Consider the following 55623-nt stretch of genomic DNA (forward strand, 5'->3'; position numbering starts at 1 on the left):
TGTTCTATATCCTGAATCAATGCCTGCTGGGCATCATGCTCCATATGGCGCAATAATGCGGTGACCACGATCTCCAGCGCTTCAACCTGCACCGTCAGTTCCTTTGCTTCTTCTTCCTTTTGCGCCAGTTTAACCAGTAACTCAGCAATGAGATTCTTCATAGCACCAGTTCCTTATGCGAGGCCTGTTTTTGATTGGGATGTCATACCCGATGACGGACCTCAGAATTACTTAAAATAAGAATCATCGCAACACCCAATATACAGCGAAACGTTTTACCACAACAAAATACCACTATAAATAGTATTGTTTAATCATGGTCGGGGATGGTTATAACCAGATGGCGCAGGAAATAATAAAATGGAATAGCGCTCACGGCATGGCGATAACAAAAAGTAATGGTAAATGTACCGACGGTGAATAACGCTGACGGTATCGCGATAAATACCGTCAGCAGAGGTTCAGGCGTTAGCCCGGCGGGTGCGGCGCAGCATCCATGCCAGCTGCCAGAGGTTAATGAAAACGATAATGGCGGTAGCAATAAACACCCAGCGGAAGCCGGCCATCGCCGATACAGAGGCGCCAATCAGCGGCCCGGCGACGTTGCCCAGATACATAAACGACTGGTTATAGCCAAAGATGCGTCCGGTGACGCTGTCGCTGCTGTATTTCAGCAATAAAGTCTGCACCGCCGGGAGCATCGCGCCATCGGCAAAGCCGAGCAGGAAACGCAGCGTACCCAATTGCAGCGGGGTGGTGACAAAAGACATGGCGAAAAACATCACCACTGCGCAGCAGAGCGTCGCGAGCAGGATCCGCGAGGTACCGATGCGATCGCCTAACTTACCCAGCCGTGGCGCAGAAATCAGCGCCGACACGCCAGGCACCGCGGCGATCATCCCGGCCAGAAAGGCGATATTGTTGCTGTCCGGCGCCATCGATTTGATAAACAGCGCCAGGATCGGGCCAATTGAGCCGTTGCACAACTGGATCACCAGGGTGGTGAAGAACAGGCTGATCACCAGCCCCGGATAGGGTAAAGAGGCAAGGACTTGTTTTCCGGTGAGGCGCTCGCTTTTACTGACCTGAGGGCGCCCTCCCTCTTTGATCAGAAACAGGGTCACCAGAAAACTGATGGTCAGCAGGATCGCCGTAATAAAAAAGACCATCCGCAGCCCGACGTGGTCCGCCAGGAAGCCGCCCAGCAGCGGGCCGCCGATCACGCCGCTGATTTGCGCGGTTGATAGCGTGCTCAGCGCCCAGCCGCTGCGCTCGCGCGGCACCTGGGAGGCCACCAGCGCCATGGCGTTGGGGATATAACCGGAGGTTAAGCCCATGATCGCCCGCAGGATAAACAGCTGCCAGACGTTAGTGGCGAAGGCCTGCAGTAAAATAGCAATCGCCATCCCCAGCGAGGCACGCAGCAGCATCAGCTTGCGGCCTTTGCGGTCTGCCAGGCTCCCCCACATCGGCGAGACGATCGCCGAGACAAGAAAAGTCACGCTGAAGGTCAGCCCCGACCACATCGACAGCGCTTCATGCGAGGTAACGCCCAGCTGGGAGACGTAGAGGGGCAAAAAAGGGAGAATTTGACTGATCGCCAGGCCGGTAAAAAAGCAACCAAACCAGACGGAGATGAGATTAACCTTCCAGGATTCCATAACTACGCGTATTCATTAATGATTTGCCAATTATTACCTAGCTTAGCAATTTCATTCCACTGGTGTACTACCATAGATGCGCTGGCGGTGAGTTTGGTGTTTTATGAGTGCGGATGAGAACCTGACGAAGCATTTTCTGGTCATTTAGGCTGCTCACAGCGCTTTATGCTCAAAAGCAGAAGCCCTGCCCGCGCATCCCCAGATGAAAATGATTGGCGTGAGCCGCATTGTACTCTGGCCCCAGCGCGTTGCCGAAGTAGTGGCAGCTGTTGTTCAACAGCGCCGCCAGCCAGGGATGCGAGGTCTCGCTCCGCCAGCCCTGCAGGACGCTGACGCGTCGGCCGTCCGCCAGGCGGAAACCGCTGACGTCCAGCGCGTCCGCCGTGGCGTGTTCACTGCGCCGCGCCTGTTGCCGATGGTAGATATTGCGACAGGCGAAGCTGCCGAGATGATCGATCTGGCGCAGATCGCTCGCCATCAGTTGACGGGTCAGCGGTTTCGCCTGCTGCTCGACATACAGCGCACTGCTCAGCGCCAGCGGGCAGCTGGCGAGGAAACTGCTGCTCAGCGTCACGCTGCCAAAATTCGCTACCCGCACCACGTTATGCAGCGGGCAGCTTCCCTCGCTGTCCGCCACCGGCTGGCTGGCGATAAGCCGGCGGCGATTGGCTTCCGCCAGCAGGGAGGCGCACTGGTCTGCCGTCAGCCTGCGCAGCTTGAATGACGTCAACCAGCCCGGGGGATCGTCAAGCGCCAGCGGCGCCAGCGGATTCAGGTGCGGCGGCAGATAGCGGTATCCTAACAGGCCCGCGCCGAGCAGCCCGGCCAGCACCAGCAGCGTCTTTCCTCTCACGCCCACTCCCGTCAATTGATCAGGTAAATATTATGGCAGGCAGGCAGCGGTTTCACATGGTATGTTATGCCCTTTGATGTTATCTGGATGGAAGTTGAAATGGCAAAGATGAGGGTTGGGATCGTTTTTGGCGGCAAGTCGGCGGAGCATGAAGTGTCGCTGCAGTCAGCGAAGAATATCGTGGAAGCGATTGATAAATCGCGCTTCGATGTGGTTCTGTTGGGTATTGATAAACAGGGGCTATGGCACATCAACGACGCCGGCAACTACCTGCTCAATGCTCAGGATCCTGCCCGCATTGCCCTGCGTCCTTCCACGGTGACCCTGGCGCAGATCCCGGGCCGCGAAGCACAGCAGCTGATTAACGCCGACAGCGGCCAGCCGCTGGCGGCTATCGATGTGATTTTCCCCATCGTCCACGGCACGCTGGGCGAGGATGGCTCCCTGCAGGGGATGCTGCGCATGGCGAATCTGCCTTTCGTGGGTTCCGATGTGCTGGGCTCCGCGGCCTGTATGGACAAAGACGTGACCAAACGTCTGCTGCGCGATGCCGGGCTCGCCGTCGCCCCGTTTATCACCCTGACCCGCGCCAACCGCGCGCAGTTCAGCTTTGCCGATGTTGAAGCAAAGCTGGGGCTGCCGCTGTTCGTGAAGCCGGCCAACCAGGGATCATCGGTTGGCGTCAGCAAAGTTAAAAACGAAGAGCAGTACCATCAGGCGGTGGCCCTGGCCTTTGAATTTGATCATAAAGTCGTGGTGGAACAAGGCATTAAAGGGCGGGAAATTGAGTGTGCGGTGCTGGGTAACGACCACCCGCAGGCCAGCACCTGCGGTGAAATTGTCCTCAACAGCGAGTTTTACGCCTACGACACCAAATATATCGATGACCAGGGCGCGCAGGTGGTGGTCCCGGCCGCCATCGCCCCTGAGATCAACGACAAGATCCGCGCGATTGCAGTGCAGGCCTACCAGACCCTGGGCTGCAGCGGCATGGCCCGCGTCGACGTCTTCCTCACCGCCGAGAACGAGGTGGTGATCAACGAGATCAACACCCTGCCGGGCTTTACCAACATCAGCATGTATCCGAAGCTGTGGCAGGCCAGCGGCCTCGACTACACCAGTCTGATCACCCGGCTGATTGAGCTGGCGCTGGAGCGCCATGCCGCGGACCGGGCGCTGAAAACCTCCATGAACTAAAACGCGTTTATCGCGCCTGGCAGCAGGGGTCTCAGGCCTCTTCTGCCGGGCGGCGGCGGATCACCAGGCCCGCGGCCCAGAAGCTAATGACCCAGGTGACCAGACCGACGGCGTAGGGTTGCCAGCCTTGTGTTTCAAACCCCAGCAGCCCCACCACCCCATTGAGAATAAAAATTAGCCCCAGCGCCACCGCGTAGTAGTGCCAGTCGCGGCGAATTTTATCTGTGAGCTTCATGCGACCTCCAACAGCAAAAAAACGCATCTTCGCATAGCCGCCCGCGGCGGTCTGTAGCGCGGGAGAGAATGTTGCTGGATTGCGACGCCGCTCTCCCTTTTCCATTCCTGTGGCGCGGTTAACACACCAGCGAAAACAGGATTATTCCTGGACGGCAATTACCAGCAATCTGATACTGACAATGGCCCCTCACTGCCAGAATACCTGCCATAGAGCTGGAGAAAAAACCAGCAGTACAGAGGTGGGAGGGCCTATGGCTGAATTCAGTTTTTCAAAATCGCTTTTGGGAAATAAAAAAAGAGGGGCGTTGACCGGCAGCCATGTCGCCTACGGCCTGTTCGTGCTAGTCTGCTGCTGGGCCGGCGCGCAGATGCTCAGCATGCTGATCCACGCTCCGGGGGTATTTGAACGCTTGATGCAAACGCAGGACGCCAGCCGTCCGCAAGTCGACATCAGTCTCGCCGTTGGCACCCTCTTTGGCCTGATCCCTTTCCTGATCGGCTGCTCGTTCATCGGGCTGCTGGCGCTCATTGTGCGCTGGCGTCAGCGCCGTTAACGCCGCGCCATACAATTTGCCCGCCGCTCATCAACCCGTTTTGCAAACCACGCCGTCGTCAGATTACGGGTAATTTTCGGACTCTCAAGCTGGATCCCTGGCAACATCTCCCGCGGCAGAGTCTTGCCCGCCCTTTTCTCGGCGAGGCGGAAAACCTGCTGATAAAGGTCGGTCTTCTCAAACGCCAGGCTGTCGCCCTTTTTCAACTGGCTGTGGATCTCGCTGTCGCTCATTCCCAACTGGCCCGCCAGACGACGCACCGCCAGCTCGGTGCTGCCCGGTTCCTCGCTGTCGTAGCGGATAAGGTCGCCGTCGAGCGCCAGTTTCACCCCGCTGGCTTTCACCACCGCGTTCTGGAAGGCGGCGTTACGGCTGGCATACCAGCCGGCGTTGAAGTCGGCAAAGCGGTACAGCGGCACGCTGTAGCTGGCCGGGTAATTCAACAGATGATAGGTGCCAAACCACAGGCCGCCGCGCAGGCTGAAGACCTCCTGGCGCACCGTCCCGTTCATTTTCCACGGGTAGCCGGAGGTGTGCTGCTCGGCAAAGGCAATGCTGACCTGCATCGGCCCCCCGGTGTGCACCGGGTTAAGTGAACCGAACAGCTTCTGCCCCATCGGCACCATCCCGATAAAGTCATCAAAAATGGCGCTCAGCTGCTTTTCCGTCTTCACATTGTCCAGACGGTCGCTATAGCTTTTACCGTTTGGCGAGGTGATCTTCAGCGCGGTATGGACCAGAAACGGCGGAATGTGCATTTTTTCCGCCCGGCGGTCAATTTCCTGCCAGGCGATTTTATTCAACCCCGGCACCACCGGATCGGACTGATAGTTAGACTCCTGCTGCGCGACCGCCAGCACCGAGCAGACATTCTCTTCCGTCGGCGCCAGCTTCTGGCTGTCAAACGCGGTGGCGATGGCTTGCGCCCAGGCCTCCCGATCCTTGACGCTGGCCGGCATTTTCTGCCGCACCACCGACGCCACGTCAACGGGCTTCTCGCCCTTTTTCAGCGTCGGGGCCTGCTGGCTGGTGCAGGCGCTCAGCACCATGGCCGCCAACAGCGTCGATGAACCGGGAATAATGCGCGATAAACGTGCGGCCATCATGCTTCCTTGTCTTAATTAACGTAATGTCGGGATCGCTTCCTGCAGCGGCTTGCCGTCCAGCTCGCGTTCAAAACTGCGCAGACGTTTGTAGATGGACATCAGTTCCACCAGCGTCGTCCACGAGCTAATCAGGTACTGGAACGAGCCGCGCACCTGGCCGAAGACGTTGGTAATTTGCGTCATCAGCCCGAGGGTAATCGTACCGGCAACGATCGACGGAAACAGCAGGAAAAGGCCGAAAACGTTATCCACCTGCAGGTAGAGAATGCGGGCGATATTGAAATACATATAGTGGAAATAGAGACGGAAATAGTTGCGACGCACCGCGCTGAACAGCTCGCGCACCGTCGGCGGCGTGGCGCGGGTTTCATCGTCCTCACCGTAGACCAGCTCTTTACGATAGGCGGCTTCCACGCGCTGGTTTTTAAACTCCAGGCCCGGCAGCTTAATCCCCACCACCGCCAGCAGGCCGGTCCCCATCAGCGACCAGACGATAGCGGCAATCACCAGACCATACGGCAAATGGCCGACGATAGGCAGGTCGGGAACGTGTTCGGAGAGCGTCACCAGCACCGGCAGGAAGGCGATCAAGGTCATCACCGCGTTGATAAAGCTTACCCCCATATCTTCCAGGGTGGAGGCAAAGCGCATGGTATCTTCCTGCACACGCTGCGCGGCGCCTTCGATATGGCGCAGATGCTGCCAGTGGGCCATATAGTGTTCGTTCATCGCCGTGCGCCAGCGGAAGACGTAGTGGCTGACGAAGAAGTTGTTCATCACGCCAATGATCACCGCGATGAGCGCGATGCCGAGAAAGATGCCGATCTCATGATAAAACTGGTTGATGCTGACCTTATGCGGGGTGGCCAGCGCGCTCTGGATCAGGTCGTAGAACGGCGCATACCAGGCGTTGATCGCCACCCCGACTTCCACCAGAAACCAGGTGACGAAGATGATGAGCGACGTGCCGAGAATCGACCAGTACTGCCAGCGATGCGGGCAGTAGACAAACCAGAAGAGTGCAAACACGCCGACGCAAAACAGATAGTAAGCGTAGAACACCAGATAGTTGAGCGACCAGAAGCGCGCCGCGCTGATCGCCACATTTTGCGATGCTCCGGTGACCCGCAGCAGCCAGTCGCCGCCGCCCGCCTGCCAAAAGATCACGGCCAGCAGCGACCAGATAAAGGCAGAAATAAAAAACGGCCCCGGTTTGGGGAAAAAAGATTTAAACATCATTGTCTCCTGCTAACTTCTTATCGTTCTGCTATTGCTGTGTACGACGCATACGTCGGCCGCCACGTGGATGCGCTCTCGCGGGGCAGACGAATGATAAGACCGGATATCAACAGCTTAGTTCTGCTGCCAGGCGTGCAGAATTGTTTCTGTGGGTTTCACCTGTAAAGGATTGCCAGGAACGGTCAGCGTACGCCACACCTCATTGTAGTGGGCGATAAGCGTCGCGGCCTGCGCGGCGGGGCGGTCGGCGGTGGTATGGGCATCTTCCGCGATCACAATACCGTACCCGCGGCTGGCGCCGTTTTTAATGGTGGTGTCGAGGCAGTAGTCGGTGGCGCAGCCGCAGATGACGAACTGCTGAATGTCGTGTTCGTCCAGCACCTGCGCCAGCGAGGTGTGGTAGAAGGCGTCGCAGGCGGTTTTGGTGACAAACAGCGCGCCAGCTGGCTGTTCCAGCTCGGGAAGCAGGGCGAAGCCTTCGCTGCCGGCTTCGAGGCCGCCGGCCTCATCATGCTGAATGAAAATAACCTTGTCCGCCGCGCGCACCAGACGATTAATTTGCGCGACGCAGCGCTCGCGCGCCAGACGCGGCGTGGCGAACACGCCGTTTTGCATATCCACGACCATCACTACCCGTTGAGCCGTCATTGTTCTCTCCCACGAACTTTCAGCCAAACGGTCATCATACGCGGCAGCGGAAAAAGCCGATATCTGAAAGCGTAAAAAAGTCTTTTTTACGCACCGTTACCTTTTTCCTGCAGGAATGTCGTGAATCCCACTTTGTTCTGCGCCACTTCGTAGTATAAATACCCTCTTCTTTTTTATTTATTTAATGGATGATCTCCGTTGAAACGTAGTTTGCTCATTTTTGCTGCGCTGTGCGCGGCGTCGTGGACCTCGGTGCAGGCCGCACAGCCTACCGTTGACCCGGTTTTCGCCTCGGATGTGGTCGATCGTTACGCCAATCATATCTACTACGGCAGCGGCGCCACCGGCATGGCGCTGGTGGTTATCGATGGCAATCAGCGTGTTTTTCGCAGCTTTGGCGAAACCCGCCCGGGGAATAATCAGCACCCGCAGCTCGACTCGGTGATCCGTATCGCCTCCCTCAGCAAACTGATGACCAGCGAGATGCTGGTGAAGCTGCTCGACCAGGGGGTGGTGAAACTCAACGATCCGCTGAGCAAATACGCCCCGCCGGGTACCCGGGTGCCTGACTGGCAGGGAAAACCAATCACCCTGGTTAACCTCGCAACCCATACCAGCGCCCTGCCGCGCGAGCAGCCTGGCGGCGCCGCTCATCGTCCGGTGTTTGTCTGGCCGACCCGCCAGCAGCGCTGGAACTGGCTCTCTACCGCGACCCTGAAGACCGCGCCGGGCTCACAGGCAGCCTACTCCAACCTGGCCTTTGATTTACTGGCGGACGCGCTCTCCACCGCTGCCGGCAAACCTTATCCGCAGCTGTTTGAAGAACAGATCACCCGGCCGCTGGGGATGAAGGACACCACCTTTACCCCGTCACCGGATCAGTGCCAGCGGCTGATGATCCCGGAAAAAGGCGCCAGCCCATGCAACAACACCCTGGCGGCGATCGGCAGCGGCGGAGTCTACTCGACGCCGGGGGATATGATGCGCTGGATGCAGCAGTTCCTGTCATCCGATTTCTATACCCGCAGCCAGCAGGCCGATCGGATGCAGACGCTGATTTATCAGCGTAACCAACTGACCCGGGTGATTGGTATGGACGTGCCGGGCCGCGCCGACGCGCTGGGACTTGGCTGGGTGTATATGAAGCCGAAGAATGGCCATCCGGGGATTATTCAGAAAACCGGCGGCGGCGGCGGGTTTATCACCTATATGGCGATGAATCCGCAGGCTAACGTCGGCGCCTTTGTGGTGGTAACCCGCTCGCCGTTAACCCGCTTCAACAATATGAGCGATGGCATCAACGACCTGGTCAGCGAGCTGAGCGGCGCGCAGCCCAACATGCAGACGGCCAGCCAGTAAGCTCGCGGGGGTTTCGCCGACACGACATAACGATCGTTTTGGCGAAACATCCCCATGCCATTTCAGTTACACTAACGTCTTTCATTTCACAAAATCAGGCAAACCATGACAGATTTAATCACTCGCCCCCGCCGCCTGCGTCAATCCGCTGCGCTGCGCGCCCTGTTTGAAGAGACAACACTGAGTTTGAACGACCTGGTGTTGCCGATCTTTGTTGAAGAAGAAATTGATGATTACAAAGCGATCGAGGCCATGCCCGGCGTGATGCGCATTCCGGAAAAATATCTGGCACGTGAAATCGAACGCATCGCTAACGCCGGCATTCGCTCGGTGATGACCTTTGGCATTTCTCATCACACCGATGCTACCGGCAGCGATACCTGGAATGAAAATGGCCTGGTGGCGCGTATGTCGCGGATCTGCAAGTCCACGGTGCCGGAGATGATCGTCATGTCCGATACCTGCTTCTGCGAATACACTTCCCACGGTCACTGTGGCGTGCTGTGCGACCACGGGGTGGATAACGACGCGACCCTGGAAAACCTCGGCAAGCAGGCCGTTGTCGCCGCCGCCGCCGGGGCGGATTTCATCGCTCCTTCCGCCGCGATGGACGGTCAGGTACAAGCGATTCGCCGCTCGCTGGATGCCGCCGGTTTCACTAATACGGCAATTATGTCCTACTCCACCAAGTTCGCTTCCTCCTTCTACGGCCCGTTCCGCGAAGCGGCCGGTACCGCGCTGAAGGGCGATCGGAAAACCTATCAGATGAGCCCGATGAACCGCCGGGAGGCCATTCGCGAGTCGCTGCTCGATGAAGCCCAGGGCGCCGACTGCCTGATGGTGAAACCGGCTGGCGCCTACCTGGATATTCTGCGCGATATCCGCGAACGCAGCGATCTGCCGCTCGGCGCCTATCAGGTCAGCGGGGAGTACGCGATGATCAAATTCGCTGCCCAGGCGGGCGCTATCGATGAAGAGAAAGTGGTTCTGGAAAGCCTCGGCGCTATCAAACGCGCAGGCGCCGACCTGATCTTCAGCTATTTCGCCCTCGATCTGGCTGAGAAAAAAATCCTCCGTTAAACCCGCCCCTCCCCGGTGGCGCTTCGCTTACCGGGGCTACCAAACCTCATCCCCGGTGCGCTGTATTTATCGCGACCACCACACCGTAGCCCGGATAAGGCGCTTGCGCCGCTATCCGGGGACAGGCGCTAACCAATATCTGTAGCTAAAACTTTGCGCGCCGCTTTCCACCTTCTGCGCCTTCTCCTTGGCGTACCGGATTTCGCCTTCTAACGTGTTAAACCACATCATAAATACCGAATTCCAGGAGATCCTGTGGTGGCTTATCGACGTTATTACATTAAGGGGGGAACCTGGTTCTTCACTGTTAACCTTAAAGACCGTAGAAGCATGCACCTAACTGAAAACATAGAATTATTGCGCTACTCTGTCGCCGTTGTTAAACAACATCGCCCCTTTATTATTGATGCCTGGGTGGTGTTGCCTGAACATCTGCATTGCATCTGGACACTACCTCATAATGATGACGATTTTTCTTCACGCTGGAGAGATATCAAAGGCTGTTTTAGCAGAACGTTAAAACGACAACCCCTCTGGCAACCGCGCTTCTGGGAGCATGCCATACGCGATGAAGATGATTACCGCCGACACGTTGATTACATCCATATCAATCCACTTAAGCATGGCTGGGTCACCCGGGTGATCGATTGGCCATTTTCAACCTTTCATCGCGATGTCCAGCGCGGGCTATATCCCCCAAATTGGGCTGGCGATAGCTTTGATCTTAGCTGCGGTGAACGCCGATAGCCTCTCCCCGGTGGCGCTGACGCTTACCGGGGCTACAAATCGGCGCCAACCGTAGCCCGGATAAGGCGCTTGCGCCGCTATCCGGGAAACCTCCCCCGCTGCGACCGAAACTTCACCCAACTGTAATCTGAACGACATCTCCACCTTCTACTGTCTGGGCAGGACGGAGGAGGAGCCACTATGTTTAGTCTCGACAACGTACTCGATGACCTGTGGCCTCAGGCGAGGCCCGCCCCCTGGCAAAAGAAACTGTTAAAAAAGCTGTTTCATGAGGAAGAGTTTCAACAATTTGCCGATCGTCATCGCCACCTGAAGGGGCTTGATACGGTCGAACAGGTACTGGAATACCTCAATATCCGCTGCGCCATCCCGGCGCACGATCTCGAACAAATCCCCGAATATGGCCCGCTGGTCATTATCGCCAACCACCCCACCGGCACCCTCGACGGCCTGGCGCTCCTGTATGCGGTATCCCGCGTGCGCCGCGATGTCAAAGTGGTCACCAACCGCATGCTCACCCACCTTGAGCCCCTGAGCTCGCTGTTTATCCCGGTAGATAATATTCATGGCCGCACCGCTAAAGCGGCGCTGCAGCAGATGGATCACCAGCTGCAGGCCGGCGGGGTGCTGATCTTCTTCCCGGCGGGGGAAGTCTCCCGCCTCACCCTTCGCGGTATCCGCGATAAAAAATGGCACTCCGGCTTTATTAAGCTGGCGGCAAAATATCGCGCCCCGCTGCTGCCGGCGTGGATTAACGCCCATAACAGCGCCCTGTTTTACGCCAGCACGCTGGTCTCCGACAACCTGCCGCTGCTCCTGCTGATGCAGCAGATGTTTCGCCGGCGCAACAGCAGCCTGCCGGTGCGCATCGGCCAGCAGATCCCCTGGTCGAGCTGGTTCGATGCCAAGTCCAGCGCTCGCGAGCTTACCGGCCGCTGCTATCAGCACCTTGAACAACTGCGCAAAGGGCTGCCGGGCCAGTTCAAAACCGAAAGCGCCATCGCCCGTCCGGAAGACCGGGCATTGCTCAAACGCGAACTGCATAAGGCCGAGTGTCTGGGCCGCACCACCGACGGCAAAGTGATTTACCTCTGGCAGCGCAACGGCCAGGAGGACGCGCCGCTGCTGCGCGAGCTGGGACGTCTGCGGGAAATCGCCTTCCGCGCGGTCGGGGAAGGCAGCGGCAAACGGCGGGATATCGACGGGTATGACGACGACTATCTGCATCTGATCCTGTGGGATGAAGACGATCTGGAAATCGTCGGCGCTTACCGCTTTATGCCGACGGCCATCCAGCTGGCAAAGCGCGGCCTGGAAGGGATCTACAGTTACAGCCTGTTCCATTACGACGGGCGGATGGACGATGTCCTGCAGCACGGCATTGAGCTGGGGCGCAGCTTTATCCAGCCGCGCTACTGGGGGCGTCGCGGGCTGGACTACCTGTGGTCCGGCATCGGCGCTTATCTGGCGCGCTATCCGCACTATCGCTATCTGTTTGGTCCGGTGTCGATTTCTGGCGGGTTGCCGCCCGCCGCCCGCGATCTGCTGGTGGCGTTCTACCGGCTGTGGTTCCCGGCGACGCATCCGCTGGCGGAGTCGCGTCGACCTTATCCGGCGTCGCTGCCCGACGTGCTGGCGCAGTTTGGCGGGGAGGATTACAACGACGACCTGGCCCGGCTGAAGTCCCTGCTCGGCAATCTCGGCTGCGCGATCCCGCCGCTGTATAAGCAGTACTCGGAAGTGTGCGAGCCGGGCGGCGTGCAGTTTATCGATTTCGGCAGCGATCCGGATTTCAATAACTGCGTGGATGGTCTGGTGCTGGTGGATCTCACCTACCTGAAGGCCAATCGCTATCAGCGCTATATTGGCGCGCATCTGGGTGCGCAAAAATCGGCATAAACGCTTTTTCCCGGCTTGCGGCGCGTTGCGCCTTAGCCGGGCTACGGTACACCATTTCCGACGGATCGGTCGCCCGGAAAAGGCGCGTCAGGCGCCGCCTCCGGGAAGCAGCGGGCAATGCAGCATCCGCTTTTCTCCGCGGCTCGCGGCTGATGCCTTAACCGGCTACAAGCATTACCCCGCCCGGTAATACGGCTTATCGCCGAGGATCGTCGCCCGGTGCATGATCCGCCGCTGCGGCAGATAGTCGGCGTTGGCGTAATGCTGGGTCACCCGGTTATCCCAGATAGCGACATCGTTCGGCTGCCAGCGCCAGCGCACCTGGAACTCCGGTTTAGTGACATGAGCAAACAGGAAGTTCAGCAGCGCTGCGCTCTCTTTCTCACTCACCTCGACAATTCGCGTGGTAAAGCCTTCATTAACGAACAGCGCCTGCTTGCCGGTCACCGGGTGGGTACGCACTACCGGATGCAGCAGCGGCGGATGCTTCGCCACCGCTTCCTGCCAGCGCCGATGCTCGGCTTCGGTCTTGTTGTACTTATACTCCTGGAACGATTTGCGGAAATCGTGTTCGGCATGCAGGCCGCTCAGCAGCTGCCGGAAAGGTTCTGACAGCGCTTCCCAGGCGGCAATGCCGCTGGTCCACAGGGTGTCCCCGCCGGTCGTCGGCAGCTCTTTCGCCGCCAGAATGGCGCCGGCGGGCGGCGTGTCGATAAAGGTGACATCGGTATGCCAGTTGTCATTATCCGGCGGATTATCGTTGTGGGTATCGAGGACGATAATCTCTTCCACGCCAGGGGCGTGAGGGTAGACCGGATGGATATGCAGGTCGCCAAACCGCAGCGCCAGGTCGCGCTGTTGCGCCGGGGTGATATTTTGCTCGCGCAGGAATACTACCTGATGACGCAGCACCGCGTGATACAGCTGTTCAAACTGGTTGTCGCTCAGCGGACGGGTTAAATCTGCCCCGGTCACCTGCGCGCCAATATAGGGCCCCAGCGGGGTAATGCTCAGACGTTCACTCATTGTACTTCTCCATGCCAGGGCGTCAGGCGACGCTGCAGCGCGCGCAGACCCAGTTCCAGTAAAAAGGCGATAATGGCAATCACCGCGATCCCCGCCAGCACCACATCGGTGGCGAGAAACTCGCCGGCAGACTGCACCATAAATCCTAATCCGCGGGTGGCAGCGATCAGCTCAGCGGCCACCAGCGTTGACCAGCCCACCCCGAGACCAATGCGCAGCCCGGTGAGGATCTCCGGCAGCGCGCCGGGCAGGATCACCAGCCACAGCACCTGCGCCCGGCTGGCGCCCAGCGAACGGGCGGCGCGAATGCGCACCTGCTGCGCGCTTTTTACCCCTGCCAGCGCCGACATGGCTACCGGCGCGAAAATCGCCAGGTAGATCAGCAGGATCTTCGAGGTTTCACCGATGCCAAACCAGATCACCATCAGCGGTAGGTAGGCCAGCGGCGGCACCGGACGATAGAGTTCGATCAGCGGATCGAGGATCCCACGCACCGTCGAGTTGAGCCCCATGGCGATCCCCACCGGTACGCCAATAAGCACTGCCGCCAGCAAGGCGATGACGATCCGCGTCAGGCTCGCCGCCAGATGCTGCCAGAGCGTCGCATCCATAAAACCCTGCGGCCCGGCGATGGTGATAAGCTTTTGCAGTACCTGACCCGGCGGCGGCAGAAACAGCGGGCTAATCAGCTGCAGCGCCGCGACCGCCCACCAGACGGCCAGCAATACCGCCAGAGTCGCCACGCTGAGGGTGAGCTGACGGGAGAGCGGCCAGCGCCACTTCAGCGTCGTCTGACGCGGTTTGTCGTTCAGTACCACGCTCATGAGAAAGCCTCCCGTTGGTCAAACACCCGGCTCAGAATGTATTCCCGCTGTTCAATAAACCGCGGGTCGGATTTGATGCTGCGGCAGGATTCGCCCGCGACAAAGCGACGGCTAAAATCAAGCCGCAGCCGCTCCACCACCCGTCCCGGCCCCGGCGACAGCAGCACCAGCTCGGTGGCCATAAAGATGGCCTCTTCAATGTCATGAGTGATCAGCAGCACCTGTTTGCCGGTCTCATGCCACAGTTTCAGCAGCAATGTCTGCATCTGCTCGCGGGTAAAGGCGTCAAGCGCGCCGAAGGGCTCATCCAGCAGCAACAGCTGCGGATTCGCCGCCAGCGCCCGGGCGATGCCCACCCGCTGGCGTTGACCGCCGGACAGCTGCCAGATAAAGCGTTTTTCCGCCCCTTCGAGACCCACCTTCTTCAGCATCTGCGCCGCCGCTTGCCGGCGCTGCGCTTTATCCACGCCCGCCAGCTGGAGGCCCAGCGCCACGTTATCCTGCACATTGCGCCACGGCAGCAGGCCTTCGTTCTGGAAGACCACGCCGCGCTCTGCGCCCGGCCCGGTCACCCGCTGACCTTCGAGGGTGATGCTGCCGTGCTGATAGGGCACGAATCCGGCAATCAGGTTCAGCAGGGTAGTTTTACCGCAGCCCGAAGGCCCCAGCACCACCAACAGCTCCCCACTCTCCAGCGTCAGGTTGATATCCGCCAGCGCCGGTTTACCGCCGTAGTCGGCGGAAAGATGCGAGATTTGCAGCATCGCCGCCTCCTTTACTTCACGAAACGGTCAGTGACGTACTGACGATAATCGGTTCCCGCCGCGGGCACTTTGCCCTGCTCTTTCAGGAAGCGCGCGGTATCGACGATGGCCTGATTGACCGGACCATTCAGCGCCTGCGCCTGCTCAGCGGCGGTCAGGTAGGTGTTCCCCTTCACCAGCCCGGGGACATCAGCTTCCGGCACGCCGCTCAGGCGCGCCAGCTTGCTGATGTTGTCCGGCTGTTTCAGCCATGTTTCCGGGTTGGCGATGTAGGGCTGCTGGGCGTCGATGGCGCTTTTAGCAAAGGCTTTGACGATCTCCGGATGCTGCTCGGCGAAGTCCTTACGGACCACCCAAACATCGAGGGTCGGCGCGCCCCACTCCCCAACCTGCGCCGAATCGGTCAGCACCTTGCCCTCTTTTTCCAGTTCGTTAACCGCTGGCGCCCAGACGTAAGCGCCATCGATATCCCCGCGCTGCCAGGCGGCGATAATCGCCGGCGGCTGCAGGTTAATAATCTGCACCTGGCCCGGCTTGATGCCCCAGTGTTTGAGCGCCGACAACAGGCTGTAGTGGGTGGTGGAGATAAACGGCACGGCGATGCGCTTGCCGATCAGATCTTCCGGTTTGGTAATGCTTTTTTTCACCACCAGCGCTTCGGAGTTGCCGAGCTTTGAAGCGAGCAGGAACACTTCAATCGGCACCTGCTGACTGGCGGCCACCGCCAGCGGGCTGGAGCCGATATTGCCGATCTGCACATCGCCGGAGGCCAGGGCACGCACCACGCTGGCGCCGCTGTCGAATTTCCGCCAGTCGACGGTCGCGCCGCTGGTTTTGGCGAAGGTATTGTCCGCCTGGGCGACTTTCGCCGGCTCAGCGGAGGTTTGATACGCCACGGTCACGTTGACCGCCTGCGCCTGGAAGGCGGCGACAGCCAGCGCCGCCAGAAGAGTAATTCGCGATGTGAATGCCATAATGTCTGCTTCCCCTGAGTTGTTATAGGTGCAGTATTTCCGGCATCAGGAGGGAGATGAAGTAATTAAAAATTCTGGCTAATAGCGAATCGTTTTTAGAACAAAAGCGGGAAAGGATAGTTGGTTTTGAGCGGTTGGTTAGTGGCAGATGGTTGGCGCCGGGTGGCGGCGACGGATCGCGCAAAGTGTAGGCCGGGTAAGCGCAGCGCCACCCGGCACAAAACTCAGCGCTTCGCGTTAAGCGCGGCGATGTCCTTCGGCGTGGTGCGGCAGCAGCCGCCAATCAGCTTCGCCCCGGCCGCCAGCCACTGCGGCAGATAATCCGCCAGGGTGGCGCAGGCTTCGCCATGATGGTGCCAGGTCTTGCTCACCGCATCATAATGTTCGCCGGAGTTAGGATAGACCACCAGCGGCAGGGCCGTCAGGCTGTGCAGATGCGCCAGCGCCGCGGGCGTATTTTCCAGGGCGATACAGTTGATGCCCACCGCCACCACCTGCGGGTTATCCGCCAGGGCAGCCGCCATAACCTCGCGTAGCGGCGTCCCATCGCTGAGATGTTCGGCGTCGCGCAGCGTGAAAGAGTACCAGGCGCGGGCACGGGGATAGTCCTGCAGCAGGGCCGTCAGCGCCTGGATCTCAGCAAATGACGGCAGGGTTTCACAGGCCAGCAGGTCGGCGCCCGCATCCAGAAGGGCTTCGACGCGCGGGCGGTGGAAATCCTGGAACTCTGCCGCGCTGCGCTGATAATCGCCGCGATACTCCGAGCCGTCGGCGAGAAACGCGCCATACGGCCCTACCGAACCGGCCACCAGCAGCGTGCCGGCCTGCGGGTTCTCGGCGAGGTACGCCTCGCGCGCTTTGCGCGCCAGTTCGACGCTTTTGCCGATCAGCGCCCGGGACTGCGCATCATCCAGCCCGCGCGCGGCAAAGCCCGCCGGGGTGGCCTGATAGCTGGCGGTGATCGCCACCTGCGCCCCGGCGCGAAAGTAGTCGAGATGCACATCGCGGATCAGCTGCGGGTTCTCCAGCAGCACTTTCGCCGACCACAGGCTGTCGGCCAGATCGCAGCCGCGGGCCTCCAGCTCGGTGGCCATGGCGCCGTCCAGCAGGACATAAGGCTGGGCGGCAAGCAGAGCAGTGAACGGGTTAGTCTGCGACATGTTGGGACTCCTGAGTCATATTCCGTGAACGAGTGAGATACCAGGCACCATAGCACAGGGCCACAAAGGGGATCCCGCACCACAGCGCAATTCTCTGGCTCGGGTCAAAGGCGAGGCCCACGCAGGCCACCAGGCACAGCACAAACCCCAGAACGGGCACCACCGGATACCAGGGAGCGCGATACTGCAGATCGCTCAGCGCCTTACCCTGCTGCAGATGGCGGCGGCGGAACATAAAGTGCGAGGCGCAGATGCTCAACCACACCGCCACTACCGCAAAACCGGAGATCGCCGACAGCGCCACAAACACCGTATCGGGCGCCACCACGCTGGAGAACAGCGCCAGCACGCCGCCCAGCATACTCACCGACAGCGCGGTCACCGGCACGCCCCGTTTATTGACTTTGGCAAAGCAGGCCGGCAGCGTCTTCTCGTTCGACAGCGACCACAGCATCCGCCCGGAAGCGTACAGGCCGGAGTTAGCCGCCGAGAGGATCGCCGTCAGGATCACAAAGTTGAAAATATCCGCCGCGTAAGGGATGCCCACCTTTTCAAACACCAGCACGAAGGGGCTTTTCTCCACCCCCGCCTGCTGCATTGGGATCAGTGCCGCCAGCACGAACACGGTGCCGATAAAGAAAATAATCAGCCGGGCAATGGTGGTGCGGATGGCGACTGGAATAACCTTATGCGGGTTTTCCGTCTCTCCGGCGGCAATGCCGATAAGCTCCGTCCCGGAGAAGGCGAAGTTCACCGCCACCATGGTCATCAGGATCGGCAGGCCGCCGTGCGGGAACCAGCCTTCGGCGGTGATATTGTGCAGGCCCGGCGCCGGCGAGCCATCCTGCATCGGAATGATGCCGAAAATGGCCGCGCCGCCGAGAATAATAAACGCGATGATGGTGATCACTTTCACCAGCGAGAACCAGAACTCGCCTTCCGCGAAGAAGCGCGTCGAAATGATATTAAGGCCGAAGATCACCGCGCAGAACACCACGCACCAGATCCAGACCGGAACCTGCGGGAACCAGTACTGCATGCAGAAACCCGCCGCGGTGAAGCTCGACCCCAGCGCCACCGTCCACGTTAGCCAGTAGAGCCACGCCACGGTATAGCCCGTCGCCGGGCCAAGATAGCGCGCCGCGTAAACGTGGAAGGCGCCGGTCTCCGGCATCGCCACCGACAATTCACCGAGGCACTGCATCACCAGCCAGACCACCAGGGCGCCAATCAGATACGCCAGCAGCGTCCCGGCCGCGCCGGTGGTGGAGATGATATAGCCGGTATTAAAAAATAAGCCGGTGCCAATCACGCCGCCGAGCGACAGCATGATCAGATGGCGCGTTTTCATGGTGCGCTTCAGTTGCCCACCTTGTTGTTGTGTTGTGCTTTGCATTTTATTTTCTCACGCCAGCCCGCTTGCCCGGGTCATGATGCGTATAAACGTATAGACATCTAAACATCCAAAAGAAGAAGTGTTATACCGTGCTGCCGCGGAAAAAGCAAAGCCGCTGCACCAGGGCACGCGCCGACAGCGTGCAGCCTGCCCCATTTTTGCGCAGCGCCAGCGGGCGCGCCACGCGCTGACGCCTCATCGCGACGGACCACGTTCTGGCACTCTCTTTGCAGCCTGTCGTTCAGAACCTTTCTATCTGGCGAGGCAACACGTATGACAGAGCAAACCACCACCTTAAAAAGAACGCTCGGCAGTTTTCGTTTATGGGGGATCGCCGTCGGACTGGTGATATCCGGGGAGTACTTCGGCTGGAGCTACGGCTGGTCGCAGGCGGGCACGATGGGGTTTATGGTCGTCGCCCTGGCGGTCGCCGCGATGTACTGCGCCTTTATTTTCAGCTTTACCGAGCTGACCACCGCCATCCCGCACGCTGGCGGCCCTTTCGCCTATGCCTACCGCGCCTTCGGGCCCACCGGCGGCTTTATCGCCGGTTTTGCCACCCTGATTGAATTCGTCTTCGCCCCGCCGGCCATCGCCATGGCCATCGGCGCCTACCTCAACGTGCAGTTTCCGGCGCTGGATCCGAAATGGGTCGCCTGCGGCGCTTACGTGATCTTTATGACGCTCAATATTCTCGGCGTCGGCATTGCCGCCACCTTCGAGCTGATCGTCACCCTGCTGGCCATCTTCGAGCTGCTGGTGTTCATGGGCGTGGTCGCGCCCGGCTTCTCCTGGAGCCACTTCACCACTAACGGCTGGGCGGGCGCGGAAAGCTTCAGCGGCCTGGCGCTGCCGGGGATGTTCGCCGCCATTCCGTTCGCCATCTGGTTCTTCCTCGCCATTGAGGGGGCCTCCATGGCGGCCGAAGAGGCCAAAGATCCGCAGCGCACCATTCCGCGCGCCCTGGGCGGCGGCATTCTGACGCTGACGGTGCTGGCGATCGGCGTGATGGTCTTCGCCGGCGGCGTCGGCGACTGGCGCGCGCTGTCCAATATTAACGATCCGCTGCCCCAGGCGATGAAGACGGTGGTGGGCAATGGCAGCGGCTGGCTGCATATGCTGGTGTGGCTGGGGCTGTTTGGCCTCGTCGCCTCCTTCCACGGCATCATTATGGGCTATTCGCGGCAGATCTACTCCCTCGCCCGCGCCGGCTATCTGCCCGCCGGGCTGGCGACCCTCAACCGCCGCACCCGCACCCCACATCTGGCGATCCTCGCCGGCGGGGTGGTCGGTATCGCCGCGATCTTCTCCGACTCGCTGATCACCATCAGCGGCATGCCGCTGACCGCCTGTATCGTCACTATGTCGGTATTTGGGGCTATTGTTATGTATATCACTTCCATGGCGGCGCTGTTCAAACTGCGCCGTAGCGAGCCGAAGCTGATCCGCCCATTCCGCGCCCCGCTCTACCCGCTGGCGCCGGCCTTTGCCCTCGGCATGGCGGTGCTCTGCCTGGTGGCGATGGTCTGGTATAACCTGCTGCTGGCGCTGATTTTCGCGGCGATGATGCTCGGCGGCTACCTGTGGTTCCGCAAAACCGCAGCGGCCCGTGAACGGGCGCCAGTGGATCCTCAACTGCGCACGGTCTCCTGAGGAGGCGGCATGTATAAAACCACGCTATCGGGCCAGGTATGGCGCTTTGATAGTCTGAAAACGTTGATGGCGAAAGCGTCGCCAGCCCGCTCCGGCGACGCCCTCGCAGGGGTTATCGCCACCTCAGCCGAAGAGCGGATGGCGGCGAAAATGGCCCTCGCCGAGGTGCCGCTGACCGACATTCTCGACAACCCGCTTATCCCTTACGAGCAGGACGAAGTGACTCGCCTGATCCTCGACACCCATGATGCGCAGGGCTTTGCCGACCTGCGCCATCTGACGGTCGGCGATTTTCGCGACTGGCTGCTGGATGATGCTACCGATACCGCCACGCTGCAGCGGGTCGCCCGCGCCATCACCCCGGAGATGGCGGCGGCGGTCAGTAAGCTGATGCGCAATCAGGATCTGATCCTTGCCGCCAGCAAATGCCAGGTGGTGACGCGCTTTCGCAACACCATCGGCCTGCCCGGCCACCTCAGCGTACGCCTGCAGCCCAACCATCCTACCGACGACCTGAAAGGCATCGCCGCCAGTATGCTCGACGGGCTGCTGTACGGCGCCGGGGACGCGGTGATCGGCATCAACCCGGCCAGCGACAGCTTACCGGTGCTGGCGCAGCTGAACGTCATGCTGGACGATATTATTCAGCGCTTCGCCATTCCCACCCAGTCCTGCATTCTGACCCATGTCACCAATACGCTGCAGCTGATTGAGCGCGGCGCGCCGGTGGATCTGGTGTTTCAGTCGGTGGCGGGAACCGAAGCGGCCAACAGCGGCTTCGGCATCAATCTTGCCATGCTGCAGGAGGCCCGCGAGGCGGCCCTCAGCCTCAGGCGCGGTACCCTCGGCAACAATGTGATGTATTTTGAGACCGGCCAGGGAAGCTGCCTGTCGGCCAACGCCCACCACGGCGTCGATCAGCAAACCTGTGAGGCGCGGGCCTACGCCGTCGCCCGTCACTTTGAACCGCTACTGGTCAATACCGTGGTCGGCTTTATCGGTCCGGAGTATCTCTATGACGGCAAGCAGATTATTCGCGCCGGGCTGGAGGATCATTTCTGCGGCAAGCTGATGGGCCTGCCGATCGGCTGCGACGTCTGCTATACCAACCACGCGGAAGCGGATCAGGATGATATGGACACCCTGCTGACCCTGCTGTGCACCGCCGGGCTCACCTTCCTGATCGGTGTGCCCGGAGCGGACGATATCATGCTCAATTACCAGAGCACCTCGTTCCATGACGCGCTGTACGCCCGTCGCCTGCTGGGCTTAAAACATGCCCCGGAGTTCGCCGACTGGCTGGCGAAGATGCAGATTATCGATCCGCACGGCACGCTGCGGCTCACCGACGCCCGCCATCCGCTGCTGTCCGTCCTGCCGCAAGGAGCCTCCGTATGAATCGTCCCGATGCCTGGAACCCGCTGCGTGAATTTACCGATGCGCGGATCGCCCTGGGCCGCAGCGGCGCCAGCCTGCCGACCCGCGAAGTCCTCAACTTTGGTCTGGCCCACGCCAGAGCGCGGGATGCCATTCATCAGCCGTTCGCCAGCCAGCAGCTGGTGGCGCCGCTGGCGGCGCTCGGCCTCGACGCCCTGACGGTGCGCAGCGCCGCGCCGGACCGTCACACCTATCTTCGGCGTCCGGATCTCGGGCGGCAGCTCGCCGACGAAAGCCGCGCCGACCTCGCCGCCAGCGGCGTCCGCCCCGCCGATCTGCTGCTGGTGATCGGCGATGGCCTCTCTTCCTGGGCGGTAGAGCGCCAGGCGGTGCCATTGATCCGCGCCCTGCTGCCCTATCTGCAAACGCTGGGTATCGGCCTGGCGCCGGTAGTGCTGGCGCATCAGTCGCGGGTGGCGCTGGGGGATGATATTGGCGAAACCCTGAAAGCCCGCGCGGTGGCGATCCTGATTGGCGAACGACCGGGTCTCTCCTCGCCGGACAGCCTCGGCGTCTACCTCACCTGGCAGCCCCATCGTCAGCGTCTGGAATCTGAGCGCAACTGTATCTCCAATATTCGTCCGGAGGGATTAAGCCATGACGCCGCCGCCTTTAAACTGGCCTGGCTGCTGGAACAGGCTTTTTTACGCCGCGTCACCGGCGTGCAGTTAAAAGATGAAAGTGATAATCCGGCGCTGCATGGAAAAATAAAACCGTTGACCCCTTTAAAATAATAAGTCACACCAGCAGCAGAATAAATTTTAATACTACCGGCGCACCTGAATATTATATTCGGGTGCGCGCTGAAATTGCCCGATGGCGCTTCGCTTGCGCGGGCCTGCGCAAACCGTTCAACCGGTTTATATGGTGGATTTTTCAGGCCGGGTAAGGCGCCAGTCGCCCCCCGGCAAAATGCGTTCACCGTACCAAAAACCGTGTTGTCATCAGCCTTATGCCTCTCCCAGCAGGTAATAAGAATATTGCATGAGTAAAAACGAAACGGACGTTGTAAGGTAAATCAGCGCATTAAAAATACCCGTCATACTTCAAGTTGCATGTGCGTTGGCTGCGTTCTCTCCCCCCAGTCACTGACTTCGGTAAGCGCCTGGGGACTCGCTCACTTGCCGCCTTCATGCGACTCGAATTATTTAGGGTATATATCTCGTTATCTATTCAACATAACAGCCAATAATTCGCCGGACACGCTGGCGAATTATTCCTCAATGTTATGCAGTCATTGATGGTTAAAGATAAATAATCGACCGACGGAGAAATACCAATGAAATCGTTTTCCGGGAAAGCGTCTTTAATGGCCACGCTGGTTGCCGCGCTGGTCGGCGCCAGCAGCGCGCAGGCAGCGGAAATTAAAATCGGGGTGGTATTACCCCTGAGCGGCGCCCTCAGCGGCTATGGCCAGCCGTCGCAGAAAGGGCTGGACATTATTCAGGCCATCACCCCGACGTTAAAAAATGGCGATACCATCAAGCTTATCGTTATCGATGATAAAAGCGACAAAGTCGAAGCGGCTAACGCCATGCAGCGCCTGGTCTCCAGCGATAAAGTGGATGCCGTGATCGGGGAAGTCACCTCCTCCAACACCCTGGCGATGACCAAGATCGCCGACGACAGCAAAACGCCGCTGGTCTCCTCCACCGCCACCAACGACCGCGTCACCCGTAACCATCCGTACGTCAGCCGGGTCTGTTTCTCGGACAGCTTCCAGGGGGTGGTCGGGGCCAATCTGGCCTCCCGCGATCTGAAAGCCAAAACCGCCGCCATCGTGTTTGACAGCAGCAACGACTACTCCGTCGGCCTGGCGAAAGCGTTCCGCACCCAGTTCCTGAAAAACGGCGGCACCATTCCCATCGAGGTACAGGCCCCGGGCGGCAGCAAGGACTTTAAAGCCCAGCTGGCGAGCGTCAAGGCGAAGAATGTCGACATGATTTACATGCCGATCTACTACACCGAAGGGGCGCTGATTGCCGTGCAGTCTAAACAACTGGGGCTCAACAAACCGGTGGTGGGCGGCGACGGTCTGGCCGCGGATCAGGTCTTCTTCGATGTCGGTAAAGACGCGGTCAACGGCTATATGACCACCGATTATTACTCGCCGAACGCCAAAGAGCAGACCCCGGCCGGGGAAACCTTCATCAAAGCCTGGGAAGCCAAATACCAGCAGCCGACCCATACCTGGGGCGCAATGGCGGCGGACGCCTATAACGTCATCGTCAACGCCATGAACCAGTGCAGCGATCCCCACGATCGGGTCTGCGTGAATGAAAAAATCCGCGCCACCAAAGATTTCCAGGGCGTGACCGGCACGCTGACGTTACAGAACGGCGATGCCATTCGCAGCGCGGTCATCAACGAAGTGAAAGATGGCAAGCTGGCGTTTCGTACCGTGGTTAACCCTTAAGTTGTGACGAGGCTACAAAATGGACGGCGCCATTTTTCTCCAGCAAGTGGTCAATGGAATGAGTCTTGGGGGCATGTACGCCCTGATTGCCATCGGTTATACGATGGTTTATGGCGTGCTACGGCTGATCAACTTCGCCCATGCGGACGTGATGATGGTCGGCGCGTTTAGTACGCTTTTTTTATTTTCTTCAGTTGGGCTACCCTTCGGGGTAGCCGTTTTCCTGACCCTCGGGCTGTGCGGCCTGTTTGGTATGCTGATTGACCGGGTCGCCTATCGTCCGCTGCGTCAGGCCTCGAAAATCTCCATGCTGATCACCGCCATCGGCGTCAGCTTCTTCCTCGAAAACCTGTTTAACGTGCTGTTCGGCGGCAGCTCACGCTTCTTCTCCGCCCCTGACTTTTTCAACCAGACCCGCGCCTTCGGCAGCGTCATCATTACCAACGTGGCGTGGATTGTGCCGCTGATCACCGTCCTGCTGCTGCTGGCGATCCTCTGGCTGCTGTACCGCACCCGTTATGGGATGGCGATCCGCGCGGTGGCCTTTGACGTCAACACCGTGCGCCTGATGGGCATTGACGCCAACCGGATCATCTCCCTGGTCTTCGCCCTCGGCAGTAGTCTCGCGGCCCTCGGCGGCGTGTTCTACTCCATCAGCTACCCCACTATCGATCCCCTGATGGGCGTGCTTATCGGCCTGAAGGCCTTCGCCGCCGCCGTGCTGGGCGGGATCGGCAGCGTCACCGGCGCGGTGCTGGGCGGCTTTATCCTCGGTTTTACCGAAGTGGTCGCCGTGGCGATCTTCCCCGAACTGGGCGGCTATAAAGACGCTTTCGCCTTCCTGTTCTTGATTCTGGTCCTCTTGTTCCGCCCGGTCGGCATTATGGGCGACGAACGTCTGGAAAGGAGCCGTTTCTGATGCTCAACGCGACGACGACCGCCGGGGCGCAGCTGCGCAACCTGGCCATTATTGTCATCTGTATCGCGCTGCTGGCCGGAATCAACGTGGTTTTCAATGACTACATTGTTCGTGTCATCAGCACCATTTTTATCTTTATGATCCTTGCGGTCAGCTACAACCTGATCAACGGCGTGACCGGCCAGCTGTCGCTGGAGCCGAACGGCTTCGTGGCGGTGGGCGCCTACGTCACCGCCCTGCTGATCCTCTCCAGCGACAGCAAGGTAGACATGTTTGAAATGGCCGCCCCCAGCCCGTGGATCCTCAGCCTGCACGCAGGCTTCCTCCCTGCCCTGCTGATAAGCGGCCTGTGCGCGGCGGCGCTGGCGGTGTGCCTCGCCGTGCCGGTCTTCCGGGTGCGTGGCGACTACCTGGCCATTGTCACCCTCGGCTTTGGGTTTATCATCAAGATCCTCGCTATTAACAATCCGCAAATCACCAACGGCGCCATCGGGCTGAACGATATTCCGCAGCAGCCGCATCTCCTGTTCTGGTGCGGGCTGTTCGCCCTGCTGGCCACCGGCATGATCCTTCAGCTGGTGTGGTCGAAGTATGGCCGGATGATGAAAGCCATTCGCGACGATGAAGATGCGGCGATCGCCATGGGGGTCAACACCTTCCGCATCAAAACCTGCGCCTTCGCCACCAGCGCCTTCTTCGAAGGGATCGGCGGTGGTCTGCTGGCTTCGCTGCTGACCACCATTTCCCCGGGGCTGTTCGACTTTATGCTCACCTTCCAGCTGCTGATTATTATCGTCCTCGGCGGACTCGGCAGCACCACCGGCGCCCTGCTCGGCACCGTACTGGTGGTCGGCAGCGGCGAATGGCTGCGCTTCCTCGACCAGCCGCTGCAGTTTTTCGGCCACGATCTTGGCGCCTATCCGGGCCTGCGAATGGTGGTTTTCTCCCTGCTGTTGCTGATCATCATGCTTTTCGCCCGCGAAGGGCTGTTGGGGAAAAAAGAGATTTGGCAGATGGGAAGAAGGAACAGCAGCTATGGCGGAAAATAACGTTATCCTGCAGGTGCAGGACGTCACCATGCAGTTTGGCGGCCTGCGGGCCATCGACAACGTCAGCTTCCATGTTGATGAAGCGGAGATCTTTGGCCTTATCGGCCCTAACGGTGCGGGCAAGACCACCCTGTTTAACGTCATCACCGCCAACTATAAACCCACCAGCGGCAACGTCACCCTGGCGGGTACGTCGCTGAAGGGGCTGAAGCCCAACCAGGTGGTGAACGCCGGGATCGCCCGTACCTTCCAGAATATCCGTCTGTTTAACTCCATGACGGTGCTGGAGAACGTGATGGTCGGGCTCGACCGCGCCAGCCGCTACTCGCTGCTGGAGGCAGCTCTGCATATTGGCCGCTACTTTCCGGCCGAGCGGGCGGCGAAGGCCAAAGCCATGGCCATCCTGGAGGACATCGGCATCGCCCACTTCGCGCATATGCAGGCCACAAATCTGAGCTATGGCAACCAGCGCAAAGTGGAGATCGCCCGCGCGCTGGCCACCGCGCCGAAGCTGCTGCTGCTCGATGAGCCGGCCGCCGGGATGAACCCGAAGGAAACCGAGGACCTGGCGGAGCTTATCTTCCGCATGCGACATGACTATCAGCTCAGCGTCCTGCTGATTGAGCACGATATGCCCTTCGTCAATCGCCTGTGCGAGCGGGTGATGGTGCTGGAGTATGGTAAGCCGCTGTTCAGCGGCCTGATGGCCGAGGCGATCCAGCATCCTGACGTCATTTCCGCTTATCTGGGAGAAGCCAATTATGCTTAACGCCCGGGAACTGAAGGTCTTTTACGGCGTGATCCAGGGGTTGAAAGGTGTTGATATCGACGTCTATGACCGGGAGATCGTCACCCTGATCGGCAGCAATGGCGCCGGTAAAACCTCCACCCTCAACGGGATCGTCAACCTGGTGCGCTCCAGCGGGCGCGTCAGCTTCCTCAACGACGATATCTCACGCAGCCAGACCCACCAGATTGTACGCCGCGGGCTGGCGCTGGTGCCGGAGGGACGTCGGGTCTTTACCAACCTGACTATCGAAGAGAACCTGCGCATGGGCGCTTACAATAATCTCGCCGGCTACACCCGCCTGCGCGATCGCATGTACGCCCTCTTTCCTCGGCTCAAGGAACGGCGCCATCAGATGGCGGGCACCATGAGCGGCGGCGAGCAGCAGATGCTGGCCATCGCCCGGGCGCTGATGAGCGAGCCGGTGTTATTGATGCTGGATGAACCGAGCCTCGGGCTGGCGCCGAAAATTGTCGGCGAGCTGTTCGGCATCATTAAGCAACTGCGCGAAGAGAATATGACGGTGCTGCTGGTGGAGCAGAATGCGACGGCAGCACTGGCTATCGCCGATCGGGCGTATGTCCTGGAGAATGGCCGGATCACCTTGTCAGGCGCGGCGCGGGAGATGCTGACTAACCCGGAAATTAAGCGGATGTATCTGGGGGGATAAGCGTGGTCAAAACTGCCTGGGCTGCGGCGGCGCATCCTGTGTTGCCGCAACCTCAGGCAGTCTCTTGCTACACAAAGCACACCTCGTTCCAGTAGGCTTCTCGCGTCCTGCGTCGCTCAGTATGTCTTATCATGACGGAACCACCGGGTTTCCACGTTGCCAATGTCCACGCCGTAGAGGCTGGCCACCGGCAGTATCGCCTCCATGACGCGCTGGGTATCCTGCTGTCCGGCTTCACCGTTGGACAAAAAAGCCAGCCAGCCCGTTAATCGTTGCCACAATGCCACTTTCATTTTCTCCTCTGTCGGGAAGCGAATCGCCTGGGTCTATTTCAACCACAGTTGGCCGGGCGCGGGAAATATTAATTCCGAATTTGCAATCCTGGCTGGCGCATATTACGCCCGCTCCTATCCCCTCACCCTAACCCTCTCCCTGAGGGAGAGGGAACCGCCCGGCAATCGTTACAGCCCCGGTATACACCGCGGGGCTAACGCCCATGCGCACGATGAACGGAAAATTACCCCTATCCCCTCTCCCTCTCTCCGGAGGGAGTGAGGGCCGCCCGGCAATCGTTGCCGCGCCGGTAAAACGCCAGCGGCGCATAAAGAATACCCACAGGTTTGTTAAGTTCTTTTTCGTTATAGATAAGAATTTTTTCTTCTTTGCCGCCGACGGGGAATTTGTGGGAGCGTGATGTCCACAAAACAAAACAGGGATTCAGGGGAAAAAACATGCGCAATAAAACCACAAAAATTGCACTGGCGCTGGGTATGCTGCTGCTCGCGTCTCAGGCACAGGCAGACCAGCTGGCTGACATCAAAGCCGCCGGCGTCGTGAAAGTCGCCACCTTCGACGCCAACCCGCCGTTCGGCTCCGTGGATGCCAAAACCCACCATATCGTCGGCTACGATGTCGACTTTGCCCAGGCGCTGGCGAAAGCGCTCGGCGTCAAACTCGAGCTGGTGGCCACCAACCCGGCCAACCGTATTCCGCTGCTGCAGTCCGGCAAAGCCGACCTGATCGTCGCCGACATTACCATCACCCCGGAGCGGGCCCAGGTTATTGATTTCTCAACGCCGTATTTCGTCACCGGCCAGCAGTTCCTCGTGCCTGCCGGCTCTCCGGATAAGCTTGATGAGTACAGCAAAGCGCGCATCGGCGCGGTGAAAGGCACCACCGGCGAACAGGCCCTGCACCAGCGTTTCCCGCAGGCTCGCGTCCTCTCCTATGACGATATTCCGCTGGCCCTGACCGCCCTGCGCAACGGCAACGTCCAGGCCATCACCCAGGACAGCACCATCCTCGCCGGTCTGCTGGCGGAAGCGCCGGATAAAGCCAAGTTTAAAATTCTGCCCGACCTGCTCAGCAAAGAAGAGATTGGCGTGGGCGTGAAGAAAGGCGAACCGGCCCTGTTGAAAGCCGTTAACGATGAGCTGGTGAAGCTGGAGAAAACCGGCGAAGCCGCGAAAATCTATGATGTCTGGTTTGGACCTGCCACTAAAACGCCGCAGCCGCGCGCCTTTACCATAGAAGCGAAATAATATGTTCTCGGGTTTACTCTCCCACTCCGCGGCCCCGGCCGCGGATTTTTCACGTCTGCAGCGCGCCAGCATTACGTTCCGTGATGTGGCCAAGCGCTACGGCGATCATCAGGTGCTAAACGCCATCAACCTGCAGGTCGAGCCCGGCGAAGTGGTGGCGATCCTCGGCCCTTCCGGTTCGGGAAAATCGACGCTGATCCGCTTGATCAACCAGCTCGAATCCTTAAGCGGCGGCGAGATCCTGATCGACGATAAACCGACCAGCCGGCTGAGCGGCAGCGCCTTGCGCCAGCTGCGCAGCCGCGTCGGCTTTGTCTTCCAGCAGTTCAACCTTTACGCCCACCTGACGGCGCAGGAGAACATCACGCTGGCGCTGGAGCGCGTTCACGGCTGGGGGAAAAGCGCGGCTCAGGAGCGGGCGCTGGCGCTGCTGCGCCAGGTCGGACTGGAAGAAAAAGCGCAGCAGATGCCGGCGCAGCTCTCCGGCGGCCAGCAGCAGCGAGTGGCGATCGCCCGCGCCCTGGCCTCCTCGCCGCAGATTATCCTGTTCGATGAGCCCACCTCGGCGCTCGACCCGGAGATGATCGGCGAAGTGCTGCAGGTGATGAAAACCCTCGCCCACAGCGGGATCACCATGCTGGTGGTGACCCATGAGATGCAGTTTGCCCGCGAAATTGCCGACCGGGTGGTGTTTATCGACGGCGGCGACATTCTCGAGGTCGCCCCGCCGGCTGAGTTTTTCGCCCATCCGCAGCATGCCCGCGCACGGCGTTTTCTGCAGAAGGTGCTGGATCCGCTGCACCAGGAGAGCCTCGAGTGACGCCGATGCTTGACTGGCACGGCGTCCTGAGCGGGCAGCCGTTGCAATGGATTATCTCTGGTTTTCTCACCACCGTCTGGGTCAGCGTCGCCGGGATCCTGCTCGCCACCCTGCTGGCGGTCCTGCTGCTGGCCCTGCGCCTCGGCGGCGGCCGCGCGGGGCGCGGACTGGTGGCCGCGTGGGTCTCGTTGTTTCGCAACACCCCGCTGCTGGTCCAGCTGCTGTTCTGGTACTTTGCCGCCTGGAACCTGCTGCCGCTGGCGGTGAAGGAGGTGGTGAACGACGAACACGCCTGGTCCATTTTGCCGGGTAACGTCTGGTGGCTGACACCGGAGTTCCTCTGCTCAATGTGGGGGCTGGGGGTCTTTACCTCCGCCTTTCTGGTGGAAGAGATCGCCTCCGGACTGCGCGCCGTCAGCCACGGGCAGCGGGAAGCCGCGCTGTCGCAGGGCTTTACGCCGTGGCAGGAGCTGCGCTTTATCCTCCTGCCGCAGGGGCTGGCCAACGCCTGGCAGCCGATTGTCGGCCAGTATCTTAACCTGATGAAACTCTCATCGCTGGCCAGCGGCATCGGCTTTGCGGAACTGACCTATCAGGTACGACAGATTGAGAGCTATAACGCGCACGCCCTGGAGGCGTTTGCCGTCGGTACCGCGCTGTACCTGGCGCTGGGGGTGGCGATGGGCGTGGCGCTAACGCGTCTCGGCCCGGGAAGAAAACTGCAACGGAGCGCCCAACATGAACGCTAATCTGGCGGTGATCGCCGATAACCTCGATTACCTGCTGTGGGGCCGACTGGCGGAGGGCCAGCCCGGCGGCGTGGCGCTGACCCTGCTGATGGCCATCGGCGCCACCCTGCTGGCGCTGCCGGGAGGCATTGCGCTGGCGGGCCTGGCCTGGCGCTACGGCGGGCTGGTGCGGCGTCTGCTGTTTCTGTGGGCGGAAATTATTCGCGGCATCCCGCTGATATTTGTCATCTTCTGGCTGTGGTATCTGCTGCCGATGCTGACCGGCGGCGATCTGCCCGGCGCGGTAACCGTGACCCTGGCGCTGGCGTGGTTTACCGCCGCCTCGGTGATGCACTCGGTGCTGGCCGGGCTGCAGTCGCTGCCGAAAGGACAGTATGAGGCGGCGCTGACCCAGGGGTTCGCCCCCGGGCAAACGCTGCGCCTGGTGCTGCTCCCGCAGGCGCTGCGCAATGTTCAGCCCTCGCTGGTGGGGATCTTTATCGGCCTGCTGAAAGACACGTCGCTGGCGTTTATCGTCAACGTCCCGGAGCTGACCACCGTGGCCGGCCAGGTCAACAACCGGGTGCAGATCTATCCCCTGGCGATCTTCGTCTTCACCGGCGCGGTGTACTACCTGCTGTGCTGCGGTCTGAGCCTGCTGGCCAGCCGGCGTTTTACCCGCCGCGCGACCGCCGGATAAGGCTCACTCCGCGGGACGGGGCTTCACCGGGCAGGTATCGCTGATCTTAATAAATTTGTCGTTATAAACCAGATAGTGGTTCCCCGGCTGGCGCAACGCCGGCTGGCGAACCACGTCGCCAGGACGCAGATACCACGCGTCCCCCTCCTCTTCGGTCGAATCGCATCCGGGTTTAATCAGCAGCTTGAACCAGGTATTGCCGGTGTTGCTCACCGTCCCGGCCACCTTATCGAAAGACCATTTAAACTGCACCTCGCGTGGGCGCACCACCAGAATGGTATCCATCACCACCACCGGCTCCATGCTGACCTCGCCGCCGGTCGGGCTGCGCCTCGTCAGGTTGCGGGTGGGGATTTCGCGAAACGAGACCCGATAGTAGCGCTCGCGGTTATCCCGCGGGCCATGATAGTAAAATTTAAAATACTCGCTCTCACCTGCCTGCAGCACCAGCTGGCGGGGGGCAAACAGCAGTTCGCCATCCACCGGCCGGGAGCGGACTTCGCTGCCGCCCGGGCGATCGATGGCGCTGACGGCGATGCGGTACAGCCGCGCGCTTTTATTGTTGTTGACCACCCGTTTGCTGGCGAAATCCGCTTCGGCCGGCAGGGAAAAGGTCAGGTTGCCGACCGAGATCGCCTGAGCCAGCGGCGCTGCCAGCAGGCAGCCCACCGTCAGCAGGGCCTTAGTTAATGTTGCGCCACGTCGCCTGGACATGAATCTCTCCTGAAGCGCTGACTTCGCCAAACCAGCCGTTATCGTCTACCGTCCGCAGCGAAATGGCGTTATCCATCGGAATCGAAAATTTCACCGTGGTCTTATCCATCTGCCCCACTTCGCCGGAGATATCGGTCCATGGCGTGGTCAGCCACAGCGCATCGGTCATATCCCGCCAGCTGTCATCGCACCCGGCATCGTAGGTCTGCGTCGTGCCGCTGCGGGTGATAAAAGAGAGCGTCGCCGGGAACGGCACTTTCGCCGTACCGTCATCAGAGCTGAAGAGACAGTAGGAACGCCCGCCAATCACCTGCGCCGGTCCGGTCACCTTGATCAGCACTTCATCGGCGGCCGTTTTACCGCTGGTGGTGACGATGTAGCCGAAATCGAGCGCCGGTTCGCCGCTGCCGACATATCCCTCGCGCGACGGCGCCGAGGTATATTCGTCGGAGATAATGCTGATGCTGAAATCACGGGGCTTGATAATCAGCGTGTTGGAGGTGGAAAACTCATACCAGCCTGACTCCGGCGAGGTGGTGTTCTGAAAGCGAAAGTTGAACAGATCCTTGGTGTTGATATCGCTGATCCCGAGATTCACCATCTGCTTAAAGAAGTTGCTGGAGAAGAAAACATAGATCGAGTCTGAGCTCTTCATCTCGTTGAAAGTGTAGTAATAAGCGGTATTGCTCACCGGCTTCCAGGAGCTGCCGTTGAGGCTGAACTGCATATCGTACGCCCCGACGGCCGAGGCCAGCGACGAGTTGGCGATCGCCGGGAAAATATGGATCGAGGTGTTGCTTAAGCCGTTGGTCTGCAAGGTATAGTTGACCATCTTACAGCTTAATCCTGCGCGGCTGCCGATGGTCTGCGTCTGGCAGTCGGCGTTCCCTTCTCCCAGGGTCGGCACGCCGTCGCTGTTGATAAACACCTCCGCCAGCGAGTGGGTATTAATCAACCGCAGGTTCGCGGCTTTGGTGTGGGTGACGTTGCGCACATACCAGTTACCGGAGGCCTGATCCTTACAGCGCGCACCGCTGCTGGCATCGTAGTTCACCGAGGTCTGACAGGCATTGATGGTCATCGTAAAGCTGCCGCCGACCGGCATCTGCTGCAAATATTGATAAAACGCGTCCGACATCATGCCGTGCATCCACTTCGCGCCGCCGCTGGTCACCGTCGCGCCATAAAACCCGCTGGCGTCGGTGGTTTGCGGCAGGATCAGGCTGGTGGCCATATCGCACCCGGCGTACCAGTTGATGCAGCGCAGGCCGGTTAAGGGGTGCGAAACCGGCGAGTTTTCCAGCCACATATCAAACTTCCAGTTGGCATTGAGCCCGGTGTTGTAGCCGTTATCGATATAACCGAGACTCTGCTGATAAATGGTGCCGGAGCCGGTGTATTTTAAGCCGGTCCAGCGGTTAGCGCCGGTCATACGCGGATCCAGCGCCCCGCCGGGGGTGACGAAAAAGTTGTCGTCGGAGTTGTTTTCAACAAACACAAACTCGCGCGCCGGCGCATCCGACCAGGTGGTCTTGGTCACCGCCGCCCTGAGCGCGGCTGCCGGCAAGAGCAGCGCGAGGATCGCCAGCGCCATCAGTGCATTAACTTTCATTCTCTTCTCCTGTCTGCTGCACCGCCGCCCACGACGAGAGGCCGCTGCAGACCACATCCCCGACCCAGACGGCGCCGCGCGCCTGGCTGAGCTCCAGCGCCACTTCGCAGGTTTTATTGCCGCCGTAGCTGAAATCGATAGTGGGGTATTTCTTATCCACGTCCATGACAAACTCGCCGTTTTCATCGGTCCGGGTACGGCCGATATGGTTGTTAATCCGCGCATTCGCCAGCAGCGTGCCGTCTTCTGCACGAATACGACCGGAGACGGTGACCATCTGCTTCACCTCTGGCTCAATCACTGCGACGTTGCCCGGATAAAGGGTCAGATGACTCTTACGCCCGCTGACGATGTCGTAGCTATCGAGCGAGTTTTTGCTGTTCTGCAGCTCCACCTCATAGCGGCCATAGGGAGAGAGCGGCAGGTAGTTACGCTTGCCGCTGAGCGGGAAAATCCGCCCGTTAACCCTGGCGCTAATCTGACCATCGTCCTCCAGCCCGGTGTTGAAGATCACTCCGGCGTTACCGTCAGTTCGTCCGCTGGCGGCGATGTTTTTGCCCTGCCAGCCGACGCTGCCGCTGGCGGTGAGGTTAGTGTTGACGTAGCCGTCCGCCGCACTGTTGACGTTCAGCGTGCCGCTGGCGTAGCGGGCGTCGAACTGGGCATACGCTCCGCCGCTGAGGGTTTTGTCATCCCCGGTATCGCCGGAGATGGCCCGCGACAGATTGGCGCCGATGGTGCGAATAGTGCCTTCATCAAACTGCTTGCGCGCTGAGAGGTTAGCCATGGTGTAGCCGTTCTGATGGGTCATCCCGGCGCTGAACCAGTTGCCCAGCGGCAGCGAGAGATCGAGAGCGATATATTTCCCGGTGTTGGCGCTGCTGTCGCCATTGTTATAGCGCTGGATCCCCGCCCGCAGGCCGAGCGATCCAAAGGCGCCGCTGTAGACCGTCTGATAGTAATCCGCAGTGTAGTAATGACTGTTGTAGCGGCGGTCATCGTTGTAGCTGACGCTGAACGTCCCCAGCTTCGACCACAGCGCGTTCAGGTTGAGGGTGCCGCCGATCGCCCGGTTGTCGGCATCGCTGCGCCGCAATTGATCGCCAATGCGGGTTCTCTCCTGGTTGACCCACACTGAACTGAAGCCTCCCGGCAGCGTAGCGCTGATGCTGCCGACGCTGCTCCAGGAACTGTCGCTGGCCAGCATATTCTGCAGGTTAACGTTGATCGACTCGCCCAGCGGCAGCGTCAGGCGGGTTTCCCCCACCGCCTGGTTGTCGTAGCCATAGCCCGTTGCCGCCCAGCTCAGGGTGCTGAGCGACCCGGAGGTCGAGAGGCCTGCCAGCCAGCTCTCTTTTGCCGGCCGGGTCTTTTTGCCGCTTTCCGACCAGCGATCCATATGGAAACTGCCGCCCCATACCTGCCACGCCAGCGGCGCGCCGATGCCGCGTCCCCGGCTGAACAGCTTATTGACCCGCTGGGTGCGTTTGCTGACCACCCGACCATTAACGATCACCTCCACTTCCACGTCGTAAATACCGTACGGCAGGCCGCGGGTATCCACTTCATGGTTGCCCATGGCGAAGTTCTGGACGCTCAGCAACCGGCCGTCACGGGTGAGATGCACCTCGCCCGCCGCCGGTAAAAAGGCAATCACCGGCGTGGCCGACTGACTGTTGTCGAAGACGGTGGAGCTGGCCTGATTCCCCCAGGAAAGGCCGTAAATCTTGCCGGCCGAAATAGCGGTCATCGGTCCCAGGGACTGCAGGTTCCAGGTGTCGAGCATCCCGCCGGCAAAGCGGTGGCCGGCGAAATCGCGCTCATACATGGCCTTATATAATTCACTGTCCTGCTGACCGCTGCCGATCCCGTACAGCGAGCCGTCGAGCACCACGTGATGCTCCCGCAGCGCGGTGACGTTGTTCAGCGACAGGTAGCTGGAGGTGTTGCTCCCGCCATTGCGCATCTGGTTGTTATAGACGCCGAGGTTATAGCTCAGGTTGCTGCTGAGGGTGTTCACGCTGGACTGACCGATATCTTCGCTGCGCGAGCGCAGCACGGTGCCCAGCGCCTCGCGTTTGACCACCAGCTGCAGCAGCAGCTGGCGCAGGCTGAGATCCAGCTGCGCGCTGTCGGTCAGGGGAATGGTGAGTGCCTCGCTGAACGGGGCGTTGGCCAGGCCGATCAGCTGCTGTCGGGTCTGTTGGCTGACGCTGGCGTTCCCCTCGCTCTCCTCCAGTTGGATCTGCCGGACACGCAGCTGGCCGTCGTCCAGCCAGATAAAGGCGCTGCCGATCCGCTGATCGTCACGGGTGTCCTGGCTGCCGGCAAGATGAATATAGAGCGGGACGCTCATACCGTCCTGCAGCGCCCGGCTGAAGGCCTGCGGAATAATCACCCCGCCAATCTGCTGGGCACGTACGGCAGCAGCGCTGGCGTCGGGCTGAACGAACAAAAAGATCATGCCGAAGGCAAGCTGCGTTTTCAGTCCTGGGGAAATCCGTCGTAGAGGCATCGTCGTTATCCATCTGCACAACTATCTATTTCACGGGAACAAACTGCTCACCCTGCCAAAGCGCAACCCGTCCTTTTTTATTCGCCGTGTCCACCTGCGTAAAACGGCGCGATTTACCCGGCATCAGGTAGTAATTCTCTTTACACTCCTTACCGTCGGCGGCCTTCAGGCAAGGGCCGTAGGCGAGGATCCGCAGCGTCGCATTCCCGGTGTTGGTCAGAGAGCCGTTGGCGTACTGAAAGCGGTAATTCACTTGCCGGGGCGCCACCACCAGAATGGTGCCGATGCGGGCGGACGCCGTCGCTACCGCGCTGCGGTTGGCGTTATCGCGCTGGGCATCGCTGAGTGCCTGATCGAACCAGACAATACGGTAGTAGCGCTCTTTGTCATCCGCCGGGCCTTTGTAGAAGAAACGGATGACATCGCTGGCCTGGGCGGGTAGCAGCAGGCTGGCGGGGGTAAGCAGCACCTCATCCGGTTTATCCATCGGGATAACCTGCCCACCATCCAGCGGGGAAGAGAGCCGTTCGAGATGGATATTGATCAGTCGACCGCTGTCTGTGCTGTTCTTGATTGTTTTGCTCAGCGTGCTGCTGCCGCTGTTCATAAAAGATGAGATATCGCCGACATCCAGCGCCTGCGCCGGCGACACCCCGACAAGCAGCAGCCCGAGAGCCAGAAGGTGCTTTTTCATAACAATTCCGTCCGTGAAAAAAGCAGGGGGAGCCCCCCCTGCTGGTGCATCAGAAGGATCAGCTGGTCCAGGTGGCGTCGAACTGGACGCTGACGTCGCCGCTCCAGATCCCTTCCGGCAGGGTGCTGTAATCGGTCACTGCGGTGGTGCCGTTGGTGGTGCCGCTGATGATGGAGAAAGTGAAACCATCCTGCGCGGTGGTACGGCCGCTGGCGTTGTAGCCATTAGCCAGCGCGCTGAGGTTGCCGCCCAGCACGCCGTTAGCGGTATCGATCATCACGGTATCTGCCGTTTTTTCGACCGCGGCGCCGTTATAATCCACACCCACGCTCAGCGTGGAGCCGGAAGTGTCCAGCTGGGTTAAGGTGTTGGTGATAAGGCGCGAGGTCAGCTTAAAGGCGGTCGCCGTTGCGTCACCCTCAATCGCCACGTCAAACAGACCTTTCTGCGAGTTAAAGCCTTTAATGCCTTCGGCGTACTGGAATGCCAGGCTGCCGAGCGGGGTCACAACCAGCTTGCTGGTGGTGTCTTTTTTAGCGGTCGCCGACCAGGTCGCAACAGCCTGAGCCGTTACGTCAGCAGCCTGCGCCACACCCATACCGGTAAACGCTGTTACCAGAGCTATTGCCAGAACCTTTTTTTTCATCGCTTTTTCATCCTGAGTTGAATTAAGGACATGATGTCCCGGTGAACCATTTAAAAAACAATATTGCCTGGGTGTTACTGAACTAACTTATATATTTTGGAATACAGTTTGGCCTCAGCATTGCGCCGATGGGTATATACTGTCTTCACGCTACAATTTTCAATTCTGGCGATCGATTTCGGCTGCATGCCCTGAGCGGTCATGCGGATTATTTTCATTTCCCGGTCAGTAATTTTATCTTTCTTAATATCTTTGCGGAGAAATCTGCCATTAATTACGTAGGCCAGTTCTTTTCTAATATCGCGACTCAGGCCAACATATACCACGCCGCGAATATTGCTATTGTAATACCAGTAATTTGCTAAGGCTTCTGATTTCCTGGCCGCAATCAATACGACCTGTTTCCCCTTTACCGCGGATAGCCATTCGCTATCGCGCCTGATAAATTCATTTAAAGAAGCCGTGTTGAGATTGATAAACACAAAATCCTTTCTAATCTTCTCCTGCGACAGATAAATTAATTCATCGATATCCAGAATGAGTTCGGATAGTCCTTTATAGAAGTAGGAGTCATGGGCAGACCAAATGTACTTATCGGAACAGCATTTATATTCCATATAGTTTTTAACCTCATAGTCCTTGAAGTAATCATTTTTACAACTTCACTGTTTGCCAGGCCTACAAAGTTAACTGGCGTATTCGCTTCCTTTAATAAATCGCCATTAAATAAGACACGCATTACTTATCAATATTTGATAAGCCGGGTTTAATTTTAATTATTTCTGCATGGCGTTGAATTTAAGTTTTTTCCTATGGAGTGTCAACACGCGGACAGGCAATCAATTTCGTGCCTGGGTCAATATTTACAAAAACTGAAAATATCGGATTTTTGAGGAGTGGAAAAAGACATTTATTTTCATGAGGTTATTGGCAATATTACCCTCAATTCTTACTTGTGCTTTATATTACCCAGGATCTTCGCCCTATTATGTTAGGAATATTCTTAATGAGGAGCAGGCTGGAATTGTCAAATAAACCAAATTAACAACAAAATAAAGAATATAAATCTGAATATAAGCAATAACCAGGATGATTTACCAATTCATAAGTCACATGAATAGATTAACCTGCCGCACAAAATAGTTATGCATATGTTAATTCTGCGGAATGATGAATGCTAAACAAAGGTAGAAGCATTATCTATTCGATTAAACAGACCTCATTAGCAAGATAAAACGAGTTTTGCCGATAGGTGCCTGCCGTCACGGCTGCGCCTGCCTTCGCGCCCCCCGAAAGCATAGCCGCTTTTCAAGGCTTCGCCAGCGGTCAGCAAGCCGCGCGGTCGGCCTGTCATCCCCGCCTTTTCCCGCCTGTTCACGCTTTGTTCGCAATACCGTCATCGAAATTTCATATAAAGACCTATTAATAGTGCCCAGTTAATGACGAACCTGGACACTCTTATGAACAGCTCTCTTGCCGCGGTGGCCGAAACTGATTTCCAGCCGTTCACCGATCTCGATGCCGGCCTGCAGCGGAAGGTCTTAAGCGTGCGTAACCTGACGAAAGCCTATCATGCTCAGCACAAGGTGCTGGACGGCATCAGCTTTGACCTGCACGCCGGTGAAATGGTCGGGGTCATTGGCCGCTCCGGCGCCGGTAAATCGACGCTCCTGCATGTCCTTAATGGTACGCACAGCGCCAGCGGCGGTGAAATTCTTAGCTATCCGGAAGTCGGTATGCCACACGATGTCTCAAAGCTGAAAGGCCGCTCACTCAACGCCTGGCGCAGTCAGTGCGGGATGATCTTTCAGGACTTCTGCCTGGTACCGCGCCTCGACGTGCTCACCAACGTCCTGCTTGGCCGCCTCAGCCAGACTTCAACCCTGAAGTCGCTGTTTAAAATTTTCCCCGCCGCCGACCGGGCGCGCGCCATTGCGCTGCTCGAATGGATGAACATGCTGCCGCACGCGCTGCAGCGGGCGGAGAATCTCTCCGGGGGACAGATGCAGCGGGTGGCAATCTGCCGGGCACTGATGCAAAACCCCGGCATTTTGCTGGCCGACGAACCTGTCGCCTCGCTGGATCCGAAAAACACCCAGCGCATCATGGATGTGCTGCGCGAGATTAGCGAGCAGGGCATCAGCGTGATGGTAAACCTGCATTCGGTAGAGCTGGTGAAGACCTACTGCACCCGGGTTATCGGCGTCGCCAGCGGCCAGCTTATTTTTGACGATCACCCCTCCCGGCTGACGCAGGATGTGCTGCAGCAGCTGTACGGCGATGAAGTTAGCCAATTGCATTAATTTCACTCACACGGGCAACATAATGAAAAAATATATGACTGGCGCAGTTCGTTTATCCGCAGTGGTCGCGGGCATGATGGCATGGCAGGCGGCGGCAGCGCAGCCGAAAGAGCTGAATCTGGGCATTCTCGGCGGGCAGAACGCCACCCAGCAAATCGGTGATAACCAGTGTGTGAAGACCTTCCTCGATAAAGAGCTGAACGTGGATACCAAACTGCGTAACTCTTCCGACTATTCCGGGGTGATCCAGGGTCTGCTGGGGGGCAAAGTCGACGTGGTGCTGAGCATGTCCCCCTCCTCTTACGCTTCGGTTTATATCAATAACCCGAAAGCCGTGGATATCGTCGGCATCGCCGTGGACGATAAAGATCAGTCCCGCGGCTATCACTCCGTGGTGATCGTCAAAGCCGACTCCCCGTACAAAACGCTGGACGATTTAAAAGGCAAAGCCTTCGGCTTCGCCGATCCGGATTCCACTTCCGGGTATCTGATCCCTAACCATGCGTTTAAAGAAAAATTTGGCGGAAACGCCGACAACAAATACAACAATACCTTCTCCAGCGTCACCTTCTCCGGCGGCCACGAGCAGGACATTCTCGGCGTGCTGAACGGCCAGTTCGCGGGCGCGGTCACCTGGACCTCGATGGTCGGCGATTACAACACCGGCTACACCACCGGCGCGTTCAACCGTCTGATTCGCATGGATCATCCGGATCTGATGAAGCAGATCCGCATTATCTGGCAATCACCGCTGATCCCGAACGGCCCGATCCTGGTAAGCAATGCGCTGCCGGCGGACTTTAAGGCGAAAGTCGTGGCGGCGGTGAAAAAACTGGACACCGAGGATCACGCCTGCTTTATCAAAGCGATGGGCGGTACCCAGCACATCGGTCCGGGCAGCGTGGCTGACTTCCAGCAGATTATCGACATGAAACGCGAGCTGGTGAGCGCGCGTTAATCCTGCCTCAACGCCGCCTGCTTGCCCACAGGGTGAGCGGCGGCGCTACGTTGAAGATCCCCGACGCATGAAGACGACCCACACCGAATTTGAACGCTATTACCAGCAGGTACGCTCGCGGCAAAAGCGCGATACCGTCTGCTGGTCGTTACTCCTGCTGGCGCTCTATTTTGCCGCCGGCAGCGCCGCAGAATTTAATCTGCTGACCATCTGGCACTCGCTGCCCCACTTCTTTGACTATATGGCAGAGACCATTCCGCCTCTGAGTGCCGGTAACCTGTTCGCCGATGTGCAGACCAAAGGCTCGCTGGCCTGGTGGGGCTATCGCCTGCCGATCCAGCTGCCGCTCATCTGGGAAACCCTGCAGCTGGCGCTGGCCTCGACGCTGGTGGCAGTCGCCATTGCCACCATCTTCGCGTTCCTCGCCGCCAACAACGCCTGGACCCCGGCGCCGGTACGCTTTGCCATTCGGGTACTGGTGGCGTTTTTGCGCACCATGCCCGAGCTGGCGTGGGCGGTGATCTTTGTTATGGCGTTCGGCATCGGCGCGATCCCGGGCTTTCTGGCGCTGATGCTGCACACCGTCGGCAGCCTGACCAAACTGTTCTACGAGGCGGTGGAGAGCGCGCAAAACAAACCGGTACGCGGCCTGGCGGCCTGCGGCGCGTCGCCGCTGCAGAAAATCCGCTTCGCCCTGTGGCCGCAAGTGAAACCGCTGTTTCTCTCCTACGGCTTTATGCGGCTTGAAATCAACTTCCGTTCGTCGACGATTCTCGGGCTGGTGGGCGCGGGCGGTATCGGCCAGGAGCTGATGACCAATATCAAGCTCGACCGCTACGATCAGGTGAGCATCACCCTGCTGCTGATCATTCTGGTGGTGTCGGCGCTGGACATGCTGTCCGGTCGTCTGCGCCTGTGGGTACTGGAGGGTAAGAAATGAGCGTCTGGCACATGCAACCGGATATCGCCGCCAGCCGGCGGCAGCATAAACAGCTCTATCAGGTTCAGGGGCGCTACCTGCGCTACGTCGGGCTGGTGGCGCTGGCCTGCGTGCTCTATTACGTCTGGTTTTTTCTGCAGTTTGGCATCAGCGGCGAGCAGCTGACCACCGGTCTGCAGCAGATTGGCCGCTACCTGGCGCGGATGTTCGTCTGGCACGACTTCTGGAACTGGCCGTTCGGCTATTACTTCACGCAAATCGGCATCACCCTGGCTATCGTCTTCGCCGGGACGCTGACCGCCACGGTGCTGGCGCTGCTGCTCTCCTTCTTTGCCGCCCGCAACATCATGCGCGGCGTGGTGCTGGGGACCCTTGCCCTGCTGATGCGCCGCCTGTTTGATGTGCTGCGCGGGATCGACATGGCTATCTGGGGGTTGATTTTCGTGCGCGCGGTCGGCCTCGGGCCGCTGGCTGGGGTGCTGGCGATCATCATGCAGGACACCGGTCTGCTGGGACGGCTGTACGCGGAAGGACACGAAGCCGTGGACCGCTCGCCCGGGCGCGGGCTGACCGCCGTGGGCGCGAACGGCCTGCAAAAGCATCGCTTTGGCATTTTTACCCAGTCGTTCCCAACCTTCCTCGCCCTGAGCCTGTATCAGATTGAATCCAACACCCGCTCCGCGGCGGTGCTGGGCTTCGTCGGCGCCGGGGGTATCGGGCTTATCTATGCCGAGAACATGCGCCTGTGGAACTGGGATGTGGTGATGTTTATCACCCTGCTGCTGGTGGCGGTGGTGATGATCATGGACACCCTTTCCGCCTGGCTGCGCCGTCGCTATATCGGCGGCGCCGCGGTGCCGCTGTATCAGGGCGGACGCTAGCACACCTTTGCGCCGGATGGCGGCTTCGCCTTATCCGGCCTACTCGTCCAGGACTGGCTGTTGACTCACCGCCGGGCCTGGGGCAACTGAAACTGCCGGTACTGGCGGCCTCAACATCGCTGAGACGTTCCCGGAAGGCCGGGGCAGCCCGCATGGATGCGGGCTGAGGGCCGTGTTTTGCAGGGATGCTGCCTCGGCCCGACCCGAAGCCTGCAGGGATAAGTCGAAGGCACCACGCAGTGGCGATGTTGCTGGCCGGAGCCCGGGGGTACAGGGGGCGGCGGCGACTGGCCGCCCCCTGTGCGCTCCCTGCGCCATGAGTGACATAGTGCAGAAAAAATATTGGGAGCGCTATCTGTCCGGAAATAACATAGAAGTTGTAGCCCTGCCAGGCGCAGTATGCACAGGGAAATTTACGCTTGTACCGTTATTCCGCCGGGTGGCGGCTGCGCCTTACCCGGCCAGGGGTTCGTGCGCCCTGCCGTTAATTTATTCACCGTTGTTGCTATTCCAGCCGCCAGCTCAGCACCGGCCAGCCATATCCGGCACCCGCCGCCTGCAGCTGCGGACAGGGATTGACCAGCCGCACGCGATCCGCATGCAGGCACAGCGGCAGATCGTTAATGGAATCGGTATAGAAAGTCACCTCGCCGTCATACTGCGGATGCGCCTCGCGCCACTGCGCCAGACGCGCCACCTTCCCCTGCTGATAGCTAGGGATCCCGGCAATGACCCCGCTGTAGCCGCCGTCGACCATCTCCACGTCAATGCCCAGCGCCTGATCAATCTCCAGCGCGGCAGCCACCGCCTGCACCAGCAGGCTAACCGAGGCGGAGATAATCAGCATCTGCTCCCCCTCGGCCCGCAGACGACGAATGAGCTCCCACGCCTGCGGATAGACCCGGGGCAGGATCGCCTCGCGCACGCAGCGGGCCACCAGCGCATCAACGTCCGACTTCGGTATTCCGGCCAGCGGCGCCTGGATCAGGGCCACATAATCGGCGATATTCATCTCTCCCCGGTCATAATCCGCCATTAGCCGCGCCTCGCGGGCAAGATACCCCTTCTGCGTTGCCAGCCCTTCGCGAACCATAAACTGGCTCCAGACCGTACTGCTATCGCCCTGTATCAGGGTGTTATCGAGATCAAAAATCGTCAGCGTGTTGCCCATGGTACTTTCCCTTACTGGTCAAAATAAGCTGCCGGGAGCATGCGTAAAAAAGATGACAGGAAAATGAACCGGACGCCAAAGCGCCCGGCTCGCCATCAGCCGGCGCGGACCTTCGCGGTGCGGAACACCAGCACGATCCCACCGATGATCGCCACCATACCGACCATCGCCGCCGCCGGCAGCCGGTTGCCCAGCAGCAGATAATCCAGTAGCGCCGTGATCACTGGCACCAGATAAAAGAGGCTGGTGACATTGACAATATTTCCCGCGCTCAGCAGACGATACAGCAGCAGCTGGGCGACCACCGAAATCAGCAGCCCGAGAAACAGCACCGGAATAATCAACCCGGCGTTAACAGTAAACTGGAAGCCGCTGACCGGGGCAATCAGCAGGCACAGCCCCAGACTGACGGCGTACTGCAGCGGCAGGACATCCGCCGGCGCCTGACGGCTGCGCTTTTGCCACAGCGCGCCAAAGGTCATCAGCAGCAGAGCCGCCAGCGCAAACAGGATCCCCACCATCGCCATCGGCGAGGCCGCCAGGCTGCGCCACACCAGCAGCACCAGCCCCGCCAGGGCAATCAGCAGCCCTGACAGCCGCCGCCCCTGCAGGCGACGCTCCACCACGCAAAGCGTAAGGATGGGCTGGATCCCCATGATGGTGGCGATAAGTCCCGGCGTCACACCGTTAGCCATCGCCTCGAAGTAACAGACCGAATAGCCGCCAATCAGCATCAGGCCGGTGGCCGCTGTCTGCAGGCGGGTGCCCGGCGCGGGTAGCCAGCGCCGACGGACGATGGCCAGCGGCGCCAGCGCGACCAGGGCAATCAGAAAACGAAAGACCAGCAGCGCCATCGGCGAAGCGTTGTCCAGTCCCCAGCGGGTGAAGATGGCCGCGCTGCCCCACAGCAGCACAAAAATGGCCGTTGTCGCCTGCGAGGCGAGCAGAGAATAGCGAACGTGCATAGCATGCTCCAGAACGTCAAACACAAGGTATCAAGCGTCATACCGGCAGGTAAGCGCCTGCTAAAGACGGCGTTAAGCGTCGAAAACAACCCGGTCTGGAGGGGGAGGCGGTGGGCAGAGCGTGGTGAAGCAATGATGAAGCGCAGACGTCATCCACCCCGCGTCGAAAGCGGCGCCGGGCAAAGTCTCACCAGAGATGGCGTAATGCGTCATGGAATGCCTCGTGAAATGTTTAATCAGAATCCTGGCACAGGCCGTTCGGAAGTGACAACTGCCTTTTATGGGTGATCTCTCGACTGGTTGTTTATTTTTAATCGTAAATAAACGTAAAGGCGGCCTCGGCTTATTCAGCCGTTCTTTTTAATCGGCTATAAAACAAAGCAGTCTGCTTGCTACTTCGAAAATAACGATATGAAGCCAAAACTGACGCATGCTCTCTTTTTAATTCCTTTTTTGTTGTTGGCAGGATGCTCCTCCTCACCGAAACAGGCAAAGAACACAAAATCTCATGCGGATATGACCATTGACGGCGGATCGGACGATCTGATCCCGGTGGTGGCGGCCCTGCATGATCAGATGCACACCTGGCAGGGAACCCCCTATGAATGGGGCGGTACTGAACAAAGCGGCGTCGACTGCTCGGGTTTCGTCTGGCGCACGTTGAAGGATCGCTTTAACCTGCCGATGGAGCGGATCACCACCCGCGAGCTGTTGCACATGGGCGTGCGGGTCAATAAACGCGATTTACGTCCCGGCGATCTGGTTTTCTTCCGCACCCGGGCCGGGATGCACGTTGGCTTTTACGATACCGATCATAATTTCCTTCACGCCTCGAGCAGCCAGGGCGTGATGCGCTCTTCGCTGGACAACCCTTACTGGGAATCGGCGTTCTATCAGGCGCGTCGTCTGCCGAAGGAGTATAACGCGCAGATCACCATGAACAGCGACACCCTGCATCTGGCGAAGAATCGCCGCTAAAAAAAAGCCGCAGCCAGGGCTGCGGCGGGTGGTTCTGCGGTCAATCAGAACTGGTAGGTCATACCCAGCGCGACGATGTCGTCATCGTTGATGCCGAGTTTGTTATCGCTTTTCAGCTGGTTGATTTTGTAATCCACGAAGGCGTTCATGTTTTTGTTGAAGTAGTAGGTCAGGCCCACGTCAATGTAGTTAACCAGATCTTCGCTACCCACCCCTTCGATATCCTTCCCTTTCGACAGCACATAGCCGAGGGACGGACGCAGACCGAAGTCGAACTGATACTGCGCCACCGCTTCAAAGTTCTGCGCTTTGTTGGCAAAACCGCCGCTGATCGGGGTCATTTTGCGGGTCTCAGAATACATGGTCGCCAGGTAGATATTGTTGGCGTCATATTTCAGGCCGGTCGCCCAGGCTTCCGCTTTCGAACCCTGGCCGCGGGCCAGCAGGTTCTGATCGTTGGTACGGTCGGAGCTGGTGTAGGCCGCGCTGACGGCGAAGTCGCTGCCGCCGAAATCATAGCTTAATGAGGTGCCAACGCCGTCGCCGTTCTGTTTCTTCGCTTCACGGCCTTCGTTTTTACCCTGGTACTGCAGGGTCATATCCAGACCATCCACCAGACCGAAGAAATCGGTATTGCGGTAGGTCGCCAGGCCGCTGGCGCGTTTGGTCATAAAGTTATCGGTCTGGGCAGAGGAATCGCCGCCGAATTCCGGGAACATATCGGTCCAGGCTTCCACGTCGTACAGGGCGCCAAGGTTACGACCGTAATCGAAGGAGCCGTAGTTCTTCAGCTTCACCCCGGCGAATGCCAGACGGGTTTTCTGGCTCGAGTCGCTCTCGGTTTTGTTGCCCGAGAATTCAGATTCCCAACGGCCATAGCCGGTCAGGTCGTCGTTAATCTGCGTTTCGCCTTTAATACCGAAACGCACGTAAGTCTGATCGCCATCTTTGCTGTCATAATCGCTGAAGTAGTGCATGGCTTTGATCTTGCCGTACACATCCAGTTTGTTCGCGTTCTTGTTATAAACTTCCGCTGCCTGCGTCGCTGTTGAAGCCACAAAGCTCATCATCATTAATGCCAGAGTACTCTTTTTCATTATTCAGTCCTGGTGATTTATTTATACGCGCTATTCAATTGCGGGCGCTCGCCCATCAAAAACAGGAGGTTTTTTAACGCCGGGAGATTAAATATTTATGACAAGGTGGAACTTTTTATAAAAAAGAGTATTTAAATGTATCTGACATATTTTTGTCACATCCCCTCTCCAGAATGCCCGATCCCGCGCAATAAAATGGCGCGCCCGCCGCCCCGGGTGTTGGCAAGCGGGCCGACTCCTGCTACAACATCAGCTCGATATCGATATTCCTTTTGAACGGCAGAGAATCATGAGTGAAAGCCAGACGCTGGTGGTAAAACTGGGCACCAGTGTTTTAACAGGCGGGTCCCGCCGCCTGAACCGCGCCCATATCGTTGAGCTCGTGCGCCAGTGCGCACAGCTGCACGCCATGGGACACCGTATTGTCATCGTGACCTCCGGGGCCATTGCCGCCGGGCGCGAGCACCTTGGTTACCCGGAACTGCCCGCCACCATCGCCTCCAAGCAGCTGCTGGCGGCGGTGGGACAAAGCCGTCTGATCCAGCTGTGGGAACAGCTGTTTTCTATCTATGGCATTCACGTTGGCCAGATGCTGCTGACCCGCGCCGACATGGAAGACAGAGAACGGTTCCTCAACGCCCGCGACACTCTGCGCGCGCTGCTGGATAACAGCATCGTCCCGGTCATTAACGAAAACGACGCCGTCGCCACCGCGGAAATCAAAGTGGGCGATAACGACAATCTCTCCGCACTGGCCGCGATCCTCGCCGGGGCGGATAAGCTGCTGCTGTTAACCGACCAGCCAGGCCTGTTCACCGCCGACCCGCGTAGCAACCCGCAGGCGGAGCTGATTAAAGACGTCTACGGCATCGACGACGCGCTGCGCGCCATCGCCGGCGACAGCGTCTCCGGACTCGGCACCGGCGGCATGGGCACCAAGCTGCAGGCCGCGGATGTCGCCTGCCGCGCGGGGATTGATACCATTATCGCCGCTGGCAACCGCCCGGACGTCATCGGCCATGCGATGGAAGGCCTGCCGGTAGGCACCTGCTTCCACGCTCAGGAGTCTCCGCTGGAGAACCGTAAGCGCTGGATCTTCGGCGCCCCGCCGGCCGGTGAACTGACCGTCGATGCGGGCGCGACTCAGGCGATCCTCGAAAGAGGCAGCTCGCTGTTGCCAAAAGGCATCAAAATCGTCAGCGGCAACTTCTCCCGCGGCGAAGTGATCCGCATCCGTAATAGCGAAGGACGCGATATCGCTCACGGCGTCAGCCGCTACAACAGCGATGCGCTGCGCCTTATCGCCGGCCAGCACTCGCAGCAAATCGATGCCATTCTGGGCTATGAATACGGCCCGGTGGCCGTCCACCGCGATGATATGATCATCCGTTAAGGAGCTGAAAATGCTGGAACAAATGGGCATTGCCGCCAAAGCGGCCTCCTGGCAGCTGGCGTTACTCTCCAGCCGGGAAAAGAACCAGGTACTGGAAAAGATCGCCGATTATCTGGAAGCGCAGACCGACGATATTCTGCGCGCCAACGCGGAAGATTTAGCCGAAGCTCGCGCCAATGGCCTGAGTGAAGCGATGCTTGATCGCCTCGCGCTGACCCCGGCGCGTCTGAGCGGCATCGCCAACGATGTGCGCCAGGTGTGCAATCTGGCCGATCCGGTCGGCCAGGTGATCGACGGCGGGCTGCTGGACAGCGGTCTGCGTATTGAACGTCGCCGCGTCCCGCTGGGGGTGATTGGCGTGATTTATGAAGCGCGACCCAACGTGACGGTCGACGTCGCCTCCCTGTGTCTGAAAACCGGCAACGCAGCGATCCTGCGCGGCGGGAAAGAGACCTGGCGCACCAACGCCGCCACGGTGAAGGTGATCCAGCAGGCGCTGCAGGAGTGCGGTCTGCCGGCCGCCGCGGTACAGGCCATTGAGAGCCCGGATCGCGCGCTGGTGGGCGAAATGCTGAAGATGGATAAATACATCGATATGCTGATCCCCCGCGGCGGCGCTGGCCTGCACAAGCTGTGCCGCGAGCAGTCAACGATCCCGGTGATCACCGGCGGGATTGGCGTGTGCCATATCTTCGTTGATGAAACCGCCGAGATCGCCCCTGCGCTGAAGATCATCGTCAACGCCAAGACCCAGCGGCCGAGCACCTGCAATACCGTGGAAACGCTGCTGGTACACCGCAACATCGCCGACACCTTCCTGCCGGCGTTGAGCAAGCAGATGGCCGAGAGCGGCGTCACCCTGCACGCCGCCCCTTCCGCCCTGCCCGCGCTGCAAAACGGCCCTGCGAAGGTCGAGCCGGTGAAAGCGGAGCAGTATGACGACGAGTATCTGTCGCTGGATCTGAACGTCAAAGTGGTGGCCGATATGGATGAGGCTATCGCCCATATTCGGGAACATGGCACCCAGCACTCCGACGCCATCCTGACCCGCACCTTGCGTAACGCCAACCGCTTTATCAATGAAGTGGACTCTTCCGCCGTCTACGTGAACGCCTCCACGCGCTTCACCGACGGCGGCCAGTTCGGCCTTGGCGCGGAAGTGGCTGTCAGCACCCAGAAGCTACACGCCCGCGGCCCGATGGGGCTGGAAGCGTTAACCACCTATAAGTGGATTGGTTTCGGCGACGATACCATTCGTGCGTAAATGAGAACGGGCGATGCAAAAATAGGCAGTTGATTCCACTGGCTATTGACGCATCGCCCGCTAAGTTCTAACCTTTTGCCTCGTGATTCACGCTCGTGAACACCTCTTGCAGGGCCGATATAGCTCAGTTGGTAGAGCAGCGCATTCGTAATGCGAAGGTCGTAGGTTCGACTCCTATTATCGGCACCATTTCAATCAAAAAGTTACATAAGCCACTGTCTTTAAAAACCTGTTTGGGGTTACGCCTGGGTTACTTTTTCCCCCGCAACCAACGCACTTAAGCTCACTGTTCTTATCGCTGAACCAGGGCATCAAAACTGCCATACACTGTTCTGGATAGAGACCCCCACGATGCGATGTTTAAAAGACTGTAGCTTCGATATGAAGTGTCTTATGGCATGCATACGCTTTTATATATCCAGCCTGAAAAAATATTTTTTATAAAATATCAATAAATTAATAGCATTTCATTTCTTAAAAAAACGTTAAACATGTTTAGAATTGTTAAGGTTAAAATCGAGTTTTTATCACAGGAACGCTCTCTCTTGTATCTAACAGAAGAGTTAGGGTTTCGAAGAGGTTTATTGCCTGATCAGGTTTCAGAGGGACCGCCAGAAAGCCGGTCCTGTAAGAGAGTCATTTCAGCTCCAGCGCTGTTATAACATGGTAATAGCCTCCTGTGTTTAGAGCGCCGTTGCTTACACAAAGCGGATAGTTCGGGGTCAGTCCAGCAGGCTTGCCGGGCTATATCTGTGGGAAGGTACAGCCTCGAGTTCAGATGCGTACGCCGCAAGGTGGCTGGGCTGACCCAATCCATGCAAGCACCGTCCCTGATTTCCATGCCGATGGGCTGGTACGCTACGGCATGCCGAGAACATTCGCCCTCGGCAGAGGGTTAAGGGCGATCAGGCGCTAACCGTATGGATAAAATACCTGGCCAGCCAGTCCATCAAAAAGCCGATCGCGCCAATAGTCACAATCACCGCCATCAGGGCGGAATAATCCAGCCGGTCGCGAGCATCAAGAATGGCATAGCCCAGCCCTGAGCTGACCCCCAACATTTCACAAGGCACCAGCACAATCCACAGGATGCCGATGGCCAGCCGGACGCCGGTGAGAATATGGGCACGAACACCGGGCAGAATAATATGCCAAAGCGTTTCCCGGCGCGTCGCGCTCAACGAACGGGCCAGCAGCAGCCAGCCGGGCGGTAGTTGCCTGACGCCGCTGGCGGTATTGAGCAGCACCGGCCACACGGCGGCAAAGCTAAGCAAGAACCAGATCGGCCGATCGCCGATCCCCAGCAGCATCACGGCGACGGGCATCCACGAGAGCGGCGAGATCATACGCAAAAACTGCAGAGCCGGCATCGCCAGGAGTTCGCTTGCCGCCGAGCAGCCCATCAGCAAGCCGCACGGGATACCGACGATCAGCGCCAGCCCCAAGCCAACCGCCACCCTCGACAAGCTGATGGCAATATTGCGCACCAGCTCCCCCTGGGCAAGCATCTCCTGAAGGCTACGCAAGGCGTTTTCCGGCGCGAATAGCCCGGCCATTCCGCCGGCAAAGTGAGTGATTGCCCCCCAGATCAGCAGCAGCAGCGCCAGACCGGGCAGCGCCCAGCCAATACGGATTAAAATCGGTTTCATGGCGCGATCGTTTCCTCACGGTCAAACGCGCCGTCGGGAAGACCAAACGCGGTCATACCGCCGGCGCGGACGATACTTTGACGCACGAAATCCGACGCTACCAGATCGGCGGCGACCTGCTGCCCGTTGAGTCGGGCGAGAAAATCGCTATTGCCCTCCATCACCGTCTGCTTTAGCTGGTCGGTGAGCGATGCGAAATAGCTGGCGTACGGCCATGGCTGGAAATCAATCCGCTGCTGGTGCCACGCATCGTGGCGGATAGCGCCGTCCTTGTGCCAGCTAGCCTGCATCGCTGGCGTCGGCAGCAGCACCTGGCGAAGCACGTCGGCGTCGTGTGGGGTATAGCGATGTTCGTCGCTGTGCGACAGCAACTGGGCCGTTTCCGCCCGGTGCTGGCGGATCCACTGCTGGGCGTTAACCAGCGCGTCAGTCACGCTCTGGCTCCATGCCGGGCGCATGCTGAGATCGCTTTCGTGCATCATGACCACGCAGCAGGCGTGGTTTTGCCAGACATCGCCGGTAAAGCGCAGGATCCGCCCGACATGGCGTGTTTCGGCTAGCGCGTTAAAGGGCTCAGCGACGATAAAACCCTGAATTTGCCCGGCCGCCAGCGCGGGCACCATATCCGCGGGTGAAAGTACCAGCAGGCGAACCTGTTTTTTCCCCGGCGCGCTGGTGACTGTCTGCAGCCCGGCGCTGCGCAATATTTGCTGCAGCACCACGTTGTGTATTGAGTACCAGAAAGGTACGGCGACGGTTTTCCCCTCCAGCTCTTCGACGCGGCTAATTTGCGGCGCTACGGTCAGCGCCGAACCGTTGGTATGGTTCCAGGCCACCACTTTGGCCGGCAGCTTCGCCTGGTAGCGCGCCCAAATCGTTACCGGCGAAAGCATATGAATCACGTTCACACGGCCGCCGATAAATGCCTCTGTCAGTTGCGACCAGCTGCGGAACATCACCGGACGCTCGGCTTTCACCCCGGCCTTGTCGAACAGGCCCAGCCCGTGCGCCACCAGCAGCGGCGCCGCGTCGACGATCGGCAGATAGCCGACTCTGACCGGCGCGTCCGGTTCAGCGGCGGCGCGCGCCTGCTGTTGCATTACCAGCGGTAGTGCGGCTCCAGCGCTCAGCAGCGCGCTCAATTTCAGAAAGTCGCGGCGCGACATCGCATCACACATCAGGCACATAGCGTTTCTCCGCATCGGTATCCGCGCGCACATCACGCAGTTTCTTCAATATGTCCAGCCGCAGGGCAGCGAGCGCCTCCAGCGCATTATCGCGCGGATGCGGGATCTGTGGGCGCCATTCGCCCATCAGGCGGCCCGGAGCGCCGCCCAGCAAAATAACCCGGTCCGCCACCAGCAGCGCCTCATCAATATCATGGGTAATCAGCAGCGCCGACATCCGGTGTTGATTCAGCACGGCGATCAGCAGCCGCTGCATATCATGGCGGGTGACTTCATCCAGCGCGCTAAACGGCTCATCAAGCAGCATCACTTTCGGCCGCCGCGCCAGACATCGGGCTAGCGCCACGCGCTGTGCCATCCCGCCGGAAAGCTGGGTCGGTAGCTTGCTGAGATGGGTAATCAGACCGACCGACGCAATCGCCTGCCGCACGCGTTCCTGACGTTCGTGCGCCTCAAGCCGCGGCTGATGGCGGAAATCGAGGCCAAAAGCGACATTCTGTTCCAGAGTGCGCCAGGGCAGCAGCGTGGGGTCCTGGAAAGCCACCGAAAGGTGGGGATGCGGGCCGTCCAGCGGCTGGCCGAGGTAGTTCACCTCTCCAGCCAGCGGCTTTTCCAGCCCGGCGAGGATCCGCAGCAGGCTCGACTTCCCGACGCCGCTGGCTCCCACTACGGCGACAATTTCATTTTCCGCCAGCGAAAAGTTGAAATCCTGCAGCAGGCGGGTCGTTGCCTGCCCGCGGTGATACCCCACCTCAAGGTGGCTGGCATGCAGTAACACGCTCATGCCGGCAGCCTTGCCAGCTGCTGTTTCAGCTGCACAACACTGGGGGTGACCAGCGGAAGGAAAGCACATTCGCGCCAGCGGCGCGCGGTCCGATCGCCCTGCGGCGATAGATAGGCCCGCCCTCCCGCGAGCATGAGTTCCAGCTGTATGCCGTTTATCGCCAGTTCGACCAGCCCGATACGTAGCCGGAACAGTTCACCGGGCTGCTGTACAAAGCGCTGGCTTTCCACACCGGCGTAAAGGTCGCTGCGGATCTGGCGATAGCGCTGTGCCAGCGTCTGCCATTCCCCGCGCAGCACATGGCCGTCGCTTAATCGGTCGCGGCACTCGTCAAGAATACATTCGGCCAGCCCTAGCGCCATGCCGCACTGCAAACCGAGAAAACGCGGGCGCACCGCGGGCAAAAACGTCCGGGCGGCAGAATGGATCACCCCGTCTTTTTCCAGCGCGACATCGTCAAAGTGCAATGCCGCCGTGGCGCTGCCCTGCATCGCCATCAGCGCAAGATCGGCAGAGCGCGACACGCCGGCAAGGCCGGATCCGATGCTGGCGATGAACGGTTCACCGCCGCCAACAGGCTGAACAACCGTCACCGCCTGGAAACCGCGGGTTTGTAAATTGGTAACCCAGTGAAGCTGCCCGGAGAGCCGCCAGCCCCCCTTCCCGTCAGCTACGCCGCCGATCTGCAGCTCTTCGAGCCCGGAGAGGAATTTCATCGCGTTGGATAAACCCGTCGCCCCCGCCAGCTGGCCGGCCAGCAGATCGGGCAATATGCGATCGCATAACGCGCTCTGTGGCGCCTGCGTCAGGATGTCGATATAGGTACGGTGTCCCCAAAACATAAACGCCGCCGTCAGCGAATGGCGGGCTACCGCGCTAATGGCATCAATCGCATCCAGCAGCGTACCGCCGCTGCCCCCGAGCGCCGGCGCGATCCCGATACGAAACAGGTTCGCTTGCGCCAGCTTTAGCAATAACGCGTGGCTAAGTTCACTGGAACGGTCGAGTTCCGCCGCCCGGTCGTCAAGCCACTCGCGTAAGGAATGATGTAGCATGCGTACTCTCCTTCAGCAGAGAACGGGCCAGATTTAGTCGGACCAAGCCCACGGACTTAGCTCGGTATTGAGCGGCGTTTGCGCCAGGCTATTGGCGAAGTTGCACAGCGTGGCCAAGCTGACGCCGAGGATCACATCCAGCGCCTGGCGCTCGCCGTAACCCGCCGCGCGAAACCCCTGCCATGCCGCCTCGCTAACCGCGCCGCGCGTGGCGATGACTTCGCGTGCGAAGCTGGCAATGGCTTCAAGATGCGGGTCTGGCAGCGGCTGCCGCTTGCGTAGCGCCTGTAAATCGGCCGGAGGCATGATCTTTTTCTTTTCGACCGTTGCGCTGTGTCCCGCCACGCAAAAACCGCAACCATGGACAGTTGCAGCAATTAATTGCACCGTTTCTCGTTCCGCTGCGGATAGACTGTTATTATTATTTATAGCGCCAACTGTTATATATGTTTGCAGCGCCTGCGGCGAATTAGACAGCGCCAGTAATAAGTTGGGAATAAATCCTGAAGAACGCCGGGCGTTTTCCAGATAAGTTTTTGATTCCTCTGGAGCAGTTGCCAGGGTCTGCAAGGTAATTCTTGTCATAATTAGCCTCCTGTTAAATTACAATCAGTATGTTTTTATTGAACATGGGGAGCAATACTGATAAAAAGTTGATTATTGTTCATTCGTCCTTTATTTATTCTTTTTTACTATGCTAAATAGCGAATGGTTATTAGATAATCTGAGCATTGAGAACTCCGTTTTCCATGTGGGCAAGTATTGCGGCTCGTGGAAAGGCGGCACTTCGGGCAGTGGAAAGGCCAGCTATCACCTGGTGATGGAGGGGCACTGCTGGCTGCATTGCGCCCAGCATTCCAGCGCGTTACGTCTTGAAAAAGGCGACATGGTTTTTATTTTACAGGATTGTCCATTCGTTCTTTCCTCCCATGAAAATGCGCAAAGCGCCTACCGCGCGCCGGTGCAGGAAATGCAGCCGCTGACTTACAAAGATGAGACCAGCACCGCATTAGCCTGCGGTTTTATTACCTTTAAAACCACCATTAGCCAGATGCTGTTGAGCTTTTTGCCGCAGGTTATCGTATTTAAAGCACAGGACGACCGGTCCGGCTCCATCGGCAAACTGGTGGCGGTGATTAATCGGGAAGCGACACAGACGGCGCTACGCAGTGAAAAGCTTATCGCTTCGCTGACGGAATTACTCTTTTTTATGGTGATCCGCCACTATTTATCCAGCCATACGGTGAAGACGCCGTTGGATAATATTCCGCTGACAACAGAATTCCTCAATCTGATGGCGGAGATTGTCTTGTTTCCGGCACGCCCCTGGACGGTGGAAGCCATGGCGCGCGCATCGGGCCTGTCGCGCTCGT

Annotated in this window: 56 protein-coding genes and 1 tRNA gene (2 of these 57 running past the window's edge); 27 read left to right on the forward strand and 30 right to left on the reverse strand. The window is 59.1% G+C overall.

The window, feature by feature from the left end; translation table 11 throughout:
- The 3 genes from iraP to SP68_RS20335 all read right to left on the reverse strand — a co-directional run.
- A protein-coding gene (gene iraP, locus SP68_RS20325) for an anti-adapter protein IraP (protein WP_008805343.1) crosses the window boundary here: on the reverse strand, positions 1–161 show its 5' portion. The gene continues 100 nt to the left of window position 1, outside the view; the window shows 161 of its 261 coding nt (coding positions 1–161); it begins with the start codon at positions 159–161; the stop codon falls past the left edge of the window.
- Between the two features lie 300 nt (positions 162–461).
- Complete coding sequence (locus SP68_RS20330) at positions 462–1661, reverse strand: multidrug efflux MFS transporter (RefSeq protein ID WP_008805342.1); 1200 nt, start codon at positions 1659–1661, stop codon at positions 462–464.
- Between the two features lie 169 nt (positions 1662–1830).
- On the reverse strand, positions 1831–2514 hold the full coding sequence (locus SP68_RS20335; RefSeq protein ID WP_023297115.1) for an extensin-like domain-containing protein: 684 nt from the start codon (positions 2512–2514) through the stop codon (positions 1831–1833).
- A gap of 99 nt (positions 2515–2613) precedes the next feature.
- Between SP68_RS20335 and ddlA the strand changes: the two genes are divergently transcribed.
- Positions 2614–3711 (forward strand): D-alanine--D-alanine ligase, encoded by a 1098-nt coding sequence (gene ddlA, locus SP68_RS20340; RefSeq protein WP_023297114.1) that lies wholly within the window; start codon positions 2614–2616, stop codon positions 3709–3711.
- Positions 3712–3742: 31 nt separating this feature from the next.
- Here ddlA and SP68_RS20345 read toward each other — a convergent pair whose 3' ends face one another.
- Positions 3743–3946, reverse strand: coding sequence for a DUF2754 family protein (locus SP68_RS20345; RefSeq protein WP_040973135.1), 204 nt, complete (start codon positions 3944–3946; stop codon positions 3743–3745).
- A gap of 253 nt (positions 3947–4199) precedes the next feature.
- On the opposite strand from SP68_RS20345, the gene SP68_RS20350 reads away from it, so the two are divergent.
- Positions 4200–4502: a YaiY family protein gene (locus SP68_RS20350; protein ID WP_012542723.1), complete on the forward strand. Its 303-nt coding sequence runs from the start codon at positions 4200–4202 to the stop codon at positions 4500–4502.
- Here SP68_RS20350 and SP68_RS20355 read toward each other — a convergent pair.
- The 3 genes from SP68_RS20355 to SP68_RS20365 all read right to left on the reverse strand — a co-directional run bounded on the left by SP68_RS20355 (position 4499) and on the right by SP68_RS20365 (position 7474).
- Positions 4499–5605 (reverse strand): DUF1615 domain-containing protein, encoded by a 1107-nt coding sequence (locus SP68_RS20355; protein ID WP_040973133.1) that lies wholly within the window; start codon positions 5603–5605, stop codon positions 4499–4501. The genes SP68_RS20350 and SP68_RS20355 overlap by 4 nt on opposite strands.
- An 18-nt stretch (positions 5606–5623) precedes the next feature.
- Positions 5624–6844, reverse strand: a complete 1221-nt coding sequence (gene sbmA, locus SP68_RS20360; protein ID WP_008805336.1) for a peptide antibiotic transporter SbmA — start codon at positions 6842–6844, stop codon at positions 5624–5626.
- Between the two features lie 117 nt (positions 6845–6961).
- Positions 6962–7474, reverse strand: coding sequence for an isochorismatase family protein (locus tag SP68_RS20365; RefSeq protein WP_162500006.1), 513 nt, complete (start codon positions 7472–7474; stop codon positions 6962–6964).
- Between the two features lie 219 nt (positions 7475–7693).
- On the opposite strand from SP68_RS20365, the gene ampH reads away from it, so the two are divergent.
- The 4 genes from ampH to olsF all read left to right on the forward strand — a co-directional run bounded on the left by ampH (position 7694) and on the right by olsF (position 12580).
- On the forward strand, positions 7694–8854 hold the full coding sequence (gene ampH, locus SP68_RS20370) for a D-alanyl-D-alanine-carboxypeptidase/endopeptidase AmpH (RefSeq protein ID WP_008805334.1): 1161 nt from the start codon (positions 7694–7696) through the stop codon (positions 8852–8854).
- Between the two features lie 105 nt (positions 8855–8959).
- Positions 8960–9934: a porphobilinogen synthase gene (gene hemB, locus SP68_RS20375; RefSeq protein WP_002890201.1), complete on the forward strand. Its 975-nt coding sequence runs from the start codon at positions 8960–8962 to the stop codon at positions 9932–9934.
- A gap of 255 nt (positions 9935–10189) precedes the next feature.
- Entirely contained in the window at positions 10190–10681 is a 492-nt protein-coding gene (locus tag SP68_RS26900) for an REP-associated tyrosine transposase (protein ID WP_004178721.1), read from the forward strand.
- 180 nt (positions 10682–10861) lie between these two features.
- Positions 10862–12580, forward strand: a complete 1719-nt coding sequence (gene olsF / locus SP68_RS20380) for a bifunctional ornithine lipid synthase OlsF (RefSeq protein WP_040973123.1) — start codon at positions 10862–10864, stop codon at positions 12578–12580.
- 174 nt (positions 12581–12754) lie between these two features.
- Here olsF and tauD read toward each other — a convergent pair whose 3' ends face one another.
- From tauD to SP68_RS28585, 7 genes are all read right to left on the reverse strand, one after another.
- A complete protein-coding gene (tauD, locus tag SP68_RS20385) occupies positions 12755–13606 on the reverse strand; it encodes a taurine dioxygenase (protein ID WP_004144604.1) in 852 nt (283 codons plus the stop codon).
- Complete coding sequence (gene tauC, locus SP68_RS20390; protein ID WP_008805332.1) at positions 13603–14430, reverse strand: taurine ABC transporter permease TauC; 828 nt, start codon at positions 14428–14430, stop codon at positions 13603–13605. The genes tauD and tauC overlap by 4 nt, the downstream gene beginning before the upstream one ends.
- The gene (gene tauB / locus SP68_RS20395) at positions 14427–15194 is read right to left on the reverse strand and encodes a taurine ABC transporter ATP-binding subunit (RefSeq protein WP_004893960.1); all 768 of its coding nucleotides are present in this window, start codon (positions 15192–15194) and stop codon (positions 14427–14429) included. The genes tauC and tauB overlap by 4 nt, the downstream gene beginning before the upstream one ends.
- Positions 15195–15205: 11 nt before the next feature.
- Complete coding sequence (gene tauA, locus SP68_RS20400; RefSeq protein ID WP_008805331.1) at positions 15206–16168, reverse strand: taurine ABC transporter substrate-binding protein; 963 nt, start codon at positions 16166–16168, stop codon at positions 15206–15208.
- A gap of 224 nt (positions 16169–16392) precedes the next feature.
- Complete coding sequence (gene mmuM / locus SP68_RS20405; RefSeq protein ID WP_040973120.1) at positions 16393–17328, reverse strand: homocysteine S-methyltransferase; 936 nt, start codon at positions 17326–17328, stop codon at positions 16393–16395.
- Positions 17315–18724, reverse strand: coding sequence for an S-methylmethionine permease (gene mmuP / locus SP68_RS20410; RefSeq protein ID WP_008805329.1), 1410 nt, complete (start codon positions 18722–18724; stop codon positions 17315–17317). The genes mmuM and mmuP overlap by 14 nt, the downstream gene beginning before the upstream one ends.
- Before the next feature lie 82 nt (positions 18725–18806).
- Positions 18807–18923 carry a hypothetical protein gene (locus SP68_RS28585; protein WP_162500004.1) on the reverse strand — a complete coding sequence of 39 codons (117 nt, stop codon included), beginning with the start codon at positions 18921–18923 and terminating at the stop codon, positions 18807–18809.
- 74 nt (positions 18924–18997) lie between these two features.
- Between SP68_RS28585 and eat the strand changes: the two genes are divergently transcribed.
- Genes eat through eutC form a run of 3 tightly spaced genes read left to right on the forward strand, consistent with a single transcriptional unit; the run spans position 18998 to position 22548 of the window.
- Positions 18998–20377, forward strand: coding sequence for an ethanolamine permease (gene eat, locus SP68_RS20415; RefSeq protein WP_008805328.1), 1380 nt, complete (start codon positions 18998–19000; stop codon positions 20375–20377).
- A 9-nt stretch (positions 20378–20386) separates the two neighbouring features.
- Complete coding sequence (locus tag SP68_RS20420) at positions 20387–21775, forward strand: ethanolamine ammonia-lyase subunit EutB (RefSeq protein ID WP_023322126.1); 1389 nt, start codon at positions 20387–20389, stop codon at positions 21773–21775.
- Entirely contained in the window at positions 21772–22548 is a 777-nt protein-coding gene (eutC, locus tag SP68_RS20425) for an ethanolamine ammonia-lyase subunit EutC (RefSeq protein ID WP_023297110.1), read from the forward strand. Before SP68_RS20420 ends, eutC begins: the two co-directional genes overlap by 4 nt.
- A gap of 439 nt (positions 22549–22987) precedes the next feature.
- Here eutC and SP68_RS28590 read toward each other — a convergent pair whose 3' ends face one another.
- On the reverse strand, positions 22988–23131 hold the full coding sequence (locus tag SP68_RS28590; protein ID WP_046620417.1) for a hypothetical protein: 144 nt from the start codon (positions 23129–23131) through the stop codon (positions 22988–22990).
- Here SP68_RS28590 and SP68_RS20430 point away from each other — a divergent pair.
- Genes SP68_RS20430 through SP68_RS20450 form a run of 5 tightly spaced genes read left to right on the forward strand, consistent with a single transcriptional unit; the run spans position 23124 to position 27655 of the window.
- Positions 23124–24230: an ABC transporter substrate-binding protein gene (locus tag SP68_RS20430; RefSeq protein ID WP_004147267.1), complete on the forward strand. Its 1107-nt coding sequence runs from the start codon at positions 23124–23126 to the stop codon at positions 24228–24230. The genes SP68_RS28590 and SP68_RS20430 overlap by 8 nt on opposite strands.
- A 19-nt stretch (positions 24231–24249) precedes the next feature.
- Positions 24250–25149, forward strand: a complete 900-nt coding sequence (locus SP68_RS20435; RefSeq protein WP_002890128.1) for a branched-chain amino acid ABC transporter permease — start codon at positions 24250–24252, stop codon at positions 25147–25149.
- Positions 25149–26198 carry a branched-chain amino acid ABC transporter permease gene (locus SP68_RS20440; protein ID WP_008805324.1) on the forward strand — a complete coding sequence of 350 codons (1050 nt, stop codon included), beginning with the start codon at positions 25149–25151 and terminating at the stop codon, positions 26196–26198. Before SP68_RS20435 ends, SP68_RS20440 begins: the two co-directional genes overlap by 1 nt.
- Positions 26185–26967: an ABC transporter ATP-binding protein gene (locus tag SP68_RS20445; protein ID WP_008805323.1), complete on the forward strand. Its 783-nt coding sequence runs from the start codon at positions 26185–26187 to the stop codon at positions 26965–26967. Before SP68_RS20440 ends, SP68_RS20445 begins: the two co-directional genes overlap by 14 nt.
- Complete coding sequence (locus SP68_RS20450; protein WP_004204908.1) at positions 26960–27655, forward strand: ABC transporter ATP-binding protein; 696 nt, start codon at positions 26960–26962, stop codon at positions 27653–27655. Before SP68_RS20445 ends, SP68_RS20450 begins: the two co-directional genes overlap by 8 nt.
- Before the next feature lie 116 nt (positions 27656–27771).
- Here SP68_RS20450 and SP68_RS27535 read toward each other — a convergent pair whose 3' ends face one another.
- On the reverse strand, positions 27772–27948 hold the full coding sequence (locus SP68_RS27535; protein ID WP_012542732.1) for a hypothetical protein: 177 nt from the start codon (positions 27946–27948) through the stop codon (positions 27772–27774).
- 438 nt (positions 27949–28386) lie between these two features.
- Here SP68_RS27535 and SP68_RS20460 point away from each other — a divergent pair, with 438 nt between their 5' ends.
- Genes SP68_RS20460 through SP68_RS20475 form a run of 4 tightly spaced genes read left to right on the forward strand, consistent with a single transcriptional unit; the run spans position 28387 to position 31444 of the window.
- Positions 28387–29196 carry an ABC transporter substrate-binding protein gene (locus tag SP68_RS20460; RefSeq protein WP_002890106.1) on the forward strand — a complete coding sequence of 270 codons (810 nt, stop codon included), beginning with the start codon at positions 28387–28389 and terminating at the stop codon, positions 29194–29196.
- 1 nt (position 29197) lies between these two features.
- Positions 29198–30016 (forward strand): amino acid ABC transporter ATP-binding protein, encoded by an 819-nt coding sequence (locus SP68_RS20465; protein ID WP_008805322.1) that lies wholly within the window; start codon positions 29198–29200, stop codon positions 30014–30016.
- The gene (locus tag SP68_RS20470) at positions 30013–30765 is read left to right on the forward strand and encodes an amino acid ABC transporter permease (RefSeq protein WP_012968860.1); all 753 of its coding nucleotides are present in this window, start codon (positions 30013–30015) and stop codon (positions 30763–30765) included. Before SP68_RS20465 ends, SP68_RS20470 begins: the two co-directional genes overlap by 4 nt.
- Positions 30755–31444 carry an amino acid ABC transporter permease gene (locus SP68_RS20475; RefSeq protein ID WP_008805320.1) on the forward strand — a complete coding sequence of 230 codons (690 nt, stop codon included), beginning with the start codon at positions 30755–30757 and terminating at the stop codon, positions 31442–31444. Before SP68_RS20470 ends, SP68_RS20475 begins: the two co-directional genes overlap by 11 nt.
- Positions 31445–31447: 3 nt before the next feature.
- On the opposite strand, the gene SP68_RS20480 is transcribed toward SP68_RS20475, so the two are convergent.
- From SP68_RS20480 to ecpR, 6 genes are all read right to left on the reverse strand, one after another.
- Positions 31448–32158, reverse strand: coding sequence for a fimbrial biogenesis chaperone (locus SP68_RS20480; RefSeq protein WP_032732575.1), 711 nt, complete (start codon positions 32156–32158; stop codon positions 31448–31450).
- Positions 32127–33770, reverse strand: coding sequence for a fimbrial adhesin EcpD (ecpD, locus tag SP68_RS20485; protein ID WP_008805318.1), 1644 nt, complete (start codon positions 33768–33770; stop codon positions 32127–32129). The genes SP68_RS20480 and ecpD overlap by 32 nt, the downstream gene beginning before the upstream one ends.
- A complete protein-coding gene (gene ecpC / locus SP68_RS20490; RefSeq protein WP_012542736.1) occupies positions 33760–36285 on the reverse strand; it encodes a fimbrial usher EcpC in 2526 nt (841 codons plus the stop codon). Before ecpC ends, ecpD begins: the two co-directional genes overlap by 11 nt.
- A 25-nt stretch (positions 36286–36310) precedes the next feature.
- Entirely contained in the window at positions 36311–36979 is a 669-nt protein-coding gene (locus SP68_RS20495) for a fimbrial chaperone EcpB (RefSeq protein WP_008805316.1), read from the reverse strand.
- Between the two features lie 58 nt (positions 36980–37037).
- A complete protein-coding gene (ecpA, locus tag SP68_RS20500; protein ID WP_012542737.1) occupies positions 37038–37625 on the reverse strand; it encodes a common pilus major fimbrillin subunit EcpA in 588 nt (195 codons plus the stop codon).
- Between the two features lie 74 nt (positions 37626–37699).
- The gene (ecpR, locus tag SP68_RS20505) at positions 37700–38242 is read right to left on the reverse strand and encodes an ECP biosynthesis operon DNA-binding transcriptional regulator EcpR (protein ID WP_008805314.1); all 543 of its coding nucleotides are present in this window, start codon (positions 38240–38242) and stop codon (positions 37700–37702) included.
- Between the two features lie 843 nt (positions 38243–39085).
- On the opposite strand from ecpR, the gene phnC reads away from it, so the two are divergent.
- From phnC to phnE (SP68_RS20525), 4 genes are all read left to right on the forward strand, one after another.
- On the forward strand, positions 39086–39928 hold the full coding sequence (phnC, locus tag SP68_RS20510) for a phosphonate ABC transporter ATP-binding protein (RefSeq protein WP_040973090.1): 843 nt from the start codon (positions 39086–39088) through the stop codon (positions 39926–39928).
- Positions 39929–39950: 22 nt separating this feature from the next.
- Positions 39951–40886, forward strand: coding sequence for a phosphonate ABC transporter substrate-binding protein (phnD, locus tag SP68_RS20515; protein ID WP_040973088.1), 936 nt, complete (start codon positions 39951–39953; stop codon positions 40884–40886).
- 67 nt (positions 40887–40953) lie between these two features.
- Complete coding sequence (phnE, locus tag SP68_RS20520; protein WP_012968864.1) at positions 40954–41826, forward strand: phosphonate ABC transporter, permease protein PhnE; 873 nt, start codon at positions 40954–40956, stop codon at positions 41824–41826.
- Entirely contained in the window at positions 41823–42707 is an 885-nt protein-coding gene (gene phnE / locus SP68_RS20525; RefSeq protein ID WP_012968865.1) for a phosphonate ABC transporter, permease protein PhnE, read from the forward strand. Before phnE (SP68_RS20520) ends, phnE (SP68_RS20525) begins: the two co-directional genes overlap by 4 nt.
- 505 nt (positions 42708–43212) lie before the next feature.
- On the opposite strand, the gene SP68_RS20530 is transcribed toward phnE (SP68_RS20525), so the two are convergent.
- Positions 43213–43878 carry an HAD family hydrolase gene (locus SP68_RS20530; protein WP_012542740.1) on the reverse strand — a complete coding sequence of 222 codons (666 nt, stop codon included), beginning with the start codon at positions 43876–43878 and terminating at the stop codon, positions 43213–43215.
- 95 nt (positions 43879–43973) lie between these two features.
- Positions 43974–44843 carry a DMT family transporter gene (locus tag SP68_RS20535; RefSeq protein ID WP_008805308.1) on the reverse strand — a complete coding sequence of 290 codons (870 nt, stop codon included), beginning with the start codon at positions 44841–44843 and terminating at the stop codon, positions 43974–43976.
- Positions 44844–45254: 411 nt separating this feature from the next.
- Between SP68_RS20535 and SP68_RS20540 the strand changes: the two genes are divergently transcribed.
- Positions 45255–45821 carry an NlpC/P60 family protein gene (locus SP68_RS20540; protein WP_004222859.1) on the forward strand — a complete coding sequence of 189 codons (567 nt, stop codon included), beginning with the start codon at positions 45255–45257 and terminating at the stop codon, positions 45819–45821.
- Between the two features lie 44 nt (positions 45822–45865).
- On the opposite strand, the gene phoE is transcribed toward SP68_RS20540, so the two are convergent.
- A complete protein-coding gene (gene phoE, locus SP68_RS20545) occupies positions 45866–46918 on the reverse strand; it encodes a phosphoporin PhoE (protein WP_040973084.1) in 1053 nt (350 codons plus the stop codon).
- Positions 46919–47207: 289 nt separating this feature from the next.
- Between phoE and proB the strand changes: the two genes are divergently transcribed.
- The 3 genes from proB (at position 47208) to SP68_RS20560 (ending at position 49764) form a co-directional block, all read left to right on the forward strand.
- A complete protein-coding gene (gene proB / locus SP68_RS20550; RefSeq protein ID WP_008805306.1) occupies positions 47208–48311 on the forward strand; it encodes a glutamate 5-kinase in 1104 nt (367 codons plus the stop codon).
- 10 nt (positions 48312–48321) lie between these two features.
- Positions 48322–49575 (forward strand): glutamate-5-semialdehyde dehydrogenase, encoded by a 1254-nt coding sequence (gene proA, locus SP68_RS20555; RefSeq protein ID WP_008805305.1) that lies wholly within the window; start codon positions 48322–48324, stop codon positions 49573–49575.
- A 113-nt stretch (positions 49576–49688) separates the two neighbouring features.
- Positions 49689–49764 (forward strand) — tRNA-Thr (locus SP68_RS20560).
- 716 nt (positions 49765–50480) lie between these two features.
- Here SP68_RS20560 and SP68_RS20565 read toward each other — a convergent pair.
- The 5 genes from SP68_RS20565 to SP68_RS20585 are packed head-to-tail and all read right to left on the reverse strand — an operon-like array spanning position 50481 to position 54835.
- Complete coding sequence (locus SP68_RS20565) at positions 50481–51224, reverse strand: ABC transporter permease (protein WP_040973082.1); 744 nt, start codon at positions 51222–51224, stop codon at positions 50481–50483.
- Positions 51221–52411, reverse strand: coding sequence for an ABC transporter substrate-binding protein (locus tag SP68_RS20570; RefSeq protein WP_008805295.1), 1191 nt, complete (start codon positions 52409–52411; stop codon positions 51221–51223). Before SP68_RS20570 ends, SP68_RS20565 begins: the two co-directional genes overlap by 4 nt.
- Positions 52395–53195 carry an ABC transporter ATP-binding protein gene (locus SP68_RS20575; protein ID WP_008805294.1) on the reverse strand — a complete coding sequence of 267 codons (801 nt, stop codon included), beginning with the start codon at positions 53193–53195 and terminating at the stop codon, positions 52395–52397. The genes SP68_RS20570 and SP68_RS20575 overlap by 17 nt, the downstream gene beginning before the upstream one ends.
- On the reverse strand, positions 53192–54250 hold the full coding sequence (locus tag SP68_RS20580) for an acyl-CoA dehydrogenase family protein (RefSeq protein WP_008805293.1): 1059 nt from the start codon (positions 54248–54250) through the stop codon (positions 53192–53194). Before SP68_RS20580 ends, SP68_RS20575 begins: the two co-directional genes overlap by 4 nt.
- A 33-nt stretch (positions 54251–54283) precedes the next feature.
- Positions 54284–54835: a carboxymuconolactone decarboxylase family protein gene (locus SP68_RS20585; protein WP_008805292.1), complete on the reverse strand. Its 552-nt coding sequence runs from the start codon at positions 54833–54835 to the stop codon at positions 54284–54286.
- Between the two features lie 109 nt (positions 54836–54944).
- On the opposite strand from SP68_RS20585, the gene SP68_RS20590 reads away from it, so the two are divergent.
- A protein-coding gene (locus SP68_RS20590) for an AraC family transcriptional regulator (RefSeq protein ID WP_008805291.1) crosses the window boundary here: on the forward strand, positions 54945–55623 show its 5' portion. Its footprint extends 275 nt past the window's final position; only the first 679 of its 954 coding nucleotides appear in the window; its start codon is at positions 54945–54947; its stop codon lies beyond the right edge, outside the window.

Origin of the sequence: Klebsiella variicola, from assembly GCF_000828055.2 — a bacterium.
Taxonomy (GTDB): Bacteria; Pseudomonadota; Gammaproteobacteria; order Enterobacterales; family Enterobacteriaceae; genus Klebsiella; species Klebsiella variicola.

What these genes read in the sequence shown, in the direction of transcription:
- SP68_RS20450 (WP_004204908.1), top strand. Translation starts at nt 26,960, where the DNA reads ATGCTTAACGCCCGGGAACTGAAGGTCTTTTACGGCGTGATCCAGGGG.
- proB (WP_008805306.1), top strand. Translation starts at nt 47,208, where the DNA reads ATGAGTGAAAGCCAGACGCTGGTGGTAAAACTGGGCACCAGTGTTTTA.
- ddlA (WP_023297114.1), top strand. Translation starts at nt 2,614, where the DNA reads ATGGCAAAGATGAGGGTTGGGATCGTTTTTGGCGGCAAGTCGGCGGAG.
- SP68_RS20585 (WP_008805292.1), bottom strand. Translation starts at nt 54,835, where the DNA reads ATGACAAGAATTACCTTGCAGACCCTGGCAACTGCTCCAGAGGAATCA.
- mmuM (WP_040973120.1), bottom strand. Translation starts at nt 17,328, where the DNA reads ATGTCGCAGACTAACCCGTTCACTGCTCTGCTTGCCGCCCAGCCTTAT.
- SP68_RS20420 (WP_023322126.1), top strand. Translation starts at nt 20,387, where the DNA reads ATGTATAAAACCACGCTATCGGGCCAGGTATGGCGCTTTGATAGTCTG.
- phoE (WP_040973084.1), bottom strand. Translation starts at nt 46,918, where the DNA reads ATGAAAAAGAGTACTCTGGCATTAATGATGATGAGCTTTGTGGCTTCA.
- SP68_RS28585 (WP_162500004.1), bottom strand. Translation starts at nt 18,923, where the DNA reads ATGAGGCGTCAGCGCGTGGCGCGCCCGCTGGCGCTGCGCAAAAATGGG.
- tauC (WP_008805332.1), bottom strand. Translation starts at nt 14,430, where the DNA reads ATGAGCGTGGTACTGAACGACAAACCGCGTCAGACGACGCTGAAGTGG.
- SP68_RS20535 (WP_008805308.1), bottom strand. Translation starts at nt 44,843, where the DNA reads ATGCACGTTCGCTATTCTCTGCTCGCCTCGCAGGCGACAACGGCCATT.
- ecpR (WP_008805314.1), bottom strand. Translation starts at nt 38,242, where the DNA reads ATGGAATATAAATGCTGTTCCGATAAGTACATTTGGTCTGCCCATGAC.
- SP68_RS20565 (WP_040973082.1), bottom strand. Translation starts at nt 51,224, where the DNA reads ATGAAACCGATTTTAATCCGTATTGGCTGGGCGCTGCCCGGTCTGGCG.
- SP68_RS20435 (WP_002890128.1), top strand. Translation starts at nt 24,250, where the DNA reads ATGGACGGCGCCATTTTTCTCCAGCAAGTGGTCAATGGAATGAGTCTT.
- SP68_RS20480 (WP_032732575.1), bottom strand. Translation starts at nt 32,158, where the DNA reads ATGTCCAGGCGACGTGGCGCAACATTAACTAAGGCCCTGCTGACGGTG.
- SP68_RS20460 (WP_002890106.1), top strand. Translation starts at nt 28,387, where the DNA reads ATGCGCAATAAAACCACAAAAATTGCACTGGCGCTGGGTATGCTGCTG.
- phnC (WP_040973090.1), top strand. Translation starts at nt 39,086, where the DNA reads ATGAACAGCTCTCTTGCCGCGGTGGCCGAAACTGATTTCCAGCCGTTC.
- phnE (WP_012968865.1), top strand. Translation starts at nt 41,823, where the DNA reads ATGAGCGTCTGGCACATGCAACCGGATATCGCCGCCAGCCGGCGGCAG.
- hemB (WP_002890201.1), top strand. Translation starts at nt 8,960, where the DNA reads ATGACAGATTTAATCACTCGCCCCCGCCGCCTGCGTCAATCCGCTGCG.
- eutC (WP_023297110.1), top strand. Translation starts at nt 21,772, where the DNA reads ATGAATCGTCCCGATGCCTGGAACCCGCTGCGTGAATTTACCGATGCG.
- tauD (WP_004144604.1), bottom strand. Translation starts at nt 13,606, where the DNA reads ATGAGTGAACGTCTGAGCATTACCCCGCTGGGGCCCTATATTGGCGCG.
- phnE (WP_012968864.1), top strand. Translation starts at nt 40,954, where the DNA reads ATGAAGACGACCCACACCGAATTTGAACGCTATTACCAGCAGGTACGC.
- eat (WP_008805328.1), top strand. Translation starts at nt 18,998, where the DNA reads ATGACAGAGCAAACCACCACCTTAAAAAGAACGCTCGGCAGTTTTCGT.
- SP68_RS20350 (WP_012542723.1), top strand. Translation starts at nt 4,200, where the DNA reads ATGGCTGAATTCAGTTTTTCAAAATCGCTTTTGGGAAATAAAAAAAGA.
- SP68_RS20445 (WP_008805323.1), top strand. Translation starts at nt 26,185, where the DNA reads ATGGCGGAAAATAACGTTATCCTGCAGGTGCAGGACGTCACCATGCAG.
- ecpC (WP_012542736.1), bottom strand. Translation starts at nt 36,285, where the DNA reads ATGCCTCTACGACGGATTTCCCCAGGACTGAAAACGCAGCTTGCCTTC.
- sbmA (WP_008805336.1), bottom strand. Translation starts at nt 6,844, where the DNA reads ATGTTTAAATCTTTTTTCCCCAAACCGGGGCCGTTTTTTATTTCTGCC.
- SP68_RS20540 (WP_004222859.1), top strand. Translation starts at nt 45,255, where the DNA reads ATGAAGCCAAAACTGACGCATGCTCTCTTTTTAATTCCTTTTTTGTTG.
- SP68_RS20575 (WP_008805294.1), bottom strand. Translation starts at nt 53,195, where the DNA reads ATGAGCGTGTTACTGCATGCCAGCCACCTTGAGGTGGGGTATCACCGC.
- SP68_RS20430 (WP_004147267.1), top strand. Translation starts at nt 23,124, where the DNA reads ATGGCCACGCTGGTTGCCGCGCTGGTCGGCGCCAGCAGCGCGCAGGCA.
- ecpD (WP_008805318.1), bottom strand. Translation starts at nt 33,770, where the DNA reads ATGAAAGTTAATGCACTGATGGCGCTGGCGATCCTCGCGCTGCTCTTG.
- proA (WP_008805305.1), top strand. Translation starts at nt 48,322, where the DNA reads ATGCTGGAACAAATGGGCATTGCCGCCAAAGCGGCCTCCTGGCAGCTG.
- mmuP (WP_008805329.1), bottom strand. Translation starts at nt 18,724, where the DNA reads ATGCAAAGCACAACACAACAACAAGGTGGGCAACTGAAGCGCACCATG.
- SP68_RS20330 (WP_008805342.1), bottom strand. Translation starts at nt 1,661, where the DNA reads ATGGAATCCTGGAAGGTTAATCTCATCTCCGTCTGGTTTGGTTGCTTT.
- SP68_RS20495 (WP_008805316.1), bottom strand. Translation starts at nt 36,979, where the DNA reads ATGAAAAAGCACCTTCTGGCTCTCGGGCTGCTGCTTGTCGGGGTGTCG.
- SP68_RS20440 (WP_008805324.1), top strand. Translation starts at nt 25,149, where the DNA reads ATGCTCAACGCGACGACGACCGCCGGGGCGCAGCTGCGCAACCTGGCC.
- ecpA (WP_012542737.1), bottom strand. Translation starts at nt 37,625, where the DNA reads ATGAAAAAAAAGGTTCTGGCAATAGCTCTGGTAACAGCGTTTACCGGT.
- tauA (WP_008805331.1), bottom strand. Translation starts at nt 16,168, where the DNA reads ATGGCATTCACATCGCGAATTACTCTTCTGGCGGCGCTGGCTGTCGCC.
- SP68_RS20580 (WP_008805293.1), bottom strand. Translation starts at nt 54,250, where the DNA reads ATGCTACATCATTCCTTACGCGAGTGGCTTGACGACCGGGCGGCGGAA.
- SP68_RS20465 (WP_008805322.1), top strand. Translation starts at nt 29,198, where the DNA reads ATGTTCTCGGGTTTACTCTCCCACTCCGCGGCCCCGGCCGCGGATTTT.
- SP68_RS20345 (WP_040973135.1), bottom strand. Translation starts at nt 3,946, where the DNA reads ATGAAGCTCACAGATAAAATTCGCCGCGACTGGCACTACTACGCGGTG.
- tauB (WP_004893960.1), bottom strand. Translation starts at nt 15,194, where the DNA reads ATGCTGCAAATCTCGCATCTTTCCGCCGACTACGGCGGTAAACCGGCG.
- olsF (WP_040973123.1), top strand. Translation starts at nt 10,862, where the DNA reads ATGTTTAGTCTCGACAACGTACTCGATGACCTGTGGCCTCAGGCGAGG.
- SP68_RS20570 (WP_008805295.1), bottom strand. Translation starts at nt 52,411, where the DNA reads ATGTGCCTGATGTGTGATGCGATGTCGCGCCGCGACTTTCTGAAATTG.
- SP68_RS20475 (WP_008805320.1), top strand. Translation starts at nt 30,755, where the DNA reads ATGAACGCTAATCTGGCGGTGATCGCCGATAACCTCGATTACCTGCTG.
- SP68_RS20530 (WP_012542740.1), bottom strand. Translation starts at nt 43,878, where the DNA reads ATGGGCAACACGCTGACGATTTTTGATCTCGATAACACCCTGATACAG.
- SP68_RS20365 (WP_162500006.1), bottom strand. Translation starts at nt 7,474, where the DNA reads ATGGTCGTGGATATGCAAAACGGCGTGTTCGCCACGCCGCGTCTGGCG.
- SP68_RS27535 (WP_012542732.1), bottom strand. Translation starts at nt 27,948, where the DNA reads ATGAAAGTGGCATTGTGGCAACGATTAACGGGCTGGCTGGCTTTTTTG.
- phnD (WP_040973088.1), top strand. Translation starts at nt 39,951, where the DNA reads ATGAAAAAATATATGACTGGCGCAGTTCGTTTATCCGCAGTGGTCGCG.
- SP68_RS20355 (WP_040973133.1), bottom strand. Translation starts at nt 5,605, where the DNA reads ATGGCCGCACGTTTATCGCGCATTATTCCCGGTTCATCGACGCTGTTG.